Raw genomic sequence first — 57,065 nt, 5'->3', positions numbered from 1 at the left:
TACGCAGCAAAGCACGCTGTTTCGCTTTACGTATATGATCGACACGCTTCGGACAATGGGCTGGATTGACTGGCTGGTTTCAGCAAAAGAATGGGAAGATAAAGTTAAATTAGCGGGTAATGCCTGTGCGATCTACACGCCGAAAGACGAGCTGCATCAGGTGTTCACCGAAAAAGGTGAACTCATCAGGCCGATGGAGTTACGACTTACTGGCGATATCAGCGGCATCCCTGCGCTGCTGGCACAATGCCATCTGCACGCTGAACGGTTGCCTGATGACAACGGCTATTTCGTGTACCAGTTGTTAGCCTGGCGCTAAGACTCGCTGACCATGGGTTTACAGCCCTGATAAAGCGGGTACACTACAGTTACCACTGGTTTCTAACACTTTTAGTCGAACGCCTATGTCGCAACTTGATTTCGGTAGCCCTGATCCTTTTGAACGTGCCATCTCTCCTTTCGAGGAAATGGCGGCGTATGAAGCGTTATGGTCCGAAAAAGGCGCAACGTTCAAAACGATCGCTGATAAATTCCGTGAAGCACCAGAAGGCGCTGTACCTTCAGATTTGGTGGCTGGCAGTACCATCGCCGCGTTCAAAACTCGTCTGAAAGAGATTATGTCCCGTTACGCCCTTGAAAACATTGGTATACGGGTGCATGGTGCTGGTGAATATCCCGAAAAGCTGAGAGACGCACGTAACCCGGTAGAAGTCATCTACTACCAGGGCTGGTGGGATCTGGTAAATACCCGCTCGGTTGCAGTGGTCGGTTCGAGAAAAGTGTCAGACGAAGGGGCCAGACGTACCCGTAAACTGGTTAAGTGCCTGGTAGAGGACGGCTTTACTATCGTCTCTGGTCTGGCGGAAGGTGTTGATACCAACGCACATCAAACTGCACTGGCGCTCGGTGGTAAAACCATTGCGGTTATCGGTACACCGCTTTCGCATCAGTATCCCAAACAGAACAGCGACCTACAGCAGACCATACGCGACAATTACCTGCTTATCAGTCAGGTGCCGTTCCAGCGTTACCTGGAGCAAGATTACCGTAGCAACCGGATTTTCTTCCCGGAGCGTAACATCACGATGTCGGCGCTGACGGAAGCGACGATTATCATCGAAGCCTCGGAAACATCAGGTACGCTGACACAGGCTCGCGCAGCGCTGGCGCAGGGGCGTAAGCTGTTTATCCTGGAGTCCTGTTTCCAGAACCCGTCTATCACCTGGCCTGCACGGTTTGAAGCGCAGGGCGCAATAAGGGTGAAGGATTATGAAGATATCAGGAGAAACCTTCGGTGACGCTTCGTCTTACGCGCATTGATGAACTGATCCGCGAGCAGCATTATCATCTGGAAGAAGGTGATCGGTGTTATTTCTTCGGTGAGTACACGGCCCGGCAAGGTGCGGCCTACAGCGAAACCAATCAGTTGATAATGAACCTGAAGAAAGGTAACGAGCGTCGTGGGTTCCAGGATTACCGCTACAAAGGGATCGCGATAGAACGTGTTGCCAGGATGATCACGTCAACGATCGGTAATCTTGACGCCTTTACCTTCGTTCCTGTCCCACCATCCCGATGCCGTACCGATGCAGCTTACGATGACCGTATGACGGCTATCCTGCGTACTGCGCAGGCACTGAATCCGGCGATGGACTACCGGGAGCTGGTTTCGCAGAACGTTTCCACCGTAGCCTCCCACGCCTCAGCAGCCAATCGTCCGACACCGGATGAGATTATGGCGAATTATCGTTTTGATAACACGTTGTGCAATGGTGTCAGAAATAATATTCTCATATTTGACGATGTACTCACCGCCGGTAGCCATTTCAAAGCCATGAAGCGCTTTCTGCAGCAGCATTTGCCAGACTCGAACATTCAGGGGCTTTTTGTGGCGCGTACCGCACGGGATGCGGATGTGGCAAGCTTGTTTGATTTGCTGGACTGAGACGATAACAGAGGCCTACAGGCATCAGACCATAAGTGAGTTACAGTAAACAGGATTTCACTATTAAGGATTATTTTCCATTGCATACTTTCTTTCACGTTGACATGTCCAGGCGATTACGCCCAGGAATGAAAATTGAGTTATCGGCACAGACAACATCTGAATTTGGTGCCGTGTACTGGAAACAGTTTCGCCGCGCTGGAATTGAACACTTTCCTTCTGATCAAACCATTCCTCCCCAAACTCATTTACTTGGGGAGGCCGCATATCGTGAATTCTGGCTTGAATTATTCAGAACAGGTAACCCTGAATTAAAAAATCTGATGTTACCCTCACGCCTCAATTCTTTTTTTGTTGTTGAGTCCATCGAGGATGCCCGCAGGTATATCACTCGCAGCAATCTGGAGAAACATGTTCCCATCTTTGAGGTGCACTCGCAGGAACCAGGAGTGAAATTCGATATGACGTGGTTGGATCAACAGTTCCCACGGGACTACCGTGAGTTCGGCTATTACTATCTCCGCTACTGGAAGGGGCTGAGAATTGATGACGATCCTCACCTTGCAAGTCACGAAAAACGGGGTTCGCTTATGGAAGTGTTGCTGAGTTCGACAATAACAATCGGTCAGGCAGCGAATTAAACGGACAAGAATACTTTGTTCGTTCGACCGAAAATGAGCGTCACAGTCAATCGGGCGAGGTAATCTTACTGTGGCGTTTAATCATGCAAAGTGCGTTGTGATGTATGGTGCCACTTGAACCATTACCCTAAGCTAAAAATCGGTCTAGAGATCGTTGATTACCATCAGTATACTAGTCCGTTATACGTCCATTATTTGTGATGTGAGGAACGATGAATAGTAACCTGACCAGGATATGTTACCGTGGTGAGACTGGAGAAAGCGATCTCAGAACGTTAATCCTTGGCGAGATCTTATATATCTCATTGAGAGACGTCTTAGTCACTTTGAATAAAGAAAACAGGGAAATAAACGCTGACTACACAGTAAAATCGATGGTAGGAATTATCAGAGCACAATTACAGGCTCTTGATCCTGATGAGTATATTACCACTGATGCTGAAAATGGTGTTTTTGACGGTCAAAAAGAGATCTTTGTCACCCAACCTGGTTTGTACCGAGTAATGTCGAGTGACCGAAGTGCTGCTGGAAAACGCTTTCAAAAATGGTTATTCCATGAAGTCATACCATCGTTGACTAAACATGGAGTATACCCACCTCCGCCAGAAGCGAAAGGATCTGCCCTCGCGCAAATGGCAGAAATACTTGCTCAAAACTCACGAGCACTTGCTGATGCAATTCATAACCATGAAAAATTAGCAGAAGACGTCTCGCGGGTTAAAGGTAAGGTTGCTGATGTTGAAAGTCGTTTGAACCTCTTAGAATCGGCTCCTTCAGCTGTCACCGAAGACATGCAATCCCTTGATAGCCGTCTCGCTTTTTTGGACATGAGCATGGAAGAAAAGCATGTCATCGAGACGTTATCCTGGTGCGAAAATATTTCTATACAAAAAAACAGGAAAGTGATTCGCAAGGACTGTAGAGAAAACTCACTCTTTACAACGCAGACTATTGACGAGGCGATAGCTATAATGACCGAAAGCGGAAAGATTACACCAAATTAAATTGTGTGTTTGCAATGAGGTGTGGGGAAGTCAGTAATGGCTCGAGTCATGCAGAACAGCTATAGTACTTATCCCTCATGTAAAAAAGCCTTCCCACGCAGAGAAGGCCCATTACGGGGGGTTACTTACGGCTACCACCGAAGTTACGTTCCCCTTCTTCGTAAATCTTGCTGTCGAGTTTGGTCAGGTAATCCAGACGGTGCACCAGTTCTCCATACTCATAAATATAATCTGCAGAGTTTTGATCAAGAATATACCGGCAGTTTTCCGGGAAGTGGACCAGACCAGGACAGTCCTCCACCTCCAGACCTAACGCACTGTACCAGGCGCGGGTGATCATCATTCGCAAGGTGGTATCGAGTTTGTCATCGCCTAATTGCTTGTAAGCCTGTTCGTTGAATACCAGGCAAATGTGAAAGTGGCATTTCCCTGACTGGCTGTATTCTTTAGCCCACATGCTACGCAGGGTATTTGGGTGGACTCGTACACCGTTACGTCTTCTACGATGCTCACTGGCTGTCAGCATCGCATTTAAGGCATTAATGAACCGGGATATTGCTCCGGGTGAAAGGTTAGGGAAGCAGCTGATGGTGTCACCGTTATCCAGTATTGAGGGATAATGAGTATCGACACGCACAGCAGTAACGCTGGTAAATTCGTTGGTGGCATAGCCAAGCACCTCAAGTATTGTGTCCAGATTATCAGCGTTGTGTAATCCGTGTGATCCTAAGTATGTTTTCATAATATATACCTATGTGGTTGGTCCACGGTAGGGACCGTATTAGGTTAGTAGCCATACAGGTAGGGCTATATTCGCTCTGGAGGTATATACTGGTAATAATGGTTAACACTGTGATCAGTACACTTGATATTGTTGATCTATAGGTTAGCCATTATAATACCTTTTCCTACATCTAAAATTGAGACTAAGGTAGCCCCAGCCTGTGATGGCTGTTATAAAATTACTCTGCAATTAGCTTCAAGAAAAAATAATATTCCTGATGAGTTCACACCAAATCAGTGGTCTCCACAGGCTGGATAAATATAGTTTTACCTCGCTTCGCAGCCATTATCTTACGCTGTGAATAAAGGGTGCTTAGTAATTCGTTCACTGTCGCTCTGTTTCTGAACCGATTAGGACCATACTGCAATATCGTGTTTTTCCTGAGGTAGGGAATCATATTTCTAACGCAATACTCTTTTATCCAACAGTAAAGATCGTTTGCCTCTGAGCCGACAAGTGTCAATTCCTGGTGTTGTGAGAACAGCCTGATATACTCGTCCACGTACCATGAAATTATCTGGATGGCCGCTTCTACGGCAATGAGTGAAATATCTCCGCCACTCCCCTCAAAGTAGTGCAGCAAAGCTGCCACTCTCGCCATATTCTCTGCGACCTTAGAAGCATAGTCTTTGAAGTCAGAAAGAAAGCCAAGCATCCCCATCTCGGATTCAACTTTATTATAAAACTCAATCATTCGTTGTTCCGCTTCAGGACAAAAAATGAGGCACTCCCGTTTATTTTCATCATGTCGGATCATATTTTCAGTGATGATCTCCATCAATCGTTGGTGGAATACTGGTAAATGTTCGGTTGAAGTCACTGGGCTGGTAATTTTCCTGTACCCCTGGGTTGAGTCTGGCTGACAAATCAGGGTGCGGGCAAAAAAACCTATCCCTTTAGCCATCTCGCCATTGCACTCCTGATACGCTCTAAAAATAACAGGTTGTAACATTACAGACAGAGTAACTCTGGCATCCTTAATGAATTGTTCCGGGCTACATTTCCTTTCCACTGAAAATGTTGAGCCATCCCACATTTTGTTGATGAAAGGCAGATCATTTAGTGTATGACCTTTGAATATGGTGCCTGCTTCATCGGACGTTATGCCAATAGCCCGCCATTTACCACAGAGAAACTGTTTAATAGCAGCTGGAGTGGCATCATTAAACATCAACTTGTACCTTACAGGCTCTTCCGGACGGTTTTCCATAAGAACTTTTAATTGTGCTTCAGTCGCAGAGAAATCTTTATTTCGCCTGATCTCCGATTTCAGCTTTGATGTTAACGCCTTTTGTTGGGTATTAAACACTTGCATGTCACTTTCCCAGACTTCATAATCTCCCATGTATTGTATAAATTTTTGTTCCTCTAGGTCGTACAACGGCTTCATCAATACTTTATCCACACTGCTTTTCCTTTCTCCAGAATCAGCCAGTGTTAATAAAAACAATGATACGGGACTACGCAAATGATTAAACCTGCAAACATCAATCCCGTTTTGACAGGCAAGGGAGATAGTACCAAGGGCTGATGCGGCAACTAGCGCTAATGGTGCCTGTGTATTTTGAGTTACCTCATAAACCGCATTTCTGATAATCAATGGCAGTACTTGTACAGGGAATGGACGACTAATAAGCATGAAAGCCTCTGTATAGCTTAAGGATAAATTTATTTCACCTTAGTGGCTATTCCGCTATTAGTAGCGGAAATAGCAAGATGAAACCGTGTTCATTAAAGATAAACGAACCGAAAACACGACTTTTTGATTAACGAATACTGATCCAGCACAGCAGATCGCTCAGCAACCAGGCGCAAGATTTCGGCCCAATAGACTTACGTAAAGGGAACTGCCCCGTCCGTTCAAGCTTCCATGCTGTAGATCGTGATACTGATGTGATACGCTGGCGCTCGCGTTCACGAACCAGACGATCTGAAGTCTCACCATAGTTCTGTAAAGCCTGTAAACGCTGCTCGGGTGTCGGTTGAGTAAAAGAATTGTGCATGATTGCCTCCTGTGGTTTCGATGGAAGCAATCATGTTTTAGGACGGAAGATTTGGGAAGTGACGCACTTTTGGATATGCGCTTAGTAAGAGGTTAGTTTTTGGGTTTCTTAAGCCATTTTCTGACATCACTTGTAGTAAATTCTACCGGAAACTGAAAATCGTCCGAAGCTGCCAATTTGTTGAGTTCATCTGTAATGACAGGGGCTTTCCCCTTGGATCTACTTAGGTATTTTTGATTGAAAAGCTCTATAAACAAATATAACCCTTTTCTTTTTTCGTTGGTAATTCTTTGCCTTTTATCTGTAAATGCTCCAGGTTTTTCAAACCATTCCAAAAGTGTACTTTCTGATATGTTCGCATCCCACATGTTATCATAATCAACCTTAAACTTACTGACGACAGGAACACCATTGTTCCTCACGACGGTTTCATGCATGAGTAAACAAAGTGCAAAATTCTCTTTTTTTGTTTCAAAGATCGCATTGAGTGTTTTTTTATCAACGCTTACGGCATCAAATTCATAGTCCGAGCTGAAAGAAGGAAAAAGAGATTTTAATACATTAACATCGATGTAGAGATCATTATTATTGATGCCGTTATGACCTTCAAAAATCAAATAGTCTTCATCGTAAACGCTATAGACATATACTGCCCCGGATGAATCAGCCTTAAGACTAAATGACTCTTTATCAGTGAGGATGTAATTACCATTATTAAAGGCTGATATTTCCGTCGGGACAACAACCCAATACCCAAATGCAGTACCAGAATACTCATAATTGAAATACTCCCCGCGAATTGATCTTGATATTTTAAACTCTTTAGTTATCTTCAAATGCGATTTTAGAGGCAGGTCAGGAATGAACTTTAAAATTGAATGTGCATTACTGTCTTCTGACAGGTAAAATTCATCCCCATTACTAATAACCTGCTCTCCGCTCAAATGCAGCGAAGGCGAAATACATCGAGACAATCTACATTTTTTGCCATTCCCGCAAAAATACAAAAAAAGTTGTATACGTTTAGAAAACCATGCATCCAATATTTTCTGAACGATATGCTGTTCAGTTATTTTTGACAACGAAAAAAAATTAGAATTCATTTCTCTCTCTCATCAGGCGGACACTTATCATTTTTCGATAATAACAAATTAAGTGGCGCCTGACATAGCAAGCGCCCCCAAAAAGTGCTCCATCTTCTATTTCACGACTCAGAAGCATAACTCATTATGTTCTTTTGAAGAGACTTACCACATTGTTTTCCTGGTGTCGCTGATAGCTGTTAACCCGCGCCTCCCAAATCTCAAGCGCCCTACGCTTTTCAGTCAGATAATCATAACGGTCATAGTGTTTCGAGCTGACGTCATTCAAAGCGTGATTCTGGATACGGTCGCGGATCTCTTTGCTGATCCCCGCCTCCCCCATCAGCGTTTTACAAGTACGACGTAAATCTCGTGCCGTGAAAACTTTAAACTCGGGATTAAAGGCACGAAAATACATGATGGAACGCGCCAGACTATCGGTACGCACCGGGCGCTCACTGTTGGTCGATAGAGGAAAAATATAGGGACTGCTACTTTCCTTCGTCAGCTCTTTCACTGAGGCTAATTCCTGTAGTGCCGATTCAGTCAGCGGAATCAGGTGCTCACGCTTGTTTTTCGATACATCAGCTATGACCAGTAACGTCTTTTGCTGCCAGTCAATCGCGCTCCACTGGCTCGCAATCATTTCAAACGGGCGCTGCCCGCCAGCATAAACACAGAAGCGAATAAGATGCTGCATTAACGGTCCAACGTTAGTTGCCTGAGCGAACTGCTCCATGACAAAGCGTAGCTCATCCAGCGTTAACCATGTATCACCCACTTTCTCCGCCGAGGACTGCTTCGGTATGGCCGATACCGGATTAACTTCAAGCCCGAACGTAATCCCCACGCTGGTATTCATCGGATCGTTATCGGCTTTAAGACCGTAGTTGAATGCCGCCATCAGGTAGGAACGAATGCGGTTAGCATGAACCACCGCATCACGCTGGATGATACCAGACAAGATCGTTTTGATCTGTAAAGGTGTTACATCCTTCGCTTTGGTCTCGCGAGGAATGATTGAATAGCACTCTTTTTCAAGACGCTTCAGTACATCGGCCCAGGTCCGCTTATTGTCGAGCTTCATCTTGTTAACATAGCCGTGTACCAGTTCTTTAAACGATCCCTGCGAACTATGAAGCTGCATGATGTGTTGCTCGGCCAGGCGTTGTTGCTCAAGCTCTTGCTGAGGTTCTTTTCCTTCAACAAGCCAGGCCCCGTACTTTTTCGCCAGCTCATTGGCCGTCACCAGTTTCATCTCCGGCCAGATGCCTAATTGAATGAATTTCTCTTTCTTCCCTTTATCAATGTAGTAACGGAAATAAAAAACTTTGCTGCCTGAAGGCTGAACTTTGACGCCAAGCCTGCCAGTACCACGCTGAGCGGTGTTGCTCCACACGTAGTACGACGTGCTTTTTGTCTTCAATCCACGTATAGCAGTCTCGGTAAGATTAGCGGCCATGAGGTTACCTTTCTGAAAATAATCGTTACCTGACCCAGCGCCCATTTTGGGTCAGGTAATGGGTCAGGTAACGATAGTACAATGGGGAGATAAGAGAACCAATTAGAAACAGAAACAACCTCATAATGCATTGATAATAAATAATTAAAAATACATAGAGCGCCAATGGCGAACAATTAGAAACATGCCAATTTCATGACTCATAATCTCTTGGTCGCTGGTTCAAGTCCAGCAGGGGCCACCAAATTTTAGTTTTAGAATCATATGATTAAGCCACTCGATTGAGTGGCTTTTTTGTTGGGCGAATGATGGATGCCCCCTTGTTGTCCCCTGACTTTTCCCCAGGCATTCGCCAGGCTGTATCCCGCCTCTGATTTTTGTTGCACCCTATGCGAGCACATTCGGAATCAATCACACGTAGCCCGGCCTGCCGCTCACCCTCACAAACCCTAAAAACTAAAGAAATCCCCCATCGCGCCGATCATCATCCGTGTGTATTATTTCCTGTAGCTTTTACAACAACTAACCTTAACTCAAATACTTAAGCGCCAAAGCGAAAGGCATCATGAGCACACCGATCAAACGGCTAGAAATCATTAAAAATGCCATTGAACTGGAAGATAACGACATCATCCAGAGCCAGCTGACACGCCTGAAAAATGAAGCGTTTGACGATGAGCTACAGGCAATCGTCGTGGCGCTTGAGGAGAAGAACTACACCGCTGCGATGGCGGCAATTACCGCCTGGCTGCAGGGCCAGCGCGCCGTAACCCAGTGGCGAGATCCGCAGGTGGCCGCCAGCAAGCTGGAGCTGAAGGCGCTGGAAGAGCGTCTACGCGATCTGATTGACCGGCGCAACGCCCGGGTGCAGCAGCTTGATGAGTTCAACGATCTCTATTTTTCTCGCCTCGGGCCGCTGATGCAGCAGATCCTCGCCCTGCGTAAAAAGCTGGCCGAGCTCAATCTGCGCCGTCAGCAGGCGGAAGCGCGTCGTCGCGAGGAAGATTACCGTCGCTGCCAGCGCTATATGGCGCAGGCGGTAGAAGTGCTGACGACGCTCACCCAGCGCTGGCGCGATCTCCCGGCCGACTCCGTGCAGGCCGCTGAGGCGCGTAAGCATCTGGAACAGCAAAGCAATCTGATTGCCAACCTGCTAGCCGAAGCGCTGGAGCTGGAGAGCGGCTTAACGCGCGAAGAGGAGCCTGCGCGTCAGGCGCGCGACGACGCTAACGAAGAGTACGAGAAGTATCGCGAGCAGCATCACGATGCCGAAGTGCGGCTGCGCAAGGGCAAGGATCTTTCGGAAGAGGATCGGAACGAGCTCAAGCGCCTCTGGCGGCAGGCGAGCAAGCTCTGCCATCCGGATCTGGTGGCGGACGACCTGAAAGAGGAAGCTAATGCGATGATGGTCCAGCTCAACCAGGCGAAGCAGCGTGGCGACGTTAAAACCATTCGCTCACTGGTAGCCCGCCTGCAGCAGGGCTTTGAGCCATTAATGGCAAGCGACAGGCTGAACGATCTGGAACGTATCCGCAAAAAAATGGCGCAGGTTCGCGAGCAAATCGACATTTTAGTGAACGAGCTGGCGGAGCTGGAGAAAGAGGAGTCCTGGCTTCTGGTCTCGTCGCTGAACAATATGGAAGCTTACTTCGCTCAGCAGGAGAAAGCCCTGCACGAGGTCCGCGCCTCGCTCGAACATCAGGTGAGCGAAGCGCAGCTGGATTCCGCCGCCTGATTATTTGGCGTGCCAGTATGCGCTGGCACGCACCAGTTGCTGGTCAATCGCGTCGGTTTCAAACTGACGGCTCAGCGTCTTCACTACCTTCCCTTCCCCGGTCAGCCAGATGAAGTAATCTTCACCAGGAACGGCCAGCGCCGCCAGATGGTCCGCTACCGCCTGCTCGCTGTGGCCTACAACCCAGGTGATGCTGAATTCGCTCAGGTGCGCCAGATACGCCTTATAAGAATCGTCTCCGACCGTCACAATCGCATGAATTTCCGGGCGAACCGGCAGTTTAGCAATGCTCTCTAAGCGTCGACGCAGCGCGGGCATGCCGGACTCGTCGCACACGTACAGCTGCCAGGCGTAATCCTCCGGCACCACCAGCGAACCGCGCGGACCGCCGATGGTCAGCCTGTCTCCCGCTTTCGCCTCGACCGCCCAGCGGCTGGCAATGCCGCCGTCATGAACGAAGAAATCGAGTACCAGCTCATGGTTTGCCTCGTCGTACAGCGGCGTGTAGTCGCGCGTCTGAGGACGTACGCCGTCGCCCCAGTCGATGCCTTCATCGGTGACCACCGGCGGCACAAACACCGCCCCCGGGGCCGGGAAAAAGACTTTTGTATGGTCGTCGAAACCGCGGGAACTAAAGCCCTCCAGCTGCTCGCCGCCTAAAACAATGCGCTGGAAACCCGCGCTGGCGCGCTCAACGCGGAGCACCGTCAGCTCGCGAAAGCGCAGGTCATTACGAACACGCTGTGGGTAACGGGTAGATGCCATTTTTAGCCCCTTCTCTGGTGAATACGATATATCTAAATCAATTATCCAAATGATAATGATTACTAATAAGTAAAAATGCAAGATCTTTTAGATTGCATCTGAATATATCTTAGATATAGTTTAGATATATCAAATTGAGAGAGCTACTATGCGACACGAACACGACAGCGGCGGGCGCCGACCGCGCTTTTTCGGCCATGGCGATCTGCGGCTGGTGATTCTGGATATCCTGACCCGCAGCGCGAGCCACGGCTACGAGCTGATAAAAGAGATCGAGAACCTAACCCAGGGGAATTACACCCCGAGCCCAGGAGTGATCTACCCGACCCTGGATTATCTTCAGGATCAAACCTTTATCACCATTACGGAAGAAGAGAACGGTCGTAAGACGATTACAATTACCGCTGAAGGACAACGCTGGCTGGACGAAAACCGGGAGCAGCTGGAACAGATCCAGGTGCGTATCAAAGCGCGTTCCGTCGGTTTTCAGCTGCGCAAAAACCCGCAGATGAAGCGGGCGCTGGATAACTTCAAAGCGGTGTTAGACCTGAAGGTGAATCAGGGAGAGCTCAGCGACGCGCAGCTCAAGCAGATTATCGGCGTTATTGACCGCGCGGCGCTCGAGATCTCCCAGCTGGACTAAGCCGGAGCGTGCTCGCTCACGCGGAAGACGCGTACCAGCTCCTTCAGGTGCATCGCCTGTTCGTTAAGCGATGCTGCCGCCGCGACGGACTCCTCCACCAGCGCGGAGTTCTGCTGGGTGGTGGCATCAATCAGGCCAATCGCGCTGTTAATCTGCGAGATACCTTCCGTCTGCTCGTGGCTGGCCTGGCGGATTTCGCGCAGAATCACGTCCATCTCTTCCACGTTGCCGACCATCCCGTTAATCAACGCACTCGCTTTTTCAACCAGGTTCATCCCGTCCTGGGTCTGGCTGGTAGAGCTCTCAATCAGCTCGCGGATTTCGCTGGCAGATGACGCGCTCTTCTGGGCAAGCTGGCGAACTTCACCCGCCACCACCGCAAAGCCGCGACCGTGCTCGCCGGCGCGCGCCGCTTCCACCGCCGCGTTCAGCGCCAGAATATTGGTCTGGAAAGCAATGGCGTCGATCAGGTCGATAATGTCGGACATCCGGTTCGACGTCTCGTTAATCAGGCGCATTTTGCTGGTCACCTGCTTCATCATCTCGCCGTTGTTTTTGACCACCGTGGCGGCATCCGCCGAGAGGTTGGTGGCTTCCCCGGTATGCGAGGCGGTATTTTTCACCGTTGCGGTGATCTGCTCCATCGAGGCGGCGGTCTGTTCAACGGAGCTTGCCTGCTCTTCCGTACGCGCGGCCAGATCCTGGTTCCCGGCGACAATCTGCGCGGCTGCGCTGGAGATATTCTCCGAGCCGGTTTGCACCTGCTGCACGATGTCCAGCAGTCGCGTTTTCATCTCCATCAGCGCATGCAGCAGCAGACCCGTTTCGTCTTTACCGTGTGGCGTGATGCTGCCCGTGAGATCGCCCTCAGAAATGGCTTTTGCAAAATGCACCGCCTCGCCGAGCGGACGAGTGATAGCGCGCACGATAAACCAGCCAATCAGGCTGCCTGCCGCGACGCTAAAGAGCGTGAGCAGGATCAGCAGAAGACGGTTAGACCTGAAATCCCCTTCCACCTGCGCGCCGGCACTCTGCATCTCGCTGTTTTGAATGGTAATCAGCTCCTTCACCTTCGCTTTATATGCCTGCTGCACGGCGAGAGTGGTGGTCATCATCTCCTGAATAGCGCCCGCACGATTGTTGTTCTGCACCGCCTGCAGAATGCGGTAGCGCGAGTCCAGATACTGCTGGCGCACGCTGCGGATCTCCGCCAGAACCTGCTGAGACTTTTGATCCTGCAACGCGTTGTTCAGCTCGCCCAGGATCACCGTGATGTGCTCGCTGATCTCTTTCAGGCGCTGCTGAGATTGCCCCGTATAGGTGCCCTGCTCGTCCAGCAGCATCAGCTGTTGAGTGCTAATAAATTCCTGGAAGTTATCGATTAGCTGGTTCGCTTTTACCGTGGTCGGATAATCACTGGTAATAATCGATTGCATCCCGTTATTAGCCCGGTCCAGACTCAGCAGAGACAGGCTCGCACTGATGGCCATCAGGACAATAAAGAACCCGAACGCCAGAAATAATTTCGTGCCGATCTTTACGTCATGTAAGAACATATTTTCTCCATCGATGTGATTATTTCTCAGACGATCGCTGTTATCGGTAACGATTTCGCTAACTTTATGAGTTTGATCGTTTTTTTATTTCATAACCCCCGCAATGCATAGGTGCAGGCTATTAATATGGCCTCATCGATCGTTACCAGACCGTCAAACGGGGTATTTTCGAAATAGCATTCTGAAGAACTGACTTAGGCAGGAATAAATAACTGAGGCACTTTCTTTAGTTATTTAATATTAGATTAACAATAAACCACATTAATAGTCACATTCAGAAAAATAAAAAGCCGTTTATTCCCTACGGTATAAACGGCTTTTTTGGAACATTACTGACTCAGTGGAGCACAGTCACCGCATCCTTGAGGCGTCCGGCGCGGTGCTTCACCATTGCAGAAATGTGGGCGCTCTCCTCGACCAGGTCGGCGTTTTTCTGCGTGATGCTGTCGAGTTCAGCCACCGCGCGGGTCAACTCTGACAGCCCGGTGGCCTGCTCGGAGGTCGCGTGGCTGATCTGGGCGATAAGCTGCGTCACGTTTTTCACCTGCACCACGATATCATCCATCGTGCGGCCTGCGGCGTGAACCTGCTCAGAGCCGGACTGCACCTTGCTGGCGCTGGCATCAATGAGTTTACGAATATCATTGGCGGCACTGGCGCTGCGGCTGGCGAGATGGCGAACTTCGCCCGCGACCACGGCAAAACCTTTTCCCTGCTCTCCTGCCCTTGCCGCTTCAACCGCCGCGTTCAGCGCCAGAATATTGGTCTGGAAAGCGATGTCGTTAATCAGGGAGGTAATCGAGCCAATTCGCTGCGTGCTGTCGGCAATGTCATCCATGGTTTTGACCACGGTCTGCATCGCGTTGCCCCCTTTCGTCGCCGCGCTGCTCGCGGCCACGGAGAGTTTATCCACCTCGGCGGCAGTTTCAGAGTTACTCTGAACGGAAGCGGCCATCTGGTTCATTGTTGCGACGGTCTGCTGCACGTTCGCCACGGTCTGACGCGTCCGATCGTTCAGATCTTCATTTCCCTGCGCCAGCCTGTCGCTGCCGTCACGGACGCTCACTACCTGGCTCGAGACGTCATTGATTAACCAGCGGCACATCAGGCCCAGCTGCCCGACCGCGCGCAGCGTCAGCCCCAGCTCGTCGCTGCGGTTCAGATGCTGCACGCTGTTGCGCTCACCGGTTGCGACCTTCAGGGCCTGTCGCGCCACATTCTCTACCGGGCGGACAATCTGTTGCTCAAACAGCAGCGTCCCCAGCAGCATCACCACCGCGGCAGCTACGAGCGGCATCCACCCGGCGGAAGTCGCGACCAGCGTGGCGGCGAGAACGGCAAAAAGCGCCGCCATCACGCTGCGCACGCGCCAGCGCAGCGGCATTGCCGGCAGTTTACCCAGCCAGCCTTTTCCAACCACCAGCCCCTTGTGCACGCGTTTCTTACAGCTCCCGTCGTTCAGCGCCCGGTAAAGCGGCTCCACGATCGCAATCTCTTCGGCTGTGGCTTTGGTGCGAATGGACATATAGCCCGTCACCTGCCCGCGGCGCACCATCGGCACCGCATTCGCACGCACCCAGTAGTGGTCGCCGTTTTTGCGCCGGTTTTTGACAATTCCGCTCCACGGCTCGCCCTGCTGCAGCGTGTACCACATATCGGCAAACGCGGCTTTTGGCATGTCGGGGTGGCGGACCAGATTGTGCGGCTGGCCCGTCAGCTCATCGAGCTGGTAGCCGCTCACCTGCACAAAGGTGTCGTTGGCGTGTGTGATGTAGCTGTGGACGTCTGTGGTAGACATTAAGGTGGTGTCATCGTCCAGAGAATATTCATTCTGGGTGACATAGGTTGGAGAGGACATCGTGGGCATCCCTTGCAGGTTATTTGAATGTTAATTTTGTGGGTCAATGTTTTTTCGGCGGTAAACAATTTATCTTTAGTTGTTAAACTTGATGAAGATCGCAGATTTCACTTAAACCATACTTTTTGTACTATTTTATAATTCATTGATTTCAAATACTTTCGCAAAGAAATTACCTATAAAGCATGACCAGTTAATGCCCACTTAAGTTGCAGCCAATGCACTTCTTTAGTGCAGATGCGCTTTTCCGGCCTCATTTACCCTTTTTGTCCTGTACCGCTAAATCCCGTTTCGGTTGCTCCGGCATGATTAAATATTGTGCAACATTATTTTAACCTGGCGTTTATCCCGATTTTCGTTAAGTCATCTGAAGTGGCGTAATCCCTGCAATACTTAAACCAGTATCATGTGATACGCGATCCCCGGGAGCACATTTTGAACAGGTTACCTTCCAGCGCCTCGGCTCTTGCCTGTACCGCGCACGCACTGAATCTCATTGAGAAGCGAACGCTCGATCATGAGGAGATGAAACAACTTAACCGAGAGGTCATCGATTACTTTAAAGAGCACGTCAATCCAGGTTTTCTGGAGTATCGCAAATCTGTTACCGCCGGCGGGGATTACGGAGCCGTAGAATGGCAAGCGGGGAGTCTTAACACGCTTGTCGACACCCAGGGACAGGAGTTTATCGATTGCCTGGGTGGTTTTGGTATCTTCAACGTGGGGCACCGTAATCCAGTTGTGGTTTCCGCCGTACAGAATCAACTTGCGAAACAACCTCTCCATAGCCAGGAACTGCTCGACCCGCTTCGCGCCATGCTAGCGAAAACGCTGGCGGCCTTAACGCCCGGCAAACTGAAGTACAGCTTCTTTAGCAACAGCGGCACGGAATCGGTCGAAGCGGCGATTAAACTCGCCAAAGCGTACCAGTCGCCGCGCGGAAAATTCACCTTTATCGCCACCAGCGGCGCGTTCCACGGTAAATCCCTGGGCGCACTGTCTGCTACCGCCAAATCCACCTTCCGCAAACCGTTTATGCCGCTGCTGCCGGGCTTCCGCCACGTGCCGTTCGGCGACATTAACGCCATGCGCACCGTGCTGAGCGAATGCCGTAAAACCGGCGATGACGTGGCGGCGGTGATCCTGGAGCCGATTCAGGGTGAAGGCGGCGTGATCCTCCCTCCGCAGGGCTATCTGCCCGCCGTGCGTCAGCTGTGCGATGAGTTTGGCGCGCTGCTGATCCTCGACGAAGTCCAGACCGGCATGGGGCGCACCGGCAAGATGTTTGCCTGCGAGCACGAAAACGTGCAGCCGGACATCCTGTGCCTGGCGAAAGCGCTCGGCGGCGGCGTGATGCCGATTGGTGCGACGGTTGCGACTGAAGAGGTCTTCTCGGTGCTGTTCGACAACCCGTTCCTGCATACCACTACCTTTGGCGGTAACCCGCTGGCCTGTGCGGCCGCGCTGGCAACCATCAACGTGCTGCTGGAGCAAAACCTGCCCGCGCAGGCGGAGCAGAAAGGCGACATGCTGCTGGACGGCTTCCGTCAGCTAGGCCGGGAGTATCCGGACCTGGTGCAGGACGCGCGTGGCAAAGGGATGCTGATGGCGATTGAGTTTGTCGATAACGAAACCGGCTATAGCTTCGCGAGCGAGATGTTCCGCCAGCGGGTGCTGGTCGCCGGAACGCTCAACAACTCGAAAACCATCCGCATTGAACCGCCGCTGACGCTGACGATTGAGCAGTGCGAGCAGGTGCTGAAAGCGGCGCGTAAAGCGCTGGCAGCGCTGCGAATAAGTGTGGAAGAGGCGTAATCAGCGCCGGGTGGCGCTACGCTAACCCGGCCTACAAAATACTGCATGCAGGCCCGGTAAGCGTAGCGCCACCGGGCTGCTTTTTATCGGTGAAATTCCGCCACCGTCATGGTGAAGCGAAGCACGGTATCGCCTTCGTTCGCATATCCGTGCGCCGCTTCCGTTTTCGCCACCGCCGATGCGCCAGCGTTAACCTGGGTCACCGTCTCATCCACCGTCAACGTTAAAACGCCTTCGTTCACGTGCAGCAGCTCAAAGGTTCCCGCCGGGTGCCCCGGAGAGGTAAAGCGCTCTCCCGGCTGCATCTCCCACTGCCATAGCTCAATCATATCCGGGCCTGCGGTTCCCGCCAGCAGTCTGGCGCGTCCACCCTGTGCGCCCTGCCACAGCACCGGAATCGCGGCCTCTTCGATAACGTGCACCAGCGGCTCGCTGGATACGTTGACGATATCCGCTACGGAGATGCCGAGCGCGGCGGCCAGCTTGCACAAGATGGCGATACTGGGGTTGGCTGCGCCCTTTTCGATCTCCACCAGCATGCCTTTGCTAACGCTTGCCCGGCGGGACAACTCGTCCAGAGACAGCTTTTTCTCTTTGCGCCAGTTGCGTATGCGGTTTGCCACGGCCAGGCTTACCAGGGCAACATCGGCACCCTGCGAAGTCATTATATTGACTTTATCAGTCATTGGTCACTACCATGGTATAAAACAGTCAATACAGGATTATTTATGTCTCTCGTTACGCCGTCAATAGATTCGCATCTTGCCGGGATTGCCCCGGGCTTTCGGGCGCTGAGCATTCTGGTTGAAGCTGCGCCGATAACCCACCCCGAGGTTGCGCCCGCCGCGTTGGCGCAGGCCTGCCAGCAGATGTTGAATGATGATGTGCCATGGGCTGATGCACACCTTTCAGACTGGGATGAGGTGTTTAAAGCCTTCGGCGCGAAACCGAAACGCACGCCCTGCTCGGCATCTGCCCTGCGCAAGCGGGTACTGAAAGACGGTTCGCTGCCGTCGCTGGATCCGGTCGTAGATATCTATAACGCGGTGAGTATTCGCTATGCCATTCCGGTGGGCGGGGAAAATCTCGCGGCGTATTCGGGTGCGCCGCGTCTGACGCTGGCCGACGGCAGCGAGCCGTTTGATACCTTCAAAGAGGGACAACCAGTGATGGAACATCCGGAACCGGGCGAGGTTATCTGGCGCGACGATCTCGGCGTCACCTGCCGCCGCTGGAACTGGCGACAGGGGGTGCGTACCCGTCTGGACAGCCAGGCGCAATCCATGTGGTTTATTCTTGAAAGCCTGCCGTCGATGCCCCTTGCGGCACTGGAAGAGGCAGGAGAAGAACTGGTCAACAACCTGCAGCGGCTGATGCCGGGAGCCACGGCTCGGGTTCAGTTGCTGACGCTGTAGGAGGACAACACGATGTTTCACGGGTTAAGCGCGTTTCCGTTAACCCCCCTGAAAGAGGGGACGTTTGACGAGCACTCCTTCATCAATCTTCTGCGCCCCGTGGTCGACGCTGGTATGGATTCACTGGGCATTTTGGGCTCAACGGGAAGTTACGCCTATCTGACCGTTGAAGAGCGCGGTCGGATCGCACGCTGCGCGGTGGCGCATGCTGATGACATTCCGGTCATCGTCAGCATCGGCGCATTGCGGCTGGACGATATTCTGCGTCTAGCTGACGACGCGCAATCGGCAGGTGTCTCCGGCGTGCTGCTGGCACCCGTGTCGTACCAGCGATTAACGGAAGACGAAGTGTTTACTCTCTATGAAACGGTGACCCGCCAGCTCTCCGTACCACTGTGCATTTATGATAATCCCGCCACCACCGGTTTTGCGTTTAGCGATGAACTGTTATTTGCCGCCGCGGCCCTGCCGAATATAGGGTCCATTAAGCTTGGCCGCGTGCCGGAGGACCTGTTGCAGGTACGCGCTCGTCTTCCTGATACCGTCACGCTGGGCATCGCCGGTGACTGGCGAGCGGCCTCCGCCCTGCAGGCCGGGTTTGACGTCTGGTACTCGGTGGTCGGCGGGTTGTTTCCGCAAACAGCGCTGGCGATTGCCCGTTCGAAAGAGTCGGCACAATCCGAGCGGCTGGAGCCGCTTTGGGAATTGTTCCGTCGCTACGGCAGCTTACGGGTTATCGCGGCGGCGGCAGAGATGATGGGAAAAGTGGCTGCACCTGCGTTGCCTTTCCCGTTACAGGCGCTTCAGGGTGAGCCGCGGGAAGCGCTTGCAAAGTTATTTGTCAGCCTGGATCTGGCCTGAAAAACGCCGGGTGGCGCTAACGCTTACCCGGCCTACCGCACCGTCCCGCACCCCGTAGGCCCGGTAAGCGTAAGCGCCACCGGGCAAAGCCGCTACTCCGGCAGCAGTCCCACAAAACTGCGTTTCTTGCGCGGCTCCGACATCAGCTCTTCGAGCTTATCCACGCACGCCAGATAGTGCGGGGTTTGCTTGTGCGCCAGCACCGCCTCTTCGTCTTTATAGGCTTCGTAGATAAAGAACCGGGTCTTCACCCTCGGGTCCTGCAATACGTCAAAACGCAGGTTTCCCGACTCCTGGATTGCCCCCTCGTGGTTAGCGCGAAACACCTCCAGAAACTCGTCTACCCGCTCGGGCTTAATGTTGATCTCCACCAGCGTCACGTTCATTTTGCTTCTCCCTGTTTCTCATCCTGCCAGAACTGGAACGCATCGCGGGCGTTCCAGTTCTCGTGAACCACTTTTTTCACCGCCTTCAGCATGGCGAGCGGCGCGCTGGACTGGAAGATGTTGCGTCCCATATCCACGCCCGACGCCCCCTGATCGATAGCCCGCCAGCACATCTCCAGCGCCTCGTGCTCCGGCAGCTTTTTGCCCCCGGCGATAACGATCGGCACCGGGCAGCTGGCGGTCACTTTTTCAAAGCCCTCGTCCACGTAGTAGGTTTTGACGAACTGCGCCCCCATTTCGGCGGCGATGCGGCTGGCCAGCGAGAAATAGCGCGCGTCCCGCGCCATCTCTTTCCCCACGCCCGTCACCGCCAGCGTCGGCATGCCGTAGCGCGCGCCCGCATCGACAAGCTTGATGATGTTGTTGATCGACTGATGCTCAAACTCGCTGCCGATATACACCTGCGCCGCCACCGCGCAGACGTTCAGGCGCAGCGCGTCCTCCATCGCCACCGCCACGCACTCGTTCGACAGTTCGCCCAGAATCGAGTTACCGCCGGACGCGCGCAGCACCACCGGTTTGTTCGTCGCGGCTGGCACCTGGCTCCTGAGGATGCCGCGGGTGCACATCAGCACGTCGGTTTCGCCAAACAGCGGCGCGATGGAGAGATCGATACGCTCAAGGCCGGTGGTCGGCCCCTGAAAGTAGCCGTGGTCAAAGGCCAGCATCACCGTGCGGTTGCTCTGCGGGTTGAAGATGCGCGCAAGCCTGGACTGCATGCCCCAGTCCAGCGAGCCGCAGCCCTTCAGGGTGTACGGCACATTCTGCTGCGGCGTGCCGATGCCAAAATCCTTGCCGTCTTTGATGTCGTCTAAATCAGCCATTTGCTCCCCCGTCAGAAATCGTATTTGCTGATGTTCTCTTTGGTGAACACCACGCGCTCCGGCAGCAGCACGATGCCGTTGCCCTTCGCCTCATACTGGTAGCCCTGCACGCTGTTCGGCTCGACCTTCAGCGCGCCGATATTTTTTACGTCCACGCTGTCGCCGACGTTAAGATCGCCTTTTTTCAGCAGGCGATCGGCGACGTTGACCGCAATTTTGCCCTGTTGTACGACATCCCACAGGCCGAAGGCTTTCACCGTGCCGCGCTCAACGTACGGGCGCATCACGTTCGGCGTGCTGAAGCCGACAATCGCCACCCCTTCCCGCTTCAGGTTTTCCGCCGCCTGCGCCGCCGCTGGAAGCGCGTTGGCGTCCGGGGCGATAATCGCATCCAGATCCGGATAGGCTTTTAAGATCCCTTCGGCGGTTTGCAGGGATTTGGTGGCGTCGTTATAGCCAAACTGGGTCGTCACGACCTGCCACTGGGGGTGATCTTTCTCGATTTTGGCCTTCGCCTCTTTCACCCACTGGTTCTGGTCGGTGACGGTCGGGCTGGAGTAGAAGAACGCCACTTTAGCGTTCGGTTTGGTGACCTGTTTGCCCGCCATCTCCACCAGCAGGCCGCCCAGCTGCTCCGGCGTCCCCTGGTTGATGTAGATGCTGCGGCACTCCGGTTTGGTGTCGGAATCCCAGGTCAGGACCTTGACGCCGCGCTGCATCGCGCGCTTGAGCGCCGGGCAGAGGCCGTCCGGCGACACGGCGGAGACGATAATGGCGTTATAGCCCTGGTTAACGAAGTTATTGATGAGCTGCACCTGCCCGGAGACGCTCGGCTCGGTCGGGCCATCGTAGGTCACGTCCACGCCGAGGTCTTTCCCCGCCTCTTTCGCGCCGTTGCCGCCGCTGGTGAAGAACCCCACGCCCACCAGCTTCGGGATAAAGGCAATGCGGTCCGCCGCCTGCGCCGAGGCGAAGCTGAGGGCCATTGCCAGGACTATCAGTTTTGTTTTCATCTTACGCTCCGGATAGTTTTCTAAAGAGAGAACGCACCCACTCGCGGTGCAGACTCAGCGAACGTCCCATCACCACCACAACCAGCAGCGCCCCTGACAGCGCGCTCGACACCTGGTTAGGGATGCCGACCATCTGTAAACCCTGCTGCAGGTAGCCCACCAGCAGTGCCGCCAGCGCCGTACCAACAACCGAACCTGATCCGCCGTAGATATTGGCCCCGCCGAGCACGGCGGCGGTGAGCGCAGGCATCAGCAAATCGCGCCCCAGATCCGAACGCGCGGAGCCGAAATAGGAGACCATCACCAGCGCGGCAACCGCCGAGGCCACGCCCACCAGCCCGTACAGCGCGTAGGGCATGCCGTTCACCGACAGCGCCGCATAGCGCGCCGCGCGCGGGTTTTGCCCGATCAAAAACAGATGACGACCAAAGCGCCCTCGGTGGGTAATCAGCCAGAAGAAAAACGTAATCACCGCGAACAGCACCAGCGGGATCGGCAGGCCCAGCACCGTGAGGTTAGCGAACGCCGTGAAGCCGTCCGGGAAGCCGCCGATGCCCTCGTAGCCCGTCGCGCCCGCCATGCCGGAGAGCAGCAGCGCGCCGCCGCCGTAGAGGTAAAGCGTGCCGAGGGTGATGACTAAAGGACTAATGCCGGTGTAGTGGATCAGCGCCGCATTCAGCAGCCCGCACAGCAGGCCGAGCAGCAGCGTCAATGGAATAGCGACCGCCATCGGCCACCCGGACTGCATCATCACGCCCAGCGCGATGGCGCACAGGCCGATAGTTGAGCCGAGGGAGATGTCGATCCCGCCGCTGATGATGACCAGCGTGAGCGGCAGCGCCACGATGCCGATGCAGATGAAGTCGCTGGTGCTGAACAGCAGCATGTTGACGTCGAGCATGCGCGGGTTGATGGCGCCAAAGAGCAGGATCTCCAGCACCAGTAAAATCAGCAGCGCGCTTTCCCAGTTAAGCCTCATTTACGCCACCTCTTTTTTGCGTTTGGGAAACGGGGTGACGTGCTTTCCCCCTTTGTTACCCGGCTGGAAGCGGCCGTACTTCAGCGCCCGCTGATGGCGCGCCAGCGCCTGGCGCAGACGCCCGTCGAGCACCAGCACGCCCAGCAGCACCAGCCCGGCGATAAAGTCGTTCCACCACGCCGGGAGCCTGAACAGCACCAGCACGGTGTCGATTTGGGTCAGGAAGAAGGCCCCGAGCAGCGCGCCAACCAGCGTGCCCGTGCCGCCCAGCAGCGAAATACCGCCGAGCACGCAGGCGGCGATGGCCTTCATCTCCAGCCCGCTGCCGGTCTGGTTGGGCACAAAGCCAATCTGCGCGGCAAAGACGATCCCGGCGCAGGCCGCCAGCATGCCGTTGAGGGTAAAGGCGATCATGCGGGTGCGGTTCACCGCCACGCCCAGCTGGCGCGCGGCGGCGAGGTTATCCCCCACCGCGTAGAAATCACGCCCGAACGCGGTGCGCGAGAGCGTCCACGCGCCCGTGACCGCGATAATCAACACCAGCATGCCGAGCGGCGAAATGCCGATGGCGGCAGGCTCAGAGAGGGATTTCAGCCCGGGTGGCAGTCCTTCAATCCACTTTCCGCCGGTCCAGAGCAGCATCGCGCCACGGTACAGCCCCAGCGTGCCGAGGGTGGCGACAATCGCCGGGATGCGCAGCCCCACCACCAGAAACCCGTTGAACGCCCCGGCCAGCGCGCCAATAGACAGCGCGAAGAGAATGGAAATGGGCAGGCTGTAGCCGCTGTTCAGCGCCACGCCGACGGCAATGGCGGACAGCCCGACGGTTGAGCCAACGGACACGTCGATATTGCGGGTCAGCATCACCAGCGCGGCACCGATGGCCAGCAGGATCAGGATCTGCGAGCTGGCGAAAATCATCCCCAGCGTCTGCAGGCTGAAGTAGGACGGATTCAGCGCCACCAGCACGGCGAACAGCGCCAGAATGGCGAGGAACGCGCTCAGCTCGCGGTTTTTCAGCAAGGTCTTCATGACTGCCCTCCGAATGCCAGCGCCATCATCCTGTCGAGGCTGACGGCGTGGCGCGGCAGCTCGCCGCTGAGCACGCCCTGATGCATCACCAGCACGCGGTCCGCAAGGCCCGGGAACTCGTCAAGATCGCTTGAGATCATCAGCACCGCCACGTTCTGCGCCGCCACGCTTTTTATCAGCTGATAGATGTCGGCGCGCGCCGAGACGTCCACTCCGCGCGTCGGTTCATCGACGATCAGCAATAAGGGGTTGGCCTCCAGACAGCGCGCCAGCAGCACCTTCTGCTGGTTGCCGCCGGAGAGCGTGCGCACGGTTTGATCCGCATGGTTGAGCTTGATCCCCAGCGCCCGGTGATAGCGCTCCACCACCGCCGACTCCCGCTTGCGCTGCTGCCAAATCGACGGCTCGTTGAGCGCCACGGTGTTCCAGCGGATCGGCGCGTCGAGGAACAGGCCTGACACCTGCCTGTCTTCCGGCAGGTAGACCAGCCCTTTTTCCAGGCGTGAACTTACCGGCTCGCCGGTGATCTCCTGATTCTCCAGCCAGACGCGGCCCCCGCGTACCGGCCGCAGGCCGTAGAGCGTTTCTGCAAGCTCGGTGCGCCCGGAGCCCACCAGCCCGGCCAGGCCGACGATCTCCCCGGCGTAGATCTCAAGGCTAAGATCGATAAACCCTTCTCCGGTGAGATCGTCCACCCGCAGCACCGGGAAATCCTGCGGCTGGGTGCGGCGGTTGCCCGGCAGCGCCAGCCACAGCTTTTGCGTATCGCTGAGGGATTTCTCCCGGCTTACCGGCGTCATGGCGGCGATCAGGGCGCTGTCGTCAAACTGCGCGGTTTCACCGCTCAGCACCACCGCGCCGTCGCGCATCACCGAGACGTGGCTTGCCAGCTGGCGAATCTCCGGCAGCTTGTGCGAGATAAAGACAATCCCGACGCCGAGCGCCTGCAGGGCGCGGATCTGGCGGAACAGCCGCTCGGTTTCGCCGGGCGTGAGGGAGGCCGTGGGTTCATCGAGGATCAGGATCCTGGCGTTGCGCATCAGACCGCGCAGGATCTCCACCATCTGCTGATCCGCCACTTCCAGGGTACTGGCAGTGGCGTCGAGGTTAAGCTGGCACTGGAGCTGCTGGAGCTTCTCCGCCAGCCGCTTTTCCAGATCGCGTTCGCGCGGCAGGCGAAACAGGATGTTTTCCCGCACCGTCAGGTTGGGGAACAGCAGCGGCTCCTGCGGCACCAGGTAAATGCCTAACCCGTGCGCCTGCACGGGCGTGAGCCGCGCATATGACTGCCCCTCGACAGAAAGTTCACCACCGTCCGGCGTTTCGACCCCGGCGATGATCTTCATCAGCGTCGATTTTCCCGCGCCGTTTCCGCCCATCAGGGCGTGCACCTGGCCCGCAAGCAGCGTGAAATCAATGCCTTTTAAGACCGGCACGCCTGAGAACTGCTTTCTGATATTCCGCGCGTCGAGAAGTGGTGTCATCATCGCTCCGCTATTGAACAAATGATTTTTAGATTTAATAATGTTCAAAAGCGTAGACGGTGAACTATATTTACAACCGTGCAGGGATCACAGTTTTATCGATTGAGATACAGATAAACCAGAAACGATCTAAAAGATCCGTTTTGTCGCGTGGCTCACACTTTCCCTTCGCGCCATTACGAACATATGATCTAAATTTTTATAAGAGTTCAACTATGAGCGATAAACGCACTGCGGAAGAAGGACGGTTTGCCGGGCTGGCACTGGCGGAAGAGGAGCTCGTGGCACGCGTTGCCTGGTGCTACTACCACGACGGATTAACCCAGAACGACATCGGCGAGCGGCTCGGGCTGCCGCGCCTGAAAATCTCCCGCCTGCTGGAAAAAGGCCGTCAGTCCGGGGTGATCCGCGTGCAGATCAACTCCCGCTACGAGGGCTGTCTGGCGCTGGAGACCGAGCTACAGCAGCGCTTTGGCCTGAAGCTGGTGCGCGTGATGCCCGCGTTAAATACGCCGCCGATGAACGTGCGGCTCGGCATTGGCGCGGCGCAGTCTCTGATGGGCGTACTGGAGCCGGGCCAGCTGCTGGCGGTGGGGTTTGGTGAAACCACCATGAGCTGCCTGCAGCACCTGAGCGGCTTTATCAGCTCGCAGCAGATCCGCCTGGTGACGCTCTCCGGCGGCGTCGGGCCGTACATGACCGGTATCGGCCAGCTGGACGCGGCCTGCAGCGTCAGCATGATCCCCGCCCCGCTTCGCGTGTCATCCGCAGAGGTGGCCGGGATCTTAAAACGCGAAACCAGCGTGCGGGACGTGATCCTCGCCGCGACCGCCGCCGACGTCGCTGTGGTCGGCATTGGTTCAGTGAACCAGCGCCGTGACGCCACGATACTGCGATCCGGCTATATCAGCGAAGGTGAACAGCTGATGTACGCCCGCAAAGGCGCGGTCGGCGACATTCTCGGTTATTTCCTCAATGCCGAAGGGGAATGCGTCGAGGAGCTGGAGATCCACAAAGAACTGCTGGGCGTCACGCTCGATGAACTGGCGCAGCTGCCCACCATCGTTGGCGTGGCCGGAGGAGAAGAGAAAGCCGATGCGATTTATGCCGCACTGAAGGGTCGCCGTATCAATGGCCTGGTGACGGAGGAGACGACAGCCCGCGCGGTGCTGGCTCTGGCCGACTAAGAGCCGCCCTGCGCTAACAACGAGGCAAGCTCATGAGTTACCTTTTAGCGTTAGATGCAGGGACAGGCAGCGTTCGCGCCGTGATTTTCGATTTACAGGGCAACCAGATTGCCGTCGGCCAGGCCGAGTGGAAGCACCTGAGCGTGGAGAACGTGCCGGGATCGATGGAGTTCGATCTGGAGACCAACTGGCAGCTGGCCTGCCGGTGCATTCATCAGGCGCTGGAACGTGCGTGCCTGAGCGCGGCGGATATTCAGTCCGTCGCCTGCTGCTCGATGCGCGAAGGGATCGTGCTGTACGACCGCAACGGCGAGGCCATCTGGGCCTGCGCCAACGTCGACGCCCGCGCCAGCCGCGAGGTGGCCGAACTCAAAGAGATCCACGACGACCGTTTTGAATCCGAAGTGTATGAGGTTTCCGGCCAGACGCTGGCGCTGAGCGCCATGCCGCGCCTGCTGTGGCTGGCGCACCATCGTCCTGACATCTACCGTAAAGCCGCCACCATCACCATGATCAGCGACTGGCTGGCGGCGAAGCTCTCCGGCGAGCTGGCGGTCGACCCGTCTAACGCGGGCACCACCGGCATGCTGGATCTCTTCTCCCGCGACTGGCGTCCGGCGCTGCTCGACATGGCCGGGCTGCGCGCAGATATCCTCTCCCCGGTGAAAGAGACCGGTACCGTGCTGGGCGCGATTACCAAAGAGGCCGCGCAGCAGAGCGGCCTGCGCGAAGGCACGCCGGTGGTGATGGGCGGCGGCGACGTGCAGCTGGGCTGTCTGGGGCTGGGCGTGGTCCGCGCCGGACAAACGGCGGTGCTGGGCGGAACCTTCTGGCAGCAGGTGGTGAACCTGCCGCAGGTGCGTACCGACCCCGAGATGAACATCCGCGTGAACCCGCACGTTATCCCCGGCATGGCGCAGGCGGAGTCGATCAGCTTCTTTACCGGGCTGACCATGCGCTGGTTCCGCGACGCCTTCTGCGCCGAGGAAAAGCTGATTGCCGAGCGGATTGGGATGGACACCTATTCCCTGCTGGAAGAGATGGCCAGCCGCGTACCGGCGGGCTCCCACGGGGTGATGCCGATCTTCTCCGACGCGATGCATTTCAAGCAGTGGTACCACGCCGCGCCGTCGTTTATTAACCTCTCCATCGACCCGGAAAAGTGCAACAAAGCGACGCTGTTCCGCGCCCTGGAGGAGAACGCGGCGATTGTCTCGGCCTGCAACCTGGCGCAGATTTCGCGCTTCTCCGGCGTGACGTTTGAAAGCCTGGTGTTTGCGGGCGGCGGGGCCAAAGGCGCCCTGTGGAGCCAGATTTTAAGCGATGTCACCGGGCTGCCGGTGCGCGTGCCGGAAGTGAAAGAGGCGACGGCGCTCGGCTGCGCGATTGCCGCAGGCGCGGGCGCGGGGCTGTTTGCGGATATGGCCTCGACGGGCGAGCGGCTGGTGAAGTGGAGCCGCGAGTTCACGCCGAACCCGCAGCACCGCGAGCTGTACGACGGCATGATGCAGAAGTGGCAGGCGGTGTACGCGGACCAGCTCGGGCTGGTGGACAGCGGGCTGACGACGTCGATGTGGCAGGCCCCGGGGTTAGTAAAAACCCACACCCCTCACCCTGCCCCTCTCCCCTGAGGGGAGAGGGAAAAAATCAGATCGAGCCAATTCTTTGAGACCGCACCAGCCAGTCCCCTCTCCCCTTTGGGGAGAGGGTTAGGGTGAGGGGCGAAGTTCTTTGAGATCTATCACAATCATTCGATCCCGCTTTTACCTTTCCGCTCCCGCTGGCTAAATTAGTAACTCATCCGACCACATAACAATAATTTTACACTGGAAGAGACTATGAGCCGCTACCCGTCGTTATTCGCCCCCCTCGATCTGGGGTTCACCACACTCAAAAACCGCGTGTTGATGGGCTCGATGCACACCGGGCTGGAGGAGCATCCGGACGGGGCCGAGCGTCTGGCAGCCTTCTATGCGGAGCGCGCCCGCCACGGGGTGGCGCTGATTGTCACCGGCGGCGTGGCCCCGGCTCCTTCCGGCGTGGGCATGGAGGGCGGCGCGGTTCTGAACGATGCGTCACAGCTGCCGCACCACCGCATTGTGACCGACGCGGTACACCGCGAGGGCGGTAAAATCGCCCTGCAAATCCTGCACACCGGGCGCTACAGCTATCAGCCGAACCTGGTCGCGCCGTCGGCCATTCAGGCGCCAATCAACCGCTTTAAACCTCACGCCCTCAGCCACAATGAGATCCTCGCGCTGATCGACGACTTTGCCCGCTGCGCGGCGCTGGCGCGCGAGGCGGGCTACGACGGCGTTGAGGTGATGGGCTCGGAAGGCTACCTGATCAACGAGTTCCTCGCGGCCCGCACCAACCAGCGCGATGACGAATGGGGCGGCGACTACGCCCGCCGGATGCGCTTTGCCGTGGAGGTGGTGCGCGCGGTGCGCGAACGTGCGGGCGCAGACTTTATTATCGTTTTCCGCCTGTCGATGCTCGACCTGGTGGAAGGCGGCGGCACGTTCGACGAAACCGTGCAGCTGGCGCAGGCGATTGAAGCCGCCGGTGCCACGATTATCAACACCGGGATTGGCTGGCACGAGGCGCGCATCCCCACCATCGCCACGCCGGTGCCGCGCGCGGCGTTCAGCTGGGTAACACGGAAGCTGAAAGGCAAAGTCTCTGTTCCACTGGTCACCACCAACCGCATTAACGATCCGCAGGTGGCGGACGATGTGATTTCGCGCGGCGACGCCGACATGGTGTCGATGGCGCGCCCGTTCCTGGCGGATGCCGAACTGCTCTCCAAAGCGCAAAGCGGCCGTGCGGACGAGATCAACACCTGCATCGGCTGTAACCAGGCCTGTCTGGATCAGATCTTCGTCGGCAAGGTCACCTCTTGCCTGGTTAACCCGCGCGCCTGCCATGAAACCAAAATGCCGATCGTTCCGGCGGTCAGTAAAAAACGCCTGGCCGTGGTGGGCGCAGGCCCGGCGGGGCTGGCGTTTGCGGTGAATGCCGCCTCGCGCGGGCACAGCGTGACGCTGTTTGATGCGCTGGCGGAGATTGGCGGGCAGTTTAATATCGCCAAACAGATCCCCGGCAAAGAGGAGTTCTATGAAACGCTGCGCTACTACCGCCGGATGATCGAGCTTACGGGCGTCGAGCTGCGGCTTAATCAGTTTGTCAGCGCGGCGGATCTGATCGGTTTCGACGAGGTGATCCTGGCGAGCGGGATCGTGCCGCGCACGCCTGCGATCGAGGGTATCGATCATCCTAAAGTGTTGAGCTATCTGGATGTATTGCGTGACAAAACGCCGGTCGGCGAGAAGGTGGCGATTATCGGCTGCGGCGGGATCGGCTTTGATACCGCCATGTACTTAAGCCAGCCGGGCGAGGCCACCAGCCAGAACATTGCCGAGTTTTGCGTGGAATGGGGTATCGACACCAGCCTGAATCAGTCCGGCGGACTGCGCCCGGAAGGGCCGCAGCTGCCGAAAAGCCCGCGCCAGATCGTGATGCTGCAGCGTAAGGCCAGCAAGCCGGGCGAAGGGCTGGGCAAAACCACGGGCTGGATCCACCGCGCCACCCTGCTCTCACGCGGGGTGAAGATGATCCCGGCGGTGAGCTATCAGAAGATCGACGACGAGGGTCTGCACGTCACGATCGGCGGCGAACCGCAGCTGCTGCGCGTGGATCATGTGATTTTATGTGCCGGTCAGGAGCCAAAGCGCGATCTGGCCGATCCGCTGCGCGAAGCCGGTAAAACGGTGCATTTGATCGGCGGGTGCGACGTGGCGATGGAGCTGGACGCGCGGCGGGCAATTGCGCAGGGGACGAAGTTGGCTCTGGCGATCTAGGACATTGCCGGGCGGCAGGGTAAAAGCAAAACGGCAACCCAGTTGCCGTTTTTAGCGTTTGCTCCCTCTCCCTGTGGGAGAGGGCCGGGGTGAGGGCATCAGGCCGCACATAACAGTCTTACCGACGTCGCCCCAGCTTCACCGCCTTCAGCACCACGAACTTATTGTTCGTCGCAATGGTGACGCAGTTGCCGAAAATCTTCTTCAGCTTGTGGAAGTAGTCCAGATGGCGGTTCGCCACGATGTACAGCTCGCCGTTGATTTTCAGGCAGCGGCGCGCGTGGTGGAACATCTCCCACGCGACGTTATCCGTCAGGGCGTGCTTCTGGTGGAACGGCGGATTGCAGAACACGGCGTTGAAGCGGAAAGGCTCTACGCCGGACAGCGCGTTGTTGATCATAAACTCGCAGCGGTCCAGCGCTTCCGGCATGTTGGTTTCCACGTTCAGACGGCTGGAGGCCACCGCCATTGGCGACTCGTCGCTGAACACCACGCTGGCGTCCGGGTTCTTCGCCAGCAGCGTCAGGCCAATCACGCCGTTACCGCAGCCCAGATCGACGATTTCCCCTTCCATATTTTCCGGCAAATGTTCCATAAAGAAACGCGCCCCGATATCCAGCCCGGTGCGGGAGAAGACGTTCGCATGGTTGTGGATGGTCCAGTCGGTGCCTTCCAGCTTCCAGCTCAGCGTCTCCGGCGCGTCGGCCAGCTCCGGCGCGCTGAAGGTGCTGTTGATCAGGCGAGCTTTTTTCCAGGCCAGCGTCGTGGTGGTCGGGCCGAGGATCTTCTCGAACAGCTCGAGCGTCGAGGTGTGAATATCGCGCGCTTTAGCGCCCGCGATAATGCGCGTTTCCGGCGTCACGACCTTACGCAGCGCGCGCAGCTGTTGCTCCAGCAGCGCCATGGTTTTTGGCACTTTGATCAGCACCACGCCCGGCGCCTGCGGGTAGTCCGCGGTGCTGTCGAGGAACTTCACGCTGGACTCTTCGATGTCGTTATGGCGCAGGTTTTCACGCGTCGCCAGCTCGCTCAGGTAGGAATCGCCGATGCTGTATGGCGTGTGCTCCGCCAGGGCGCAGCCCAGCGCGCCAAAGGCGTCATTCAGGATCAAAACCGGGCCGCGGATTTCAGTCTCATCCAACTGCTGCAGCAGATATTCATCCGCCGCTTCCCACGCCATGAGCGGGTTAACGTCGTCCGTTTCCGGGAAACGTTTAAGGTTGAGTGAACGGAAACCGTTGTCTAAGTGGCTCATCGGCCCTCCTGAATGGTAAAATTTGGCGTATCCCTGAAAAGGGTGCGTGAGTATACCCGTTTTATTGTCGATTTGGGGCGTTGATGAACCAACTTACTTATCTCCAGGGCTACCCGGAGCATTTACTGACTCAGGTTCGCAGCCTGATTGCCGAGCAGAAGCTCGGCGCGGTGCTGGAAAAACGCTATCCCGGCACGCACGATTTCGCGACCGATAAGGCCCTCTGGCAGTATACGCAGGATCTGAAAAGCCGGTATCTGAAGAGCGCGCCGCCGATCAACAAGGTGATGTACGACAACAAGATCCACGTGCTGAAAAACGCGCTCGGCCTGCACACCGCCATCTCCCGCGTACAGGGCGGCAAGCTGAAAGCGAAGGCCGAAATCCGCGTCGCGACGGTTTTCCGTAACGCGCCGGAGGCGTTTCTGCGGATGATCGTCGTCCACGAGCTGGCGCACCTGAAGGAGAAAGAGCACGACAAAGCGTTCTATTCCCTGTGCTGCCACATGGAGCCGCAGTACCACCAGCTGGAGTTTGATACCCGGCTATGGCTTACGCATTTATCGTTAAATGGTAATGCGGAATAGCGCACGCGAATTGTCATGATGACGTGCTACAGTGGCTAAAGGTTCCCCGCTACGGAGTACGTAAACGTTTATGATACGTTTCGCAGTCATTGGTACGAACTGGATCACGCGCCAGTTCGTCGACGCCGCCCACGAAACCGGCAAACTTAAGCTTACCGCAGTCTATTCCCGCAGCCTTGAGCAGGCGCAGAGTTTTGCCAACGATTACCTCGTTGAGCATCTCTTCACTTCGCTTGATGACATGGCGCAAAGCGACGCCATTGACGCGGTGTATATCGCCAGCCCGAACTCCCTGCACTTCCCGCAAACGAAGCTGTTCCTCAGCCACAAAAAGCATGTGATTTGCGAGAAGCCGCTGGCGTCAAATATCCAGGAAGTGGAAGCGGCCATTGCGCTTGCCCGCGAAAACCAGGTGGTGCTGTTCGAAGCGTTCAAAACCGCCAGCCTGCCGAATTTCCTGCTGCTGCAGCAGTCCCTGCCGAAAATTGGCAAAGTGCGTAAAGCCTTTATCAACTACTGCCAGTACTCGTCGCGCTACCAGCGCTATCTGGACGGCGAGAACCCGAACACCTTTAACCCGGCGTTTTCGAACGGCTCGATTATGGATATCGGTTTCTATTGCCTGGCCTCTGCCGTGGCCCTGTGGGGCGAACCGCACGGCGTCAGCGCCACCGCCAGCCTGCTGGAGAGCGGCGTGGATGCGCACGGTGTAGCGGTGCTGGATTACGGTGATTTCAGCGTCACGCTACAGCACTCCAAGGTGAGCGATTCCGTGCTGCCGAGCGAAATTCAGGGCGAAGCGGGCTCGCTGGTTATTGAGAAGATCTCCGAGTGCCAGAAAGTGAGCTTTGTGCCGCGCGGCGGCAAAGCGCAGGAGCTGACGCAGCCTCAGCATATTAACACTATGCTCTATGAGGCAGAGGTCTTCGCCCGTCTGGTGGAAGACAACGAAGTGAATCACCCTGGCCTCGCGGTGAGCCGCACCACGGCGAAGCTGCAAACGGAGATCCGTCGCCAGACCGGCGTGGTATTCCCGGCAGACGGCGTGAGCGCGGAAGCGATCGCGTAAAGCTGTGTAATGAAACGGCGCAGACCATTGACGAAACCAATGGTCTGACATATTTTGTTACCTGCAAAGGGGAGTAACTTCTTCGCCGGTGGATCGTCATTACGATGCGTTAAACACGCATCCGGTCGCCGGGCAACCTTCGTGGTTGTAAGTGAGACCTTGCCGGAAGGCGAGGTCTATGCATAAAAAGCTAACGGCTATCGTCTTCTGACCATGGCCGTTTTTGTTTTTTATGTGTAAGGAAAATAGTATGCATTCTGTCGGCACTCCAATGTTGTGGGGCGGATTCGCGGTTGTCGTGCTCATCATGCTGGCGATCGACCTCTTTTTGCAGGGGCGTCGCGGCGCACACGGCATGAGCATCAAACAGGCTGCGGCCTGGTCTCTGGTGTGGGTCACCCTCTCCCTGCTGTTCTGTGCCGCCTTCTGGTGGTACCTGGCCTCGACCGAAGGCCGCGCGGTGGCCGACCCTCAGGCGCTCGCCTTCCTCACCGGTTATCTGATTGAAAAAGCCCTGGCGGTTGATAACGTCTTCGTCTGGCTGATGCTGTTCAGCTACTTTGCCGTGCCTGCTGCCCTGCAGCGACGCGTGCTGGTGTACGGCGTGCTGGGCGCGATTATCCTGCGTACCATCATGATCTTCGCCGGCAGCTGGCTGATTACCCAGTTCGAATGGCTGCTGTACGTCTTCGGCGCGTTCCTGCTGTTCACCGGGGTCAAAATGGCGCTGGCGAAAGAGGACGGCTCCGCAATTGGCGATCGCCCGCTGGTGAAGTGGATCCGTGGGCATCTTCGCATGACCGACAAGATCGAGAGCGAGCACTTCTTCGTGCGCAAGAACGGCCTGCTGTTTGCCACTCCGCTGCTTCTGGTGCTGATTCTGGTTGAGCTGAGCGACGTGATTTTCGCGGTGGACAGCATTCCGGCGATCTTCGCGGTGACCACCGACCCGTTCATCGTCCTGACGTCTAACCTGTTCGCCATCCTCGGCCTGCGTGCGATGTACTTCCTGCTGGCGGGCGCGGCGGAGCGCTTCTCGATGCTGAAGTACGGTCTGTCGGTGATCCTGGTGTTTATCGGCATCAAGATGCTGATCGTCGATTTCTACCATATCCCGATCGCCATTTCGCTCGGCGTGGTGTTTGGCATTCTGATCGTGACGCTGATTATCAATACCTGGGTTAACCGCCAGCACGATAAGAAGCAGCAGGTGGAGTAATCCCCCTCACCCCGGCCCTCTCCCACAGGGAGAGGGTGAACACACTTTTGTAACGCAGCAGTTAAAAAATATGATGCAACACGTAAAATCCAGCATTTTACGCTTCCGCCTTTCGCTCCTTTCCCTGATACTCAACCAGGCAAACAAATACTTACATCCGGACATAAATGTGACTAAGAGCACATCCGGGATGGAACGCAATTTCACTCAGGAAATACGTATGAGCACACAATCAAGCGGACTGTTCGCGCGCCTGGCGCAGGGCAGCCTCGTTAAACAAATTCTGGTCGGGCTGGTGCTGGGTATTCTGCTGGCGATGGTGTCAAAACCTGCTGCGGAGGCTACGGGGCTGCTCGGGACCCTTTTCGTTGGCGCACTGAAGGCCGTGGCACCGGTACTGGTTCTGATGCTGGTCATGGCGTCAATTGCCAACCACCAGCACGGACAAAAAACCAACATTCGCCCCATTCTGTTCCTGTATCTGCTGGGAACCTTCTCGGCTGCCTTAACGGCCGTGGTGTTTAGCTTCCTGTTCCCGTCCACGCTGCACCTGACCAGCGCGGCGGGTGACATCACGCCGCCATCCGGCATTGTCGAAGTGCTTCGCGGACTGCTGATGAGCATGGTTTCTAACCCCATCACCGCGCTGATGAGCGGAAACTACATTGGCATCCTGGTCTGGGCGATTGGTCTGGGCTTCGCGCTGCGTCACGGTAACGACACCACGAAAAACCTGGTCAACGATCTGTCCAACGCCGTGACCTTTATGGTGAGGCTGGTGATTCGCTTTGCACCAATCGGGATTTTCGGTCTGGTCTCCTCTACGCTTGCAACCACCGGTTTCGACGCGCTGTGGGGCTACGCGCAACTGCTGGTTGTGCTGGTCGGCTGTATGCTGCTGGTGGCGCTGGTGATCAACCCGCTGCTGGTGTTCTGGCAGATCCGCCGCAACCCGTATCCGCTGGTGCTGACCTGCCTGCGCGAAAGCGGCGTGTATGCGTTCTTCACCCGCAGCTCTGCCGCGAACATTCCGGTTAACATGGCGCTGGCGGAGAAGCTGAACCTGGACCGCGATACCTATTCCGTGTCGATCCCGCTGGGCGCAACCGTGAACATGGCGGGCGCGGCAATCACCATTACCGTGCTGACCCTGGCGGCGGTGCATACGCTGGGCATTCCGGTGGATCTGCCAACCGCATTGCTGCTGAGCGTGGTGGCGTCACTGTGCGCCTGTGGCGCATCCGGCGTAGCGGGCGGTTCGCTGCTGCTGATCCCGCTGGCGTGTAATATGTTCGGCATCCCGAACGAGATTGCGATGCAGGTTGTGGCCGTCGGCTTTATCATCGGCGTGCTGCAGGACTCCTGCGAAACCGCGCTGAACTCCTCTACCGACGTGCTGTTTACCGCAGCGGCCTGTCAGGCGGAAGACGCGCGTTTAGCGAAGAACGCCCTGCGCAGTTAACAACAAAAGCCCGGTGGCTACGCCTTACCGGGCCTACAGGGTAAATGCAAAACGGCAACCAACGGTTGCCGTTTTTAGTGTTTGTCCCCTCTCCCCGTGGGAGAGGGTCAGGGTGAGGGCATCAGGCCGCACCGATTAAAGCGTCACACCACTCTTAAAGATCGCCAGCTCGCGGAAGTCGTTCTTCTCGTTACAGGTCTGCCTGCCGTTAGCAAATTCCACGATAGCGTCCACGAACTCCGTCAGCAGCTGCGGCATCGCTTTGCCGTGAATCAGCTGGCCCGCATCAAAGTCGATCCAGTGCTTTTTCTTTGCCGCCAGCTCGCTGTTGGTGGCGATTTTCACCGTCGGCACAAAACCGCCGTACGGCGTGCCGCGACCGGTACTGAACAGCACCATATGACAGCCGGCACCTGCCAGCGCGCTGGTGGCGACCGCATCGTTGCCCGGTGCGCTCAGCAGGTTCAGACCGTGGGTTTTCAGGCGCTCGCCGTAGCGCAGCACGTCAACCACCTGGCTCGCGCCCGCTTTCTGGGTGCAGCCGAGGGATTTCTCTTCCAGCGTGGTGATCCCGCCCGCTTTGTTGCCCGGCGACGGGTTCTCGTAAATCGGCTGATTGTGGGCGATGAAATACTGTTTGAAGTCGTTCACCATGGTGACGGTCTTCTCAAAAGTCTCTTCGTCGCGGCAGTGGCTCATCAGAATACGCTCCGCGCCGAACATTTCCGGCACTTCGGTCAGCACAGTCGTGCCGCCGTTGGCAATCACGTAATCCGAGAAGCGTCCCAGCATCGGGTTGGCGGTGATCCCGGACAGGCCATCAGACCCGCCGCACTCCAGCCCAAACTTCAGCTCGCTCAGCTTGCCCGGCTCGCGCCTGTCGTGGCGCATCACCTCATAAAGCTGGTGAAGCTGCTCAACGCCCGCTTCCACTTCGTCATCTTGATGCTGGCACACCATAAAATGCACGCGCTCAGGATCGAACTCGCCCAGCGTGTCGCGGAAGGCGTCCACCTGGTTGTTCTCGCAGCCCAGGCCAATCACCAGCACCGCGCCCGCGTTCGGGTGGCGCACCATGTTTTGCAGCATGGTGCGGGTGTTAATGTGGTCGTCACCGAGCTGGGAACAGCCGTAAGTGTGGCTGAACAGATGCACGCCGTCAGTCCCTTCGGCATCGTTGGTCTCTTTCAGGAAGCGCGTCTGGATCTGGCGCGCAATTCCGTTGACGCAGCCGACGGTCGGGAGGATCCACAGCTCGTTGCGGATCCCCACGTCACCGTTGGCGCGACGGTAGATCTGCACCTCACGATCGGCCGCCTGACGCTCTTCCGCGGGTAAATCAGGTTGATAGCTGTACTCGTCCAGATCGCTCAGATTGGTGCGGGTATTGTGTGAGTGAATGTATTCACCCGGCGCAATATCCGCCAGCGCATGGCCGATGGGCAAACCGTACTTCACCACGTTCTCCCCTTTCGCAATGGGGATCAGGGCAAACTTGTGCCCACGGACGATCGCCTGACGCAGGGTGACGCTCTGGTTATCAACGGTCACCACGTCGCCTTCAGCGAGATCCGTCAGCGCGACGGCCACGTTATCCAGCGAATGGATTTTGATGTATTGCATATCAACCTCAAACGGCCTTAGTTCAGTTCAATGGCGAAGTAGTCACGCGCATTGTTAAAGCAGATGTTTCTCACCATTTCGCCCAGCAGCTGGATATCCGCTGGCGCTTCGCCCGCGTGTACCCAGCGACCAATCATCTGGCACAGAATGCGTCGGAAATATTCATGACGGGTATAGGACAGGAAGCTGCGGCTGTCGGTCAGCATGCCGACAAAGCGGCTCAGCAGGCCCAGCTGCGCGAGCTGCGTCATCTGACGCTCCATGCCATCTTTCTGATCGTTAAACCACCAGCCGGAACCGAACTGCATCTTGCCCGGCATCCCTTCGCCCTGGAAGTTGCCGACCATGGTACCCAGCACTTCGTTATCGCGCGGGTTCAGGCAGTACAGGATGGTTTTTGGCAGCAGGTTTTGTTCGTTCTGTTTGCTCAGCAGTTTTGACAGCTCTTCCGCCAGCGGACGGTCGTTGATGGAGTCGAAGCCCACGTCAGCGCCGATCAGTTTGAACTGGCGCTGGTTGTTATTGCGCAGCGCGCCGATATGGTACTGCTGTACCCAGCCGCGACGCGCGTATTCCGCACCGAGGAATACCAGCACCGCCGTTTTAAACTGCGCCACGTCGTGCTCGCTTAAGCCTTCGCCGGAGAGACGACGCGCCAGGATACTGTCCAGCTCGGCTTCGTTTGATTCCGCAAACAGCACCACGTCCAGCGCGTGGTCAGACACTTTGCAGCCGTGCGCCGCAAAGTGATCCAAGCGTTTGGTCAGCGCGGTTTGCAGGTCAGCGAAACGACGGATATCGGTATCCGACACTTCCGCCAGCTTCGCCATGTAGTCGGTGAAGGTGGCCTGCTCAATGTTGAAGGCTTTGTCCGGGCGCCAGCTTGGCAGCACTTTGATATCGAAAGAGGTGTCTTTCGCGACAACGGCATGATGCTCCAGGGAGTCGATCGGATCGTCGGTAGTGCCCACCATCTTCACGTTCATCTGCTTCATGATGCCGCGCGCGGAGAAGTTATCCTGCGCCAGCAGCGCGTTGCACCGATCCCAGATTTCATCCGCGGTCGTTGGGGAGAGCAGCTTGCCGGTGATGCCAAACGGACGGCGGAGTTCAAGATGGGTCCAGTGGTAGAGCGGGTTGCCGATGGTGTGCGGAACGGTTGCCGCCCAGGCGTCAAACTTCTCGCGGTCGGTCGCATCGCCGGTACACAGGCGCTCCGCCACGCCGTTGGTGCGCATGGCGCGCCATTTGTAGTGGTCACCCTTCAGCCAGATGTCATACAGGTTTTTGAAACGGTAATTTTCGGCAACCTGCTGCGGCGGTAAATGGCAGTGGTAGTCGAAAATCGGCTGGTCTTTTGCGTAGTCGTGGTACAGGCGGCGAGCAAATTCGGTATCTAACAGAAAATCTTCGGTCATAAACGGCGTCATTATCGTCTTCCTCATTACGGGAGCGCAGAAAGCGTATGTTCATATGCTGCAAAGTTATCACACCAATTTCCACCAACCGAAGCTTTTTTCGTGAGTGAGATCAATAAACGCCAACAAATAAATTACCCTCAATGAAGTAAACCCTTCTGCAGACCGCGCCAATACTGGCTTTGCGCGCAACGGATAATGTCCCCACAAAGAATCATACATTTGTGATGTCACTCACCTTTTAAAGTTGTATGACAAGTTATCTTTTCGCCGTCGCAAACTATAAGCCGACGGAATGCATTACCGGTGTGAGAGACATCGGGTTTAACGGTACGGATACCGACTTATGCACGCTTACTTATGGCAAGGTTCGGGCCGTTCCGGGACATGCTCCTGGTTACGCCCCTCCCGTTACACAACTGCTCCCGGAAACGGTTGAGAGGTTGCCGTGCTCTGGCGCGGAAATAACATAACGATGAGGTTTTAGATGCGTAAAATTAAAGGGTTACGTTGGTATATGATCGCGCTGGTGACGTTAGGCACCGTGCTGGGCTACCTGACGCGTAACACCGTGGCAGCAGCAGCGCCAACGTTGATGGAAGAGCTGCATATCTCCACGCAGCAATACTCCTACATCATTGCCGCCTATTCCGCGGCTTATACCATCATGCAGCCTGTTGCTGGCTATGTGCTGGATATTCTCGGTACCAAAATCGGTTATGCCTTCTTCGCCATTGCCTGGGCGGTGTTCTGCGGCGCAACCGCGCTGGCAGGCAGCTGGGGTGGACTGGCGCTGGCGCGCGGTGCGGTCGGTGCGGCTGAAGCCGCGATGATCCCGGCGGGCCTCAAGGCCAGCTCCGAGTGGTTCCCGGCGAAAGAGCGTTCCATTGCGGTCGGCTACTTCAACGTGGGTTCGTCCATCGGGGCAATGATAGCGCCGCCGCTGGTGGTGTGGGCCATCGTGATGCACAGCTGGCAGATGGCGTTCATTATCTCTGGCGTGCTGAGTTTTGCCTGGGCGATGGCGTGGCTGGTTTTCTATAAACACCCGCGCGATCAGAAAAAACTCTCCGAAGAAGAACGTGAATATATCATTGGCGGTCAGGAAGCGCAGCATCAGACCAACAACGGCAAAAAAATGACCGTCTGGCAGATCCTGGGCACCCGTCAGTTCTGGGGCATCGCCCTGCCGCGTTTCCTGGCTGAACCGGCCTGGGGTACCTTTAACGCGTGGATCCCCCTGTTCATGTTTAAAGTCTACGGCTTTAACCTGAAAGAGATCGCGATGTTCGCCTGGATGCCCATGCTGTTCGCTGACCTGGGCTGTATCGTGGGCGGCTACCTGCCACCGCTGTTCCAGCGCTGGTTTGGCGTGAACCTGATCGTTTCCCGTAAGATGGTGGTGACCATGGGCGCGCTGCTGATGATCGGCCCAGGCATGATCGGCCTGTTCACCAGCCCGTACGTTGCCATTGCCCTGCTGTGCATCGGTGGCTTTGCGCACCAGTCCCTGTCCGGCGCGCTGATTACGCTCTCGTCTGACGTCTTTGGTCGTAACGAAGTGGCAACCGCCAACGGCCTGACCGGCATGGCCGCCTGGACCGCGAGCACCATGTTTGCACTGGTGGTCGGCGCGCTGGCGGATACCATCGGCTTCAGCCCGCTGTTCGCGGTGCTGGCGATCTTCGACCTGATGGGTGCGGTGGTTATCTGGACGGTGCTGAAAAGCAAATCCGCAGAGGAGCTGGCGAAAGAGTCCCTCGGGAAACCGGCGACGCAGAGTTAGCGAAAATGCGTTTCGCCGAAGCCGCCTCCGGGCGGCTTTTTTAATGGCAAAATCTGGAGAGTGGCACGCAAAAGTGGTATAACAAATCATCTGCCGTACCCTGCCTGGAGCGCATATGGAAATCACCGAACCACGTCGTTTGTATCAACAACTTGCTGCGGAGCTGAAAGATCGCATCGAGCAAGGGGTCTATCTTGTCGGTGATAAACTTCCCGCCGAGCGCTTTATCGCGGATGAAAAAAGCGTGAGCCGCACGGTGGTGCGTGAAGCGATTATCATGCTGGAAGTGGAAGGCTACGTTGAGGTACGCAAAGGCTCCGGCATTCACGTGATTTCTAATCTGCCGAAACACTCTCCCGTCGCGGACGAAAGTCTGGAATTCGCCAGCTATGGTCCGTTCGAGCTGCTCCAGGCTCGCCAGCTGATTGAAAGCAATATTGCTGAGTTTGCGGCGACGCAGGTGACCAAGCAGGACATCATGAAGCTGATGGAGATCCAGGAGAATGCCCGTAAGGAAAAATGTTTCCGCGATTCAGAGTGGGATCTGCAGTTCCACGTTCAGGTCGCCCTGGCAACCCAAAATACGGCCCTGGCGGCAATCGTTGAAAAAATGTGGACTCAGCGCGTTCACAACCCGTACTGGAAAAAACTGCACGACCATATCGATTCCCGTACCGTCGACAACTGGTGCGACGATCACGACCAAATCCTTAAGGCGCTGATTCGTAAAGATCCGCATGCCGCTAAGCTGGCGATGTGGCAGCACCTGGAAAACACCAAGCAGATGCTGTTCAACGAAACCAGCGATGACTTCGAATTTAACGCTGACCGCTATCTTTTTGCCGATAATCCGGTTGTTCATCTCGATACGGCTTCCAGTGCCGCAAAATAGATGACCTTTCTGCCGGCAGGCGCTACGTTGCGCCTTCCGGCTTACAGGAGTAAGCAAAACATATATAGTGTCAGCCTTTGTAAATCCCCTCGCTCACTTCCTGGGCTTACGCCAAAATCAACTCACCCCTGCAAATTCTGTGACGCAGAACGTTGGGCTTTGTTACAATTGGATTCAATTCCTTATTTTGTAAGTTAGTGCTTGCTAACCAGCCAATTAACAGGGAACAGTGTTGGCCACACCGCAATGTGTCCGCGAGCGACCATAATGAAATCACAACAATGTCGCCGTGCTGTTTGTCCCGGATAACAGGCGTGACGTTAACCGATTTCCAGGAACACTGAATGGAACTTTTGACCCAACTGCTGCATGCCCTCTGGGCGCAGGATTTTGAAACGCTGGCCAACCCTTCCATGATTGGCATGCTCTATTTCGTCTTGTTTATGATCCTGTTCCTTGAGAACGGTTTGCTGCCTGCTGCCTTCCTGCCCGGTGACAGTTTGCTGGTGCTTGTCGGCGTGCTGTGTGCCAAAGGGGCGATGGCGTTTCCACACACCATTTTATTACTGACCGTTGCGGCCAGCCTCGGCTGCTGGGTGAGCTATATCCAGGGACGATGGCTGGGCAATACCCGGGTCGTCCAGAACTGGCTTTCTCATCTTCCCGCGCATTATCACCAGCGGGCGCACCACCTTTTCCACAAGCACGGGCTTTCCGCGCTGCTGATTGGACGCTTTATCGCCTTTGTTCGCACCCTGCTGCCGACCATTGCCGGTCTGTCGGGGTTGAGCAGCACGCGCTTCCAGTTCTTTAACTGGATGAGCGGCCTGCTATGGGTGCTTATTCTGACGACGCTCGGCTATGCGCTGGGTAAAACGCCGGTCTTTATGAAATATGAAGATCAGCTGATGTCCTGCCTGATGCTGCTGCCTGTGGTTCTGCTGGTCTTCGGCCTGATTGGCTCACTGGTTGTCCTGTGGAAGAAGAAATACGGAGCCAGAGGCTAACGATGGCTATCTCACCGCTCGCCCTGCGCCGTTTTGCCGTTGCCGTGATTACGCTGATCGTCCTCAGCGCCATGCTGCTGGCATGGAGCGCGCTTTCGCATCAGGAATCGACGCTGGCTATTCGCCCGGTAAACCAGGGCGCCAGCGTGCCTGACGGTTTTTCTGTCTGGCATCATCTGGACGCGAATGGGATCCGCTTTAAGAGCATTACCCCGCAGGACGATGTTTTACTGATCAAGTTTGATTCCCGTGCGCAAAGTGCCGCCGCGAAAGTGGTTCTCGACCGTACGCTGCCGCACGGGTATATCATTGCCCAGCAGGAAGATGACAGCCAGCCTGCAGCCTGGCTGTCATTGATTCGCGATACGTCGCATCGGTTTGGATAACTTCCAGGATTCCGAATCTTTTCACTCACTTTGGTGAATCCCCCGTTTACTTACTATGCTTAAGTACGCGGAGCACCCCTCGATGTACTCCGCATAACTTTGGATAGCGGCTAACGCCGCAACACAATGGAAGGTTTCGATAATGAAATTCCGCATGACTCTGGCTCTGGCCCTTTTTTCTTTAAGCACAGCATCCTTCGCAAACTCTCTCTGTCAGGAGAAAGAACAGGATATTCAGCGTGAGATCGGTTATGCCGAAAAGCATAACAATCAGCACCGTGTTGATGGTCTTAAAAAAGCGCTGAGCGAAGTGAAAGCGAACTGTTCAGACAGCAAGCTTCGTGCCGATCACAAGAAGAAAATCGCTGAACAGAAGGACGAGATAGCCGAGCGCCGTCGCGACCTGCAGGAAGCGAAAGAGAAAGGAGATGCGGAAAAAATTGCTAAGCGCGAGAAGAAGTTGAAAGAAGCGCAGGACGACCTGAAAGCGCTGGAAGCTCGCGATTATTGAGTTAACGGAAATCTCAACAGGAGAGAGAATCATGTCAAAAGATACGACGTCTGAACATCTGCGCGCTGAACTGAAATCCCTGGCCGATACCCTTGAAGAGGTGCTGAACTCCTCTGCTGACAAGTCAAAAGAAGAGGTCAGCAAGCTGCGCAGCAAGGCGGAGCAGGCGCTGAAAGAGAGCCGCTATCGCCTGGGTGAAACCGGTGATGCGCTGGCGAAACAGACCCGCGAAGCGGCTGCGCGCGCGGACGAATATGTGCGTGATAATCCATGGACGGGTGTAGGGATTGGTGCCGCAGTGGGTGTGGTACTGGGTGTCCTTCTGACGCGTCGTTGATATGGAAGATCCTCGTCACGCACAAGGGCCTGCTAACAACGTCCTCGGCATCGGCCAGCGTATTTTAACGACGCTGGTCGGGATTGCCGAAACGCGCGTCCGGCTGGCAGTGGTCGAGCTGGAGGAGGAGAAAGCGAACCTCTTCCAGATGCTGCTGATGCTCGGGCTGACCATGCTCTTCGCCGCGTTTGGCCTGATGAGCCTGATGGTGTTAATCATCTGGGCCATCGATCCGCAGTATCGTCTTAACGCGATGATTGCCACCACCGTCGTTCTTCTGGTCGCCGCGTTGATAGGCGGTATCTGGACGCTGCGTAAAGCGCGCAAGTCCACTTTCCTGCGCCATACGCGTCAGGAGCTGGCGAACGATCGCGCTCTGCTGGAGGATGACTAGCCGTGAGCGATAAAGCCGAACGTCAAAAGCGAAAAGCGTACCTGTTAAGCCAGATCCAGCAGCAACGGCTGGATCTGTCGGCCAGTCGTCGCGACTGGATCGACGCGACGCGACGGTTTGACCGGGGCTGGAATACCGTCCTGAGCCTGCGTTCCTGGGCGCTGGTCGGCAGCAGCGTAATGGCGATCTGGACGGTTCGTCATCCGAACATGCTGATCCGCTGGGCTCGTCGTGGATTCGGCGCCTGGAGCGCCTGGCGTCTGGTGAAAGCAACGTTACGGCAGCAGCAGCTGCGGTGATAAAAGCAAAACGGTAACCCTGGTTACCGTTTTTTGTTTTTGCGGCCTCTCTCAGCGGGAGAGGGTTGGGATCAGGGCACCAGCGCGCACGCACCCTTACTCAATATCTTTGAAGAAGATTGACAGTTTTCCTTGCTAACAATTACCACCCGCCCCGTTTATTATCCTCTCCATCGACAGCAACGCCGCGGTATCTACCCGGAATTGCAGACAAATAATGTTCAGCCGCTCATGTGGTTTCCTGGAGAGTAAAATGAAAAAATTAGAAGATGTTGGTGTACTGGTCGCGCGTATTCTGATGCCAATTCTGTTCATCGTGGCAGGTTGGGGAAAAATCACCGGTTATGCGGGTACCCAGCAGTATATGGAAGCCATGGGCGTTCCGGGGTTCCTGCTGCCGCTGACCATTCTTCTTGAGTTCGGCGGCGGCCTGGCGGTACTGTTCGGCTTCCTGACCCGTACTACCGCGCTGTTTACCGCAGGCTTCACCGTGCTGACAGCGTTCATCTTCCACAGCAACTTTGCGGAAGGCGTGAACTCTCTGATGTTCATGAAAAACCTGACCATCGCGGGTGGCTTCCTGCTGCTGGCCGTCACTGGTCCGGGCGCATACAGCATCGACCGCGTTCTGAATAAGAAGTGGTAAGCACGCTATACTGAATGAACACAAAGCGAGGAGACATCTCCTCGCTTTTGCTATCTGACGGAGGAGAAAAAATGGGACAACTCGTAGACGGCGTATGGCAGGATGTCTGGTATGACACCAAATCCACCGGAGGTCGCTTCAAGCGCTCAGTTTCGGCCTTCCGTAACTGGCTGACCGCCGACGGCGCGCCAGGCCCGAGCGGCGAAGGCGGCTTCGCGGCTGAGAAAGACCGTTATCATCTTTATGTTTCGCTTGCCTGCCCGTGGGCACACCGCACGCTGATTGTGCGCAAGCTTAAAGGTCTCGAATCCTTAATTCCGGTTTCGGTCGTGAACCCGCTGATGCTGGAAAACGGCTGGACGTTTGACAGTAATTTCCCCGCGGCGACCGGCGACGATCTTTACCACCACGATTTCCTTTACCAGCTCTATCTTCGCGCCGATCCTCACTACACCGGGCGCGTTACCGTGCCGGTGCTGTGGGACAAGAAAAACCAGACGATTGTCAGCAATGAGTCTGCGGAAATCATCCGCATGTTCAATACCGCGTTTGACGCGCACGGCGCCCGCGCCGGAGATTATTATCCGGCTGAGCTGCGAGAGAAAATTGACGAGCTGAACAGCTGGATTTACGACAACGTCAACAACGGTGTCTACAAGGCCGGTTTCGCCACCAGCCAGGAAGCGTATGACGAAGCGGTTGGAAAGGTGTTTGAATCGCTGGAGCGTCTGGAGCAGATCCTGGGCCAGCATCGCTACCTGACGGGCGATCGCCTGACGGAAGCGGACATCCGCCTGTGGACCACGCTGGTTCGCTTCGATCCGGTCTATGTCACCCACTTTAAGTGCGACAAGCACCGCATCAGCGATTACCTGAACCTGCATGGTTTCCTGCGTGACATCTACCAGATGCCGGGTATTGCCGACACGGTCGACTTCGACCATATCCGCACCCACTATTTCCGCAGCCACAAAACCATCAACCCGACGGGCATTATCTCCATTGGGCCGTGGCAGGATCTGGATGAACCTCACGGGCGCGACGTCCGATTTGGATAAATACGAAGGGCATCACCAGATGCCCTTTTTTAATTCACAATCTCCATCTATCCTTACCTCGATCGCTTAGAAAACAAGTGATTGACTGACTAATGAGGCAAGGAAAAATGGACTGGTATTTAAAAGTACTGCGTAACTACATTGGATTTGGTGGCCGTGCCCGCCGCAAAGAGTACTGGATGTTCGTTCTGGTGAACTTCATTCTCATTATGGTGCTGGGTATTGTGGATAAAATTCTTGGCTGGGAGCGGGCTGGCGGTGAAGGCGTGCTGACCACCATTTATGGCCTGTTAGTCCTGCTGCCATCGTGGGCGGTGCTGTTCCGTCGACTACACGACACCGATCGTTCAGCGTGGTGGTTATTGCTGCTGTTGATCCCGATTATTGGCTGGATCGTGATTTTGATCTTCAACTGCCAGAGCGGGACGCCGGGCGAAAACCGCTTTGGTCCGGATCCTAAGATCGGCGCATAAAAAAAGCCCGGTGGCGCTTCGCTTACCGGGCCTACAAATTACGATTTTATTTATTGTATTGCGTGAAAAGCTTCGGAATTTCGCGTAAACACCATGATTTGGCTTCGCCCATGCTGTCACGGCGCCACGCCATAATAATATCCACCTCGTGGCTATATTCCGGGCTGACAACGCGCAGCCGCCCTTCTGCAATGTCTTTTTCGACAAACGGGTACGGCATGGTCGCCACGCCCAGACCGGCCAGCAGCGCCTGACGTTTGTCTTCCAGCGAGGTCACCGTCAGACGAGGCTGTTTGTCCAGCAGCTGCACCGTCAGCACCGGACGCTCGCGCGCGGTATCCGCTACCGCCACGCCGCGATACTTCACGCGCGTCACTTCAGAGAGCGGCTCCGGCTCCTGGTGAATCGGGTGATTAGGTGCGGCAACATAGACGTTCATCACGCTGTAGAGCTTGCGCGAGTTGATTTCCGATGAGGAACGGAAGTGCATGTCCGGCGCAATCACAATATCCGCCCTGCCCGTTTCCAGACGTTCCCACGCGCCTGCCAGCACCTCGGTGATGATTGACAGCTGCGTATTGGCCTTCGCCGCCAGGCGGTCCACCAGCGGGAACAGCGCTTCAGTCGGCACCAGCGCTTCGGTAACTAACGTCAGATGGGTTTCCCAGCCGCGCGCCAGCGCTTCGGCGTCCGTCGTGAGCTTGTCCGCCGCTTCCAGCAGCACGCGGCCGCGCTCCAGCAGCATTCGCCCCACGTTGGTGAATTTTGTTCGATGACCGGAGCGGTCAAACAGCACCACGTCCAGCTCTTCCTCCAGCTTCTGCATGGTGTAGCTTAGCGCAGACGGAACGCGCCCCAGCTCATCTGCCGCCGCCGCAAAACTGCCGCGCCGGTCAATCGCGTCCATGACGCGAAGCGCCTCAAGCGTCAATGCTCTCTCTTTAGCCATCTCGTTCTCATTCAGGAAATTTGAACATACCGGGCAGAATATCTGGCTAACAATGCAGCGTCCATACCTTTACCATTGTTTTAGTGTAAAGAGAGGTCAAGTTTATGATTACGACAAGAACAGCTAAACAGTGCGGACAAGCCGATTTCGGTTGGCTGCAGGCCCGCTACACCTTTTCCTTTGGACACTACTTTGACCCTAAACTCCTCGGTTACGCTTCACTGCGCGTGTTAAACCAGGAAGTGCTCGCCCCGGGCGCCTCCTTCCAGCCGCGTACGTACCCGAAAGTCGATATCCTGAACCTGATCCTGGAAGGCGAGGCAGAATACCGCGATAGCGAGGGCAATCATGTCCAGGCAAAGGCTGGCGAAGCGTTGTTAATTTCCACGCAGCCGGGCATCAGCTACAGCGAGCATAACCTCAGCAAAGACAAAACGCTGACCCGTATGCAGCTGTGGCTGGACGCCTGCCCCGAGCGGGAAAATCCGCTGGTACAGAAGTTAGATTTAACGGGCGATAAGCAGCAGCTGATTGCATCGCCGGACGGCAGTAAAGGTAGCCTGCAGCTGCGCCAGCAGGTGTGGCTGCACCATATCGAACTGAAGAAAGGTGATCAGGCGAGCTTCCAGCTTCATGGTCCGCGCGCCTATTTGCAGTCTATTCACGGTACGGTACATGCGGTGACGCACACGGAAGAGAAAGAAGCGCTCACCTGCGGCGACGGGGCGTTTATTCGTGATGAAGCGAATATCACCCTGGTGGCGGATACGCCGCTGCGCGCGCTGCTGATTGATTTGCCGGTTTAGAGAATGCTCTCACCCTAACCCTCTCCCAATGGGAGAGGGAACCGATCGATCCACGCCAGAATCATCCGGCGCCGTTCGCGACGTACGAAATCACTCTGCCAGCGCGTTAGCCATATCGGTTCTAATCTGCTTACGCTGTTCCGGCGTCAACACCTGGCTGACGTCGAAGTAATATTTCACGCGGTAATAGCGGGTCTGCTCTTCAATTTTGCTAAAGGCAGCAAGCTGGCTTTTCACCGTGCTTTCGTCCCATTTACCCGCCTGGAACATGTCGATCAGCGCGCCGTCCTTCACCCCCGTCATCGGGATCTTGCTGACATTTTGTTCCAGCTGCTTATGCAGATCTTCAATCTTTTTAACCTGCTCATTGCTGAGCTTCAGGTGCTGTACCAGCGGATCCTGCGAGGGAGACGGGGCAGCCTCAACGTTCGCGGCCTGTGCCGTAAAACTGCACGCTGCCAGCGAGGCGGCGACCAGCGCAATACGGGTCATTTTCATCATCTTACTGTCCTTACATGCTGTGATAGGGAAAAGCAGGCGTATTGTTTTTCAAGAGCGGATGAATATGTGTGAGTAATTATATAAACAATTTTGTATGTTTAGCGGGCAAAAAAATGCCCCCAGGGTGAGGGGGCATGAGACCTGAATGTCGTCAGATAGATTGCGTAAACGTCCTCGAAATCACATCCTGCTGCTGCTCGCGCGTCAGGGCGTTAAAACGCACCGCATAGCCTGAAACGCGGATCGTCAGGTTCGGGTAATTCTCGGGATGCGCGATGGCATCGAGGAGCATTTCCCGGTTCATGACGTTGACGTTCAGATGCTGCCCGCCCTCAATGGACGCTTCGTGATGGAAGTACCCGTCCAGCAGCCCCACCAGGTTGGTTTTGCGCACCAGCTCGTCCTTGCCCAGCGCCTGCGGCACGATGGAGAAGGTGTAGGAGATCCCGTCTTTCGCGTAGGTGAACGGCAGCTTGGCCACCGACGTTAGCGAGGCCACGGCCCCTTTTCTGTCGCGGCCGTGCATCGGGTTCGCGCCTGGGGCAAACGGCGTGCCGCCGCGGCGTCCGTCCGGCGTGTTCCCGGTCTTCTGGCCGTACACCACGTTGGAGGTGATGGTCAGGATCGACTGGGTTGGCACCGCGTTGCGGTAGGTTGGCAGCGCCTGAATTTTCTTCATAAAGCGCTCCACCAGGTCGCAGGCGATGCTGTCCACGCGGTCGTCGTTGTTGCCGTACTGCGGATAGTCCCCTTCAATCACGAAATCGACCGCCAGACCGGTGTGGTCGCGCACCGGCTTCACCGTGGCGTATTTAATGGCCGACAGGGAATCCGCCGCCACCGACAGCCCGGCAATGCCGCATGCCATGGTGCGATAGACGTCGCGGTCGTGGAGCGCCATCAGCGAGGCTTCGTAGCTGTACTTATCATGCATGTAGTGAATGAGGTTCAGGGCGCTGATGTACTGCACCGCCAGCCAGTCCATAAAGTGATCGAGGCTCGCCATCACGGTATCGTAATCCAGCACGTCGTCCAGCAGCGGCTCGGTTTTCGGGCCGACCTGGATCTTCAGCTTCTCATCCACCCCGCCGTTGATCGCGTACAGCAGCGTTTTGGCGAGGTTGGCGCGCGCGCCAAAGAACTGCATCTGCTTGCCGATCACCATCGGGCTGACGCAGCAGGCAATGGCGTAGTCGTCGCTGTTGAAATCCGCACGCATCAGATCGTCGTTCTCATACTGCAGCGAAGAGGTGACGATCGACACCTGCGCGGCGTATTTCTTGAACGCGATCGGCAGTTGTTCAGACCAGAGGATCGTCAGGTTCGGCTCCGGCGCAGGCCCCATGGTGTGCAGGGTATGCAGATAGCGGAAGCTGTTTTTGGTCACCAGCGTGCGCCCGTCCAGCCCCATGCCGCCGATCACTTCCGTCGCCCAGATTGGATCGCCGGAGAAGAGCGTGTCGAACTCCGGCGTGCGCAGGAAGCGCACCATGCGGATCTTCATGATGAAGTGGTCAATCAGCTCCTGCGCCTGGACTTCATTCAGCCTTCCTGCCTGCATGTCGCGTTCAATGTAGATATCGAGGAACGAGGCCGTGCGCCCCAGCGACATCGCCCCGCCGTTCTGGGATTTCACCGCTGCAAGATAGGCAAAATAGACCCACTGCACCGCTTCCTGGGCGTTCATCGCCGGACGTGAAATATCAAAGCCATAGTTCGCCGCCATCTGCTGGATCTGCAGCAGCGCGCGCCTGTGCTCCGCCAGCTCCTCACGCAGGCGGATCGTGGCTTCCAGATCTTCACCGCGTTCCAGCCTGCCCTGCAGATCGGCAAACTGTAGTTCGCGCTCGCGCACCAGATAAGCGATCCCGTACAGCGCCACGCGGCGATAGTCGCCGATAATGCGTCCGCGCCCGTAGCCGTCCGGCAAGCCGGTCAGCACGCCGGATTTACGGCAGCGCATCATCTCCGGGGAGTAGACGTCAAACACGCCCTGGTTGTGGGTTTTGCGCAGGTCGGTAAACAGGTATTCGAACTGCGGATCCATCTCCCGGCCATAGGCTTCGAACGAGCTGCGGATCATGTTGATCCCGCCATAAGGATGCAGCGCGCGCTTGAGCGGTTTATCGGTTTGCAGGCCGACGATCGTCTCCAGATCCTGGTCGATATAGCCCGGCCCGTGGGCCGTAATGGTGGTGGCGATGTTGGTATCAAAATCCACCGGGGCGTGGGTGGCGTTCTCCTGGCGAATGCCGACCATTACCTTCTGCCACAGCGCCGTCGTTGCTGGCGTCGCCTGCGCGAGGAAAGCTTCATCGCCTTCATAAGGGGTGTAGTTATGCTGAATAAAATCGCGGACGTTGACGGCGTTTTTCCATTCTTCACCGCGAAACCCGGCCCATGCGTCGCTGTAGGGCGCGACGCCCGTATCGATTGTTACTTTCATGTGATTCTCGCTTTATCAGGCGTAAGCCGCGGCCGGGGTAACCTTTCCAAGACGGAGGGCGTCCAGCGCGATCATTTTTTCTTCGTTGGTAGGGATAACCGCGCAGGCCACGCGGGACGATTCGGTGGAGATCACGCGCTCACCCGCGCTCCCCGGCAGGGCATTTTTGGCGTCGTCGAGGATGATGCCGAAGACTTTCAGATGTTCCGCCACCAGCGTGCGGACAAGCTTCGAGTTTTCGCCAATGCCGCCGGTAAAGACCACCCCATCCAGGCGGTGCAGCGACGCCGCGTGGCCGGCAATATGTCGCGCAATGCGGTGCACGAAGGTATGGATAGCCAGCTGCGCCCGCTCGTTGCCTTCGTGCCAGGCTTTCTCCAGCGCACGTAAATCGGAGGAGATACCGGAGATCCCCAGCAGCCCGGACTCTTTATTGACCACGCGCTCCAGATCCTCAAACGACTGGCCAGTCTGCTGGGCAATCCACGCCATCGCGCCGAAGTCCACGTCGCCGCAACGCGTACCCATCACCAGCCCTTCCAGCGGCGTCATCCCCATCGAGGTGTCGACGCTTTCGCCGTTGCGCACCGCGCAGATGGACGCCCCGTTGCCGAGATGGGCAATCACCAGGCCGCTGTCGTCGGGGGACAGCCCGAGAAGCGTATGCGCCTGTGCGGCCACGTAGCGGTGAGAGGTGCCGTGGAAGCCGTAGCGGCGCACGCCCAGCTCTTCAAAATAGCGGTACGGCAATCCGTACAGATATGCCTGCGGCGGCAGCGTCTGGTGGAAGCTGGTATCAAATACCGCCACCTGCTGCACGCCCGGGAACAGGCGCTCTGCCGCTTCCACGCCGCTCAGGTTGGCGTAGTTATGCAGCGGCGCCAGCGGGGAAACCTGGCGGATCTGCGCGATTACCTCTGCCGTGATCAGGGTCGACTCGCTGAAGAGGTTTCCCCCGTGCGCAATGCGGTGGCCAATTAAGGCCACGCTGCTCATCAGGTTACGCTTCTCCAGCTCCAGGGCGATGGCAGCCAGCGCCCCTTCGTAGTCCTGGTGAGCCAGTCTGGCCGGCTCACCCCCGTTCACGGAAATAAAGGCCTTCTCGGTGTTGATCCCGTCTGCAATGCCCGTCATCAGGGCATCGCAGCTGCTGGCATCGAGCACCGAAAACTTAACAGAGGACGATCCGCAGTTAATAACCAGTACAACCGGAAACTCAATCATCATGTGACTCCGCTCTTCCTGAGCAATGGGTTAGAACAGTTTGTAAACGATATTCAGAATGGTCAGCAGGCCGACCGCGGTAACGAAGATGTTCTCGGTACGCCCTTTGTATTTCGCCAGCGCCGGTGCTTTGCGGATGGCATACATCGGCAGCAGGCACAGCAGAGAGGCGATGATTGGTGCGCCCATGGCTTCAATAAGGTCCAGAATGTTCGGGTTGGCGTAGGCCACAACCCAGGTGGAGCCCATGATGAACACCATGCTGATGGTGTTCAGCTTGCCAACGGAGACTTTCTTCTTATCGCCCTTGTAGCCGAACTTGAGGATCAGGCCGTTCAGCCCTTCCAGCGTGCCCAGGTAGTGACCGAAGAAGGATTTGAAGATAGCCACCAGCGCGATGATGGAGGCACCGTATTCCAGTACCGTCGCGAACGTCGACTTGGTTCCGGACATTGACGCAAAGTGGTTCGCCAGGTAAGAGAGCACCGGAATGTTCTGCGCCTTGGCGTCCGCCATGTTCTGCGGAGAGAGCGTAAACAGGCAGCTAAAGGCGAAGAACATCACCACGGCCACCATCAGCAGGCTGGCGCGACCGATGATTTTGGAACATTTCTGCTCGGTGAACGCTTTCCCGAATTCCGGCTCGTACTCTTCGCGCTTGGAGACCACAAACGAGGAGACGATAGGCGAGAAGTTGAAGGAGAAGACCATGATGGAGATACCCAGCCACACCGTGACCAGAATGCCGTCATGACCGGTAAAGGCGATATCGCTCAGGTTGACCTGGTCAATCACCGCCGAGTTCCAGTAAGGGATCAGCGACAGGGAAATCAGCACAAGGCTGGCGATAAACGGGAACACCAGGAAGCTCATGACCTTCACCATCAGGTCTTTACCGAACCAGATAACAAAGGCCATCAGCAGCAGCAGGAACAGCGCCACCACGCCGCGGTTCAGCGCAGGCAGCTGGAGCTGGTTTTCCCAGAAGGTCATAAAGGTGTTGGTAATGGTGACGCCGTAAATCCACAGCAGCGGGCAAATGGCGAAGAAGTAGAGGAAGGTGATCACCACCCCACCGGTTTTGCCAAAGTGCTCTTCCACCGTTTCGGTGATGTTGCCGGAGACGTTGCTGCCGGAGAGGCACAAACGCGCCAGCGCGCGGTGGCAGTAAAACGCAATCGGGAACGCAAGAACCAGCATCAGCAGGATAGGGATCAATCCACCAAAGCCTGCGCGAATGGGGAAGAACAGCACGCCTGCGCCAATGGCGGTACCAAACAGGCCGAGCGTCCATGTGGTATCAGACTTACGCCAGGAGGACGTTTTTGTCTGGCCAACGATAATGCTTTCAGTGTTGCTCATAGGTCACCTTTATGCGTCAACGAAGCCGGTAATTTGGGAAACACGGGAGAGATCGATATTGCCGCCGGAAATAATGCAGACGGTTTTACGACCCTGAATATAGTGGTCAAGCTTGCCGCTTAATAACGCGGCACAGGCCAGCGCGCCGGCACCTTCCGTCACCACTTTATTTCGCTGAATAAGCGCGATCATGCTGTCGCGAATGTTGTCTTCGCTGACCAGCACAATGTCATCAACCAGCTCGCGAACAATTTCGAACGGTAAATTACCGGGACGAGAAACATCACAGCCGTCGGCCAGCGTGCCGGTAACGCGATGGCTCATTATTTCCCCGGCCTGAAACGATGCCGCCATGCCGTGAACATTTTCTGACTGCACGCCGATGATATTAATGGTGGGATTGATGGATTTAATTGCCGTCGCAATCCCGGCAATTAAACCGCCGCCGCCGATAGGCACAATAACGTTATCCACGTCGTATAAATCTTCGAGAATTTCCAGACCGATGGTGCCCTGCCCGGCGATCACTTTGGCGTCATCGTACGGCGGAATAAAAATACGCCCTTCCATTTCGACGATTTCGCTGACTTTGGCGATGGTGTCGTTGAAGTTCTCGCCGTGCAGCACAACTTCCGCGGAGTAGTCGCGCGTCGCGGCCACCTTAGACTTCGGCGCGCCCATCGGCATCACCACTTTGCCGTCGATGCCGAGCATCGCGCAGGAGAGGGACACACCCTGCGCGTGGTTTCCCGCGGAGCAGGCGACAACGCCTTTGCGTTTTTCAGCGTCGGTCAGCGAGCTTAATTTGTTAAACGCGCCGCGGATCTTAAACGAGCCGGTACGCTGCATGTTCTCAAACTTCAGGAATATTTCGCCCTTGCAGCGTTCGCTGAGATAATTCGAACGCGGCATGCCGGTTTTATATATTTTTCCTGCCAGCCGTTTTCTGGCGTCCTGAATATCTTCAATCGTTACCGGGAGATCGTAGGTAATATGCATAATATCCTCGTTATAATAATTCATTCTTTTCAGGCAAAGTCAGGGTATCAGAGCGTTACAGAGATAAGCTCTGGGTGTTTTTAAAATGATTACTCATTATTCATCGTCGTCTTTCGATATTCATCGACGAATACTGTTTTGCCAGCTCAACTAATACTGACGCCGATTTTTTAATCCTGTAATTTTTTGACCACACGGCGGCATAACGCGCCACGGGTAATTCATCTTCCACGGGTAGAACAATAAACTGGTCAGAACCGAACGGCGCAATCATGTCGCGGGGAATGACCGTCAGATAATCGGCATTCAGCACGAGGTTATAAATAGTGACGACGGAATCGGTCTGGACGATGTTTTCGATGCTGATGTGGTTGTCTTGCAGGGTGGTCAGAAGTTCTTTGTAGTAGCCCATATCGGTTTGCGGCATCACCCACTGCTCGTGCGTGAGCGATGCCAGTGTCGTCGGGCCGGTGCACGTTCGCGTTTTGCTGGCGACCAGCACAAACTCGGACTCAAACAGCGGTTCGACGTGCAGATCCTGCAGCAGCATTTCATCGCTTAGCGTGCCGATAGCGAAATCCAGACGACCGTCGCGAATGGCCGGAAGGAAAGAGGAGAGCTGGGCTTCATACATCGAGACGCGTGCTTTCGGGAACACTTCCTTGAATTTTTTGATCATCTCGGACAGGAAGGTAAAGCCGATCAGCGACGGGTAGCCAAAGGAGACGTCCATGACGGTACTGAAGCTCAGGCTGTTAATCTCACTCACCATGTTTTTCATTTCGCGGGTGATCGACTCAGAGTACGAGAGCAGAACCTGACCCGCGGCGGTGAGTTTTACGCCGGTGTTTTTACGCACCATCACTTCCACGCCGAAGTAGGACTCAATATCGCTGATGATTTTGCTGACGGCGGGTTGCGTCAGGCCAAGCTGTCTTGCTGCAGAACCTATGGAGCCACTTTTAATGACTTCCTGAAATACCACGAGGTGCTGTGTTTTCGGTAGAATAATAGTATTCATAATATTCTGCGCTTATTTCCCTATGACGGAGCGGATTCTACCTAATAGTGTTTAAGGGGGTATGTGCTGTCACTCACAATTTGCTTTTTCGCACGCTTCACAGGAACAACGAAAACCAAAAAATGCATTTATTATCAATAACATAAATAAATACAGCCACACCATTACGCTGATATCGATCAATAAAAGCAGTAGTAATAAATTTATTTTATGGCGATAACCTTGATAAATTTTCCAGCGTTAAAAAAATCAATAAAGACGATCTTTCAGGCAATTAAAGACCAATAAATAACCGCTATTTGCTTGAAACATTCTTTCAATTTATTAAATTTTTCCGATGCAAATTTTCAGGTTTGTGGAAAAGAGTGGAATGCGTCACATATTCACGGGAGAAATGTATTTGATTTCAATATATGCATATCAAACGAGAAAAGATTCTCGATCATATAGGTAACAAACATAACAAATTATCAATACTGAAAATCACCTGTTTTTTAGCGTGAAATTTTGTGATGGCGATCGTCTACAGGTACAGGATCGATACGAAAGGTATAAAAGCAGTGAAATGTGCTTAATGTCCCAAATATGAGAATTGATGTCGTTTGTCCGGCGCTGCGCTTACCCATCCAGCATCACCCGGAAAGCAAAAACCCCGCCGAAGCGGGGTTTTTTAAGAAGTTGAAGCTGACCGATAAGCCGGCTTCGTTCAACCATACGTCAGGCATCTGCGGCGCTGGGGTTGTCGTGTGTCGCAGACTGTATCTCAGTATGTGTTGCAGAGTAAAGCCAGCTAAAAGACGTGCCATTCACACCCAAGAGCCTGTAATTAAAATTGTGTAATTGCCTGATTTTGATATGTTCACTCCAACAACGGAGACAGGCAATTATGGACGAAAAGAAACTCAAAGCCCTTGCGGCTGAACTGGCTAAAGGCCTTAAAA

At 55.6% G+C, this 57,065-nt stretch carries 54 protein-coding genes (1 of these 54 running past the window's edge); 29 read left to right on the top strand and 25 right to left on the bottom strand.

Annotation, left to right across the window (positions count from 1 at the left end):
* The 5 genes from ACERY3_RS16200 to ACERY3_RS16180 all read left to right on the top strand — a co-directional run.
* On the top strand, positions 1-319 hold the 3' portion of the coding sequence (locus tag ACERY3_RS16200) for a DUF2913 family protein (RefSeq protein ID WP_373225989.1). Its footprint begins 284 nt before the window's first position; only the last 319 of its 603 coding nucleotides appear in the window; its start codon lies beyond the left edge, outside the window; it ends in the stop codon at positions 317-319.
* Positions 320-404: 85 nt separating this feature from the next.
* On the top strand, positions 405-1,298 hold the full coding sequence (locus tag ACERY3_RS16195) for a DNA-processing protein DprA (RefSeq protein WP_373225988.1): 894 nt from the start codon (positions 405-407) through the stop codon (positions 1,296-1,298).
* The gene (locus tag ACERY3_RS16190) at positions 1,295-1,945 is read left to right on the top strand and encodes a hypothetical protein (protein ID WP_373225987.1); all 651 of its coding nucleotides are present in this window, start codon (positions 1,295-1,297) and stop codon (positions 1,943-1,945) included. The genes ACERY3_RS16195 and ACERY3_RS16190 overlap by 4 nt, the downstream gene beginning before the upstream one ends.
* 128 nt (positions 1,946-2,073) lie before the next feature.
* The gene (locus ACERY3_RS16185; RefSeq protein ID WP_373225985.1) at positions 2,074-2,586 is read left to right on the top strand and encodes a hypothetical protein; all 513 of its coding nucleotides are present in this window, start codon (positions 2,074-2,076) and stop codon (positions 2,584-2,586) included.
* Positions 2,587-2,798: 212 nt separating this feature from the next.
* Positions 2,799-3,590, top strand: coding sequence for a Bro-N domain-containing protein (locus ACERY3_RS16180; RefSeq protein ID WP_373225984.1), 792 nt, complete (start codon positions 2,799-2,801; stop codon positions 3,588-3,590).
* A gap of 121 nt (positions 3,591-3,711) precedes the next feature.
* Here the strand turns inward: ACERY3_RS16180 and ACERY3_RS16175 are convergent, their stop codons facing one another.
* The 5 genes from ACERY3_RS16175 to ACERY3_RS16155 all read right to left on the bottom strand — a co-directional run bounded on the left by ACERY3_RS16175 (position 3,712) and on the right by ACERY3_RS16155 (position 8,921).
* A complete protein-coding gene (locus ACERY3_RS16175; protein WP_373225983.1) occupies positions 3,712-4,332 on the bottom strand; it encodes an inovirus Gp2 family protein in 621 nt (206 codons plus the stop codon).
* A gap of 265 nt (positions 4,333-4,597) precedes the next feature.
* Positions 4,598-6,013: a YfjI family protein gene (locus ACERY3_RS16170; RefSeq protein WP_373225981.1), complete on the bottom strand. Its 1,416-nt coding sequence runs from the start codon at positions 6,011-6,013 to the stop codon at positions 4,598-4,600.
* Between the two features lie 127 nt (positions 6,014-6,140).
* Complete coding sequence (locus ACERY3_RS16165; RefSeq protein ID WP_373225980.1) at positions 6,141-6,377, bottom strand: helix-turn-helix transcriptional regulator; 237 nt, start codon at positions 6,375-6,377, stop codon at positions 6,141-6,143.
* A 92-nt stretch (positions 6,378-6,469) separates the two neighbouring features.
* Complete coding sequence (locus ACERY3_RS16160; protein ID WP_373225978.1) at positions 6,470-7,480, bottom strand: hypothetical protein; 1,011 nt, start codon at positions 7,478-7,480, stop codon at positions 6,470-6,472.
* A gap of 124 nt (positions 7,481-7,604) precedes the next feature.
* On the bottom strand, positions 7,605-8,921 hold the full coding sequence (locus ACERY3_RS16155) for a tyrosine-type recombinase/integrase (RefSeq protein ID WP_373225976.1): 1,317 nt from the start codon (positions 8,919-8,921) through the stop codon (positions 7,605-7,607).
* Between the two features lie 565 nt (positions 8,922-9,486).
* Here ACERY3_RS16155 and ACERY3_RS16150 point away from each other — a divergent pair.
* A complete protein-coding gene (locus ACERY3_RS16150) occupies positions 9,487-10,656 on the top strand; it encodes a hypothetical protein (protein ID WP_058841613.1) in 1,170 nt (389 codons plus the stop codon).
* Here ACERY3_RS16150 and ACERY3_RS16145 read toward each other — a convergent pair whose 3' ends face one another.
* Positions 10,657-11,421 carry a siderophore-interacting protein gene (locus ACERY3_RS16145; protein WP_058841614.1) on the bottom strand — a complete coding sequence of 255 codons (765 nt, stop codon included), beginning with the start codon at positions 11,419-11,421 and terminating at the stop codon, positions 10,657-10,659.
* 148 nt (positions 11,422-11,569) lie between these two features.
* Between ACERY3_RS16145 and ACERY3_RS16140 the strand changes: the two genes are divergently transcribed.
* Positions 11,570-12,064, top strand: a complete 495-nt coding sequence (locus ACERY3_RS16140; RefSeq protein ID WP_029741394.1) for a PadR family transcriptional regulator — start codon at positions 11,570-11,572, stop codon at positions 12,062-12,064.
* On the opposite strand, the gene ACERY3_RS16135 is transcribed toward ACERY3_RS16140, so the two are convergent.
* Together ACERY3_RS16135 and ACERY3_RS16130 are read right to left on the bottom strand one after the other, a co-directional pair.
* A complete protein-coding gene (locus ACERY3_RS16135; RefSeq protein ID WP_058841615.1) occupies positions 12,061-13,620 on the bottom strand; it encodes a methyl-accepting chemotaxis protein in 1,560 nt (519 codons plus the stop codon). The genes ACERY3_RS16140 and ACERY3_RS16135 overlap by 4 nt on opposite strands.
* A 337-nt stretch (positions 13,621-13,957) precedes the next feature.
* Positions 13,958-15,478 (bottom strand): PAS domain-containing methyl-accepting chemotaxis protein, encoded by a 1,521-nt coding sequence (locus ACERY3_RS16130; RefSeq protein ID WP_058841616.1) that lies wholly within the window; start codon positions 15,476-15,478, stop codon positions 13,958-13,960.
* 435 nt (positions 15,479-15,913) lie between these two features.
* On the opposite strand from ACERY3_RS16130, the gene ygjG reads away from it, so the two are divergent.
* Positions 15,914-17,293 carry a putrescine aminotransferase gene (gene ygjG / locus ACERY3_RS16125; RefSeq protein WP_023309267.1) on the top strand — a complete coding sequence of 460 codons (1,380 nt, stop codon included), beginning with the start codon at positions 15,914-15,916 and terminating at the stop codon, positions 17,291-17,293.
* 83 nt (positions 17,294-17,376) lie between these two features.
* Here the strand turns inward: ygjG and ACERY3_RS16120 are convergent, their stop codons facing one another.
* The gene (locus ACERY3_RS16120; RefSeq protein WP_039260488.1) at positions 17,377-17,979 is read right to left on the bottom strand and encodes a helix-turn-helix domain-containing protein; all 603 of its coding nucleotides are present in this window, start codon (positions 17,977-17,979) and stop codon (positions 17,377-17,379) included.
* A gap of 42 nt (positions 17,980-18,021) precedes the next feature.
* On the opposite strand from ACERY3_RS16120, the gene ACERY3_RS16115 reads away from it, so the two are divergent.
* Positions 18,022-18,708, top strand: a complete 687-nt coding sequence (locus tag ACERY3_RS16115) for a B3/4 domain-containing protein (RefSeq protein ID WP_058841617.1) — start codon at positions 18,022-18,024, stop codon at positions 18,706-18,708.
* 12 nt (positions 18,709-18,720) lie between these two features.
* The gene (locus ACERY3_RS16110; RefSeq protein ID WP_058841618.1) at positions 18,721-19,569 is read left to right on the top strand and encodes a dihydrodipicolinate synthase family protein; all 849 of its coding nucleotides are present in this window, start codon (positions 18,721-18,723) and stop codon (positions 19,567-19,569) included.
* 92 nt (positions 19,570-19,661) lie between these two features.
* Here ACERY3_RS16110 and lsrG read toward each other — a convergent pair whose 3' ends face one another.
* Genes lsrG through lsrA form a run of 6 tightly spaced genes read right to left on the bottom strand, consistent with a single transcriptional unit; the run spans position 19,662 to position 25,347 of the window.
* Positions 19,662-19,955, bottom strand: a complete 294-nt coding sequence (gene lsrG, locus ACERY3_RS16105) for a (4S)-4-hydroxy-5-phosphonooxypentane-2,3-dione isomerase (protein WP_033146706.1) — start codon at positions 19,953-19,955, stop codon at positions 19,662-19,664.
* On the bottom strand, positions 19,952-20,839 hold the full coding sequence (gene lsrF, locus ACERY3_RS16100; protein WP_033146707.1) for a 3-hydroxy-5-phosphonooxypentane-2,4-dione thiolase: 888 nt from the start codon (positions 20,837-20,839) through the stop codon (positions 19,952-19,954). Before lsrF ends, lsrG begins: the two co-directional genes overlap by 4 nt.
* 11 nt (positions 20,840-20,850) lie before the next feature.
* Positions 20,851-21,852, bottom strand: a complete 1,002-nt coding sequence (gene lsrB / locus ACERY3_RS16095; protein WP_033146708.1) for an autoinducer 2 ABC transporter substrate-binding protein LsrB — start codon at positions 21,850-21,852, stop codon at positions 20,851-20,853.
* Position 21,853: 1 nt separating this feature from the next.
* The gene (gene lsrD, locus ACERY3_RS16090; RefSeq protein WP_236902209.1) at positions 21,854-22,831 is read right to left on the bottom strand and encodes an autoinducer 2 ABC transporter permease LsrD; all 978 of its coding nucleotides are present in this window, start codon (positions 22,829-22,831) and stop codon (positions 21,854-21,856) included.
* Complete coding sequence (gene lsrC, locus ACERY3_RS16085) at positions 22,832-23,863, bottom strand: autoinducer 2 ABC transporter permease LsrC (protein WP_373225974.1); 1,032 nt, start codon at positions 23,861-23,863, stop codon at positions 22,832-22,834.
* Complete coding sequence (gene lsrA, locus ACERY3_RS16080) at positions 23,860-25,347, bottom strand: autoinducer 2 ABC transporter ATP-binding protein LsrA (RefSeq protein WP_058841622.1); 1,488 nt, start codon at positions 25,345-25,347, stop codon at positions 23,860-23,862. Before lsrA ends, lsrC begins: the two co-directional genes overlap by 4 nt.
* Positions 25,348-25,562: 215 nt before the next feature.
* Here lsrA and lsrR point away from each other — a divergent pair, with 215 nt between their 5' ends.
* The 3 genes from lsrR to ACERY3_RS16065 all read left to right on the top strand — a co-directional run bounded on the left by lsrR (position 25,563) and on the right by ACERY3_RS16065 (position 30,394).
* Positions 25,563-26,534, top strand: a complete 972-nt coding sequence (gene lsrR, locus ACERY3_RS16075) for a transcriptional regulator LsrR (RefSeq protein ID WP_039260477.1) — start codon at positions 25,563-25,565, stop codon at positions 26,532-26,534.
* A 32-nt stretch (positions 26,535-26,566) separates the two neighbouring features.
* Complete coding sequence (gene lsrK / locus ACERY3_RS16070; RefSeq protein WP_058841623.1) at positions 26,567-28,165, top strand: autoinducer-2 kinase; 1,599 nt, start codon at positions 26,567-26,569, stop codon at positions 28,163-28,165.
* 207 nt (positions 28,166-28,372) lie between these two features.
* Entirely contained in the window at positions 28,373-30,394 is a 2,022-nt protein-coding gene (locus ACERY3_RS16065) for an FAD-dependent oxidoreductase (RefSeq protein ID WP_373225973.1), read from the top strand.
* Positions 30,395-30,512: 118 nt separating this feature from the next.
* On the opposite strand, the gene rlmG is transcribed toward ACERY3_RS16065, so the two are convergent.
* A complete protein-coding gene (gene rlmG / locus ACERY3_RS16060) occupies positions 30,513-31,649 on the bottom strand; it encodes a 23S rRNA (guanine(1835)-N(2))-methyltransferase RlmG (RefSeq protein WP_058841625.1) in 1,137 nt (378 codons plus the stop codon).
* A gap of 83 nt (positions 31,650-31,732) precedes the next feature.
* On the opposite strand from rlmG, the gene ACERY3_RS16055 reads away from it, so the two are divergent.
* From ACERY3_RS16055 to sstT, 4 genes are all read left to right on the top strand, one after another.
* Positions 31,733-32,236, top strand: a complete 504-nt coding sequence (locus tag ACERY3_RS16055; RefSeq protein ID WP_023333531.1) for a YgjP-like metallopeptidase domain-containing protein — start codon at positions 31,733-31,735, stop codon at positions 32,234-32,236.
* A gap of 70 nt (positions 32,237-32,306) precedes the next feature.
* Positions 32,307-33,305, top strand: coding sequence for a Gfo/Idh/MocA family protein (locus ACERY3_RS16050; RefSeq protein ID WP_058841626.1), 999 nt, complete (start codon positions 32,307-32,309; stop codon positions 33,303-33,305).
* Between the two features lie 250 nt (positions 33,306-33,555).
* A complete protein-coding gene (locus tag ACERY3_RS16045) occupies positions 33,556-34,524 on the top strand; it encodes a TerC family protein (protein WP_029739669.1) in 969 nt (322 codons plus the stop codon).
* A 220-nt stretch (positions 34,525-34,744) separates the two neighbouring features.
* Complete coding sequence (sstT, locus tag ACERY3_RS16040) at positions 34,745-35,986, top strand: serine/threonine transporter SstT (RefSeq protein WP_058841627.1); 1,242 nt, start codon at positions 34,745-34,747, stop codon at positions 35,984-35,986.
* Between the two features lie 135 nt (positions 35,987-36,121).
* Here sstT and ACERY3_RS16035 read toward each other — a convergent pair whose 3' ends face one another.
* Together ACERY3_RS16035 and uxaC are read right to left on the bottom strand one after the other, a co-directional pair.
* Complete coding sequence (locus ACERY3_RS16035) at positions 36,122-37,609, bottom strand: UxaA family hydrolase (RefSeq protein WP_058841628.1); 1,488 nt, start codon at positions 37,607-37,609, stop codon at positions 36,122-36,124.
* Positions 37,610-37,626: 17 nt separating this feature from the next.
* On the bottom strand, positions 37,627-39,039 hold the full coding sequence (gene uxaC / locus ACERY3_RS16030) for a glucuronate isomerase (protein WP_168980235.1): 1,413 nt from the start codon (positions 39,037-39,039) through the stop codon (positions 37,627-37,629).
* Between the two features lie 475 nt (positions 39,040-39,514).
* On the opposite strand from uxaC, the gene ACERY3_RS16025 reads away from it, so the two are divergent.
* The 11 genes from ACERY3_RS16025 to ACERY3_RS15975 all read left to right on the top strand — a co-directional run bounded on the left by ACERY3_RS16025 (position 39,515) and on the right by ACERY3_RS15975 (position 46,816).
* The gene (locus ACERY3_RS16025) at positions 39,515-40,813 is read left to right on the top strand and encodes an MFS transporter (protein ID WP_023309287.1); all 1,299 of its coding nucleotides are present in this window, start codon (positions 39,515-39,517) and stop codon (positions 40,811-40,813) included.
* Between the two features lie 115 nt (positions 40,814-40,928).
* Positions 40,929-41,705: a transcriptional regulator ExuR gene (gene exuR, locus ACERY3_RS16020; protein WP_023309288.1), complete on the top strand. Its 777-nt coding sequence runs from the start codon at positions 40,929-40,931 to the stop codon at positions 41,703-41,705.
* 344 nt (positions 41,706-42,049) lie between these two features.
* Positions 42,050-42,712, top strand: coding sequence for a DedA family general envelope maintenance protein YqjA (yqjA, locus tag ACERY3_RS16015; RefSeq protein ID WP_373225971.1), 663 nt, complete (start codon positions 42,050-42,052; stop codon positions 42,710-42,712).
* 2 nt (positions 42,713-42,714) lie between these two features.
* Positions 42,715-43,098, top strand: coding sequence for an EnvZ/OmpR regulon moderator MzrA (gene mzrA, locus ACERY3_RS16010; protein WP_039260467.1), 384 nt, complete (start codon positions 42,715-42,717; stop codon positions 43,096-43,098).
* 142 nt (positions 43,099-43,240) lie between these two features.
* The gene (locus ACERY3_RS16005; RefSeq protein WP_023309291.1) at positions 43,241-43,609 is read left to right on the top strand and encodes a DUF1090 domain-containing protein; all 369 of its coding nucleotides are present in this window, start codon (positions 43,241-43,243) and stop codon (positions 43,607-43,609) included.
* A gap of 31 nt (positions 43,610-43,640) precedes the next feature.
* Positions 43,641-43,946: a YqjD family protein gene (locus ACERY3_RS16000; RefSeq protein ID WP_008503141.1), complete on the top strand. Its 306-nt coding sequence runs from the start codon at positions 43,641-43,643 to the stop codon at positions 43,944-43,946.
* A gap of 1 nt (position 43,947) precedes the next feature.
* Entirely contained in the window at positions 43,948-44,340 is a 393-nt protein-coding gene (locus ACERY3_RS15995; protein WP_023333540.1) for a phage holin family protein, read from the top strand.
* A 2-nt stretch (positions 44,341-44,342) separates the two neighbouring features.
* A complete protein-coding gene (locus ACERY3_RS15990) occupies positions 44,343-44,639 on the top strand; it encodes a YqjK-like family protein (protein ID WP_033146723.1) in 297 nt (98 codons plus the stop codon).
* Positions 44,640-44,892: 253 nt separating this feature from the next.
* Positions 44,893-45,285 carry a DoxX family protein gene (locus tag ACERY3_RS15985; RefSeq protein WP_023309292.1) on the top strand — a complete coding sequence of 131 codons (393 nt, stop codon included), beginning with the start codon at positions 44,893-44,895 and terminating at the stop codon, positions 45,283-45,285.
* Positions 45,286-45,356: 71 nt separating this feature from the next.
* Positions 45,357-46,343, top strand: coding sequence for a glutathione S-transferase family protein (locus ACERY3_RS15980; RefSeq protein WP_373225969.1), 987 nt, complete (start codon positions 45,357-45,359; stop codon positions 46,341-46,343).
* Between the two features lie 107 nt (positions 46,344-46,450).
* On the top strand, positions 46,451-46,816 hold the full coding sequence (locus ACERY3_RS15975) for a DUF805 domain-containing protein (protein WP_029739660.1): 366 nt from the start codon (positions 46,451-46,453) through the stop codon (positions 46,814-46,816).
* Between the two features lie 46 nt (positions 46,817-46,862).
* Here ACERY3_RS15975 and ACERY3_RS15970 read toward each other — a convergent pair whose 3' ends face one another.
* Positions 46,863-47,765: a LysR family transcriptional regulator gene (locus ACERY3_RS15970; RefSeq protein ID WP_029739659.1), complete on the bottom strand. Its 903-nt coding sequence runs from the start codon at positions 47,763-47,765 to the stop codon at positions 46,863-46,865.
* A gap of 104 nt (positions 47,766-47,869) precedes the next feature.
* Here ACERY3_RS15970 and ACERY3_RS15965 point away from each other — a divergent pair, with 104 nt between their 5' ends.
* Positions 47,870-48,571, top strand: a complete 702-nt coding sequence (locus ACERY3_RS15965; protein ID WP_033146726.1) for a pirin family protein — start codon at positions 47,870-47,872, stop codon at positions 48,569-48,571.
* Between the two features lie 90 nt (positions 48,572-48,661).
* On the opposite strand, the gene ACERY3_RS15960 is transcribed toward ACERY3_RS15965, so the two are convergent.
* The 6 genes from ACERY3_RS15960 to tdcA all read right to left on the bottom strand — a co-directional run bounded on the left by ACERY3_RS15960 (position 48,662) and on the right by tdcA (position 56,124).
* Entirely contained in the window at positions 48,662-49,072 is a 411-nt protein-coding gene (locus ACERY3_RS15960) for a Spy/CpxP family protein refolding chaperone (RefSeq protein WP_033146727.1), read from the bottom strand.
* Positions 49,073-49,223: 151 nt separating this feature from the next.
* On the bottom strand, positions 49,224-51,518 hold the full coding sequence (gene pflB, locus ACERY3_RS15955; protein WP_023309297.1) for a formate C-acetyltransferase: 2,295 nt from the start codon (positions 51,516-51,518) through the stop codon (positions 49,224-49,226).
* Positions 51,519-51,533: 15 nt separating this feature from the next.
* Positions 51,534-52,742: a propionate kinase gene (tdcD, locus tag ACERY3_RS15950; RefSeq protein ID WP_373226143.1), complete on the bottom strand. Its 1,209-nt coding sequence runs from the start codon at positions 52,740-52,742 to the stop codon at positions 51,534-51,536.
* A gap of 30 nt (positions 52,743-52,772) precedes the next feature.
* Complete coding sequence (tdcC, locus tag ACERY3_RS15945) at positions 52,773-54,104, bottom strand: threonine/serine transporter TdcC (protein ID WP_029739656.1); 1,332 nt, start codon at positions 54,102-54,104, stop codon at positions 52,773-52,775.
* A 9-nt stretch (positions 54,105-54,113) separates the two neighbouring features.
* Complete coding sequence (tdcB, locus tag ACERY3_RS15940) at positions 54,114-55,103, bottom strand: bifunctional threonine ammonia-lyase/L-serine ammonia-lyase TdcB (RefSeq protein ID WP_029739655.1); 990 nt, start codon at positions 55,101-55,103, stop codon at positions 54,114-54,116.
* A 100-nt stretch (positions 55,104-55,203) separates the two neighbouring features.
* Positions 55,204-56,124, bottom strand: coding sequence for a transcriptional regulator TdcA (gene tdcA / locus ACERY3_RS15935; RefSeq protein ID WP_008501504.1), 921 nt, complete (start codon positions 56,122-56,124; stop codon positions 55,204-55,206).
* Positions 56,125-57,065: the final 941 nt, after the last annotated feature.

This window comes from Enterobacter cloacae complex sp. ESBL7, from assembly GCF_041679625.1.
Taxonomy (GTDB): Bacteria; Pseudomonadota; Gammaproteobacteria; order Enterobacterales; family Enterobacteriaceae; genus Enterobacter; species Enterobacter asburiae_B.
The sequence above is the reverse complement of the archived record's forward strand: the minus strand, read 5'-3'. Positions and strand labels throughout refer to the sequence as shown.

Excerpts from the sequence above, each read along its gene's own strand:
- ACERY3_RS16195 (WP_373225988.1), top strand. The coding sequence starts at position 405 with ATGTCGCAACTTGATTTCGGTAGCCCTGATCCTTTTGAACGTGCCATC.
- ACERY3_RS16185 (WP_373225985.1), top strand. The coding sequence starts at position 2,074 with ATGAAAATTGAGTTATCGGCACAGACAACATCTGAATTTGGTGCCGTG.
- ACERY3_RS16180 (WP_373225984.1), top strand. The coding sequence starts at position 2,799 with ATGAATAGTAACCTGACCAGGATATGTTACCGTGGTGAGACTGGAGAA.
- ACERY3_RS16175 (WP_373225983.1), bottom strand. The coding sequence starts at position 4,332 with ATGAAAACATACTTAGGATCACACGGATTACACAACGCTGATAATCTG.
- ACERY3_RS16170 (WP_373225981.1), bottom strand. The coding sequence starts at position 6,013 with ATGCTTATTAGTCGTCCATTCCCTGTACAAGTACTGCCATTGATTATC.
- ACERY3_RS16165 (WP_373225980.1), bottom strand. The coding sequence starts at position 6,377 with ATGCACAATTCTTTTACTCAACCGACACCCGAGCAGCGTTTACAGGCT.
- ACERY3_RS16160 (WP_373225978.1), bottom strand. The coding sequence starts at position 7,480 with ATGAATTCTAATTTTTTTTCGTTGTCAAAAATAACTGAACAGCATATC.
- ACERY3_RS16155 (WP_373225976.1), bottom strand. The coding sequence starts at position 8,921 with ATGGCCGCTAATCTTACCGAGACTGCTATACGTGGATTGAAGACAAAA.
- ACERY3_RS16150 (WP_058841613.1), top strand. The coding sequence starts at position 9,487 with ATGAGCACACCGATCAAACGGCTAGAAATCATTAAAAATGCCATTGAA.
- ACERY3_RS16145 (WP_058841614.1), bottom strand. The coding sequence starts at position 11,421 with ATGGCATCTACCCGTTACCCACAGCGTGTTCGTAATGACCTGCGCTTT.
- ACERY3_RS16140 (WP_029741394.1), top strand. The coding sequence starts at position 11,570 with ATGCGACACGAACACGACAGCGGCGGGCGCCGACCGCGCTTTTTCGGC.
- ACERY3_RS16135 (WP_058841615.1), bottom strand. The coding sequence starts at position 13,620 with ATGTTCTTACATGACGTAAAGATCGGCACGAAATTATTTCTGGCGTTC.
- ACERY3_RS16130 (WP_058841616.1), bottom strand. The coding sequence starts at position 15,478 with ATGTCCTCTCCAACCTATGTCACCCAGAATGAATATTCTCTGGACGAT.
- ACERY3_RS16120 (WP_039260488.1), bottom strand. The coding sequence starts at position 17,979 with ATGACTGATAAAGTCAATATAATGACTTCGCAGGGTGCCGATGTTGCC.
- ACERY3_RS16115 (WP_058841617.1), top strand. The coding sequence starts at position 18,022 with ATGTCTCTCGTTACGCCGTCAATAGATTCGCATCTTGCCGGGATTGCC.
- ACERY3_RS16110 (WP_058841618.1), top strand. The coding sequence starts at position 18,721 with ATGTTTCACGGGTTAAGCGCGTTTCCGTTAACCCCCCTGAAAGAGGGG.
- lsrG (WP_033146706.1), bottom strand. The coding sequence starts at position 19,955 with ATGAACGTGACGCTGGTGGAGATCAACATTAAGCCCGAGCGGGTAGAC.
- lsrF (WP_033146707.1), bottom strand. The coding sequence starts at position 20,839 with ATGGCTGATTTAGACGACATCAAAGACGGCAAGGATTTTGGCATCGGC.
- lsrB (WP_033146708.1), bottom strand. The coding sequence starts at position 21,852 with ATGAAAACAAAACTGATAGTCCTGGCAATGGCCCTCAGCTTCGCCTCG.
- lsrD (WP_236902209.1), bottom strand. The coding sequence starts at position 22,831 with ATGAGGCTTAACTGGGAAAGCGCGCTGCTGATTTTACTGGTGCTGGAG.
- lsrC (WP_373225974.1), bottom strand. The coding sequence starts at position 23,863 with ATGAAGACCTTGCTGAAAAACCGCGAGCTGAGCGCGTTCCTCGCCATT.
- lsrA (WP_058841622.1), bottom strand. The coding sequence starts at position 25,347 with ATGACACCACTTCTCGACGCGCGGAATATCAGAAAGCAGTTCTCAGGC.
- lsrR (WP_039260477.1), top strand. The coding sequence starts at position 25,563 with ATGAGCGATAAACGCACTGCGGAAGAAGGACGGTTTGCCGGGCTGGCA.
- lsrK (WP_058841623.1), top strand. The coding sequence starts at position 26,567 with ATGAGTTACCTTTTAGCGTTAGATGCAGGGACAGGCAGCGTTCGCGCC.
- ACERY3_RS16065 (WP_373225973.1), top strand. The coding sequence starts at position 28,373 with ATGAGCCGCTACCCGTCGTTATTCGCCCCCCTCGATCTGGGGTTCACC.
- rlmG (WP_058841625.1), bottom strand. The coding sequence starts at position 31,649 with ATGAGCCACTTAGACAACGGTTTCCGTTCACTCAACCTTAAACGTTTC.
- ACERY3_RS16055 (WP_023333531.1), top strand. The coding sequence starts at position 31,733 with ATGAACCAACTTACTTATCTCCAGGGCTACCCGGAGCATTTACTGACT.
- ACERY3_RS16050 (WP_058841626.1), top strand. The coding sequence starts at position 32,307 with ATGATACGTTTCGCAGTCATTGGTACGAACTGGATCACGCGCCAGTTC.
- ACERY3_RS16045 (WP_029739669.1), top strand. The coding sequence starts at position 33,556 with ATGCATTCTGTCGGCACTCCAATGTTGTGGGGCGGATTCGCGGTTGTC.
- sstT (WP_058841627.1), top strand. The coding sequence starts at position 34,745 with ATGAGCACACAATCAAGCGGACTGTTCGCGCGCCTGGCGCAGGGCAGC.
- ACERY3_RS16035 (WP_058841628.1), bottom strand. The coding sequence starts at position 37,609 with ATGCAATACATCAAAATCCATTCGCTGGATAACGTGGCCGTCGCGCTG.
- uxaC (WP_168980235.1), bottom strand. The coding sequence starts at position 39,039 with ATGACGCCGTTTATGACCGAAGATTTTCTGTTAGATACCGAATTTGCT.
- ACERY3_RS16025 (WP_023309287.1), top strand. The coding sequence starts at position 39,515 with ATGCGTAAAATTAAAGGGTTACGTTGGTATATGATCGCGCTGGTGACG.
- exuR (WP_023309288.1), top strand. The coding sequence starts at position 40,929 with ATGGAAATCACCGAACCACGTCGTTTGTATCAACAACTTGCTGCGGAG.
- yqjA (WP_373225971.1), top strand. The coding sequence starts at position 42,050 with ATGGAACTTTTGACCCAACTGCTGCATGCCCTCTGGGCGCAGGATTTT.
- mzrA (WP_039260467.1), top strand. The coding sequence starts at position 42,715 with ATGGCTATCTCACCGCTCGCCCTGCGCCGTTTTGCCGTTGCCGTGATT.
- ACERY3_RS16005 (WP_023309291.1), top strand. The coding sequence starts at position 43,241 with ATGAAATTCCGCATGACTCTGGCTCTGGCCCTTTTTTCTTTAAGCACA.
- ACERY3_RS16000 (WP_008503141.1), top strand. The coding sequence starts at position 43,641 with ATGTCAAAAGATACGACGTCTGAACATCTGCGCGCTGAACTGAAATCC.
- ACERY3_RS15995 (WP_023333540.1), top strand. The coding sequence starts at position 43,948 with ATGGAAGATCCTCGTCACGCACAAGGGCCTGCTAACAACGTCCTCGGC.
- ACERY3_RS15985 (WP_023309292.1), top strand. The coding sequence starts at position 44,893 with ATGAAAAAATTAGAAGATGTTGGTGTACTGGTCGCGCGTATTCTGATG.
- ACERY3_RS15980 (WP_373225969.1), top strand. The coding sequence starts at position 45,357 with ATGGGACAACTCGTAGACGGCGTATGGCAGGATGTCTGGTATGACACC.
- ACERY3_RS15975 (WP_029739660.1), top strand. The coding sequence starts at position 46,451 with ATGGACTGGTATTTAAAAGTACTGCGTAACTACATTGGATTTGGTGGC.
- ACERY3_RS15970 (WP_029739659.1), bottom strand. The coding sequence starts at position 47,765 with ATGGCTAAAGAGAGAGCATTGACGCTTGAGGCGCTTCGCGTCATGGAC.
- ACERY3_RS15965 (WP_033146726.1), top strand. The coding sequence starts at position 47,870 with ATGATTACGACAAGAACAGCTAAACAGTGCGGACAAGCCGATTTCGGT.
- ACERY3_RS15960 (WP_033146727.1), bottom strand. The coding sequence starts at position 49,072 with ATGATGAAAATGACCCGTATTGCGCTGGTCGCCGCCTCGCTGGCAGCG.
- pflB (WP_023309297.1), bottom strand. The coding sequence starts at position 51,518 with ATGAAAGTAACAATCGATACGGGCGTCGCGCCCTACAGCGACGCATGG.
- tdcD (WP_373226143.1), bottom strand. The coding sequence starts at position 52,742 with ATGATTGAGTTTCCGGTTGTACTGGTTATTAACTGCGGATCGTCCTCT.
- tdcC (WP_029739656.1), bottom strand. The coding sequence starts at position 54,104 with ATGAGCAACACTGAAAGCATTATCGTTGGCCAGACAAAAACGTCCTCC.
- tdcB (WP_029739655.1), bottom strand. The coding sequence starts at position 55,103 with ATGCATATTACCTACGATCTCCCGGTAACGATTGAAGATATTCAGGAC.
- tdcA (WP_008501504.1), bottom strand. The coding sequence starts at position 56,124 with ATGAATACTATTATTCTACCGAAAACACAGCACCTCGTGGTATTTCAG.